Annotated in this window: 56 protein-coding genes and 1 tRNA gene (2 of these 57 running past the window's edge); 17 read left to right on the top strand and 40 right to left on the bottom strand. The window is 69.1% G+C overall.

The window, feature by feature from the left end:
• The 3 genes from treS to Q0Q23_RS00490 all read left to right on the top strand — a co-directional run.
• Positions 1–379: the 3' portion of a maltose alpha-D-glucosyltransferase gene (gene treS, locus Q0Q23_RS00480; RefSeq protein ID WP_295117653.1), read on the top strand. 1,331 nt of this gene lie to the left of the window's left edge; only the last 379 of its 1,710 coding nucleotides appear in the window; its start codon lies beyond the left edge, outside the window; it ends in the stop codon at positions 377–379.
• 132 nt (positions 380–511) lie between these two features.
• Positions 512–1,198, top strand: a complete 687-nt coding sequence (locus tag Q0Q23_RS00485; protein ID WP_295117656.1) for a 3'-5' exonuclease — start codon at positions 512–514, stop codon at positions 1,196–1,198.
• A gap of 65 nt (positions 1,199–1,263) precedes the next feature.
• Positions 1,264–1,590, top strand: coding sequence for a DUF4190 domain-containing protein (locus tag Q0Q23_RS00490; RefSeq protein WP_295117659.1), 327 nt, complete (start codon positions 1,264–1,266; stop codon positions 1,588–1,590).
• Between the two features lie 119 nt (positions 1,591–1,709).
• Here Q0Q23_RS00490 and Q0Q23_RS00495 read toward each other — a convergent pair whose 3' ends face one another.
• The 3 genes from Q0Q23_RS00495 to glgA all read right to left on the bottom strand — a co-directional run bounded on the left by Q0Q23_RS00495 (position 1,710) and on the right by glgA (position 4,105).
• Entirely contained in the window at positions 1,710–1,961 is a 252-nt protein-coding gene (locus tag Q0Q23_RS00495; RefSeq protein ID WP_055916022.1) for a type B 50S ribosomal protein L31, read from the bottom strand.
• A gap of 136 nt (positions 1,962–2,097) precedes the next feature.
• Positions 2,098–2,898: an ABC transporter ATP-binding protein gene (locus Q0Q23_RS00500; RefSeq protein ID WP_295117664.1), complete on the bottom strand. Its 801-nt coding sequence runs from the start codon at positions 2,896–2,898 to the stop codon at positions 2,098–2,100.
• Positions 2,899–2,917: 19 nt separating this feature from the next.
• A complete protein-coding gene (gene glgA, locus Q0Q23_RS00505) occupies positions 2,918–4,105 on the bottom strand; it encodes a glycogen synthase (RefSeq protein WP_295117667.1) in 1,188 nt (395 codons plus the stop codon).
• A 47-nt stretch (positions 4,106–4,152) separates the two neighbouring features.
• Here glgA and Q0Q23_RS00510 point away from each other — a divergent pair, with 47 nt between their 5' ends.
• Positions 4,153–5,397 carry a glucose-1-phosphate adenylyltransferase gene (locus Q0Q23_RS00510; RefSeq protein ID WP_295117671.1) on the top strand — a complete coding sequence of 415 codons (1,245 nt, stop codon included), beginning with the start codon at positions 4,153–4,155 and terminating at the stop codon, positions 5,395–5,397.
• On the top strand, positions 5,394–6,077 hold the full coding sequence (gene serB, locus Q0Q23_RS00515; protein WP_295117674.1) for a phosphoserine phosphatase SerB: 684 nt from the start codon (positions 5,394–5,396) through the stop codon (positions 6,075–6,077). Before Q0Q23_RS00510 ends, serB begins: the two co-directional genes overlap by 4 nt.
• Before the next feature lie 63 nt (positions 6,078–6,140).
• Here the strand turns inward: serB and fabG are convergent, their stop codons facing one another.
• On the bottom strand, positions 6,141–6,851 hold the full coding sequence (gene fabG / locus Q0Q23_RS00520) for a 3-oxoacyl-ACP reductase FabG (protein ID WP_295117677.1): 711 nt from the start codon (positions 6,849–6,851) through the stop codon (positions 6,141–6,143).
• A gap of 76 nt (positions 6,852–6,927) precedes the next feature.
• Between fabG and Q0Q23_RS00525 the strand changes: the two genes are divergently transcribed.
• The 3 genes from Q0Q23_RS00525 to Q0Q23_RS00535 are packed head-to-tail and all read left to right on the top strand — an operon-like array spanning position 6,928 to position 8,410.
• Complete coding sequence (locus Q0Q23_RS00525; protein ID WP_295117679.1) at positions 6,928–7,233, top strand: DUF3099 domain-containing protein; 306 nt, start codon at positions 6,928–6,930, stop codon at positions 7,231–7,233.
• On the top strand, positions 7,230–7,463 hold the full coding sequence (locus Q0Q23_RS00530) for a hypothetical protein (RefSeq protein WP_295117682.1): 234 nt from the start codon (positions 7,230–7,232) through the stop codon (positions 7,461–7,463). Before Q0Q23_RS00525 ends, Q0Q23_RS00530 begins: the two co-directional genes overlap by 4 nt.
• On the top strand, positions 7,460–8,410 hold the full coding sequence (locus Q0Q23_RS00535; protein ID WP_363316226.1) for an SURF1 family protein: 951 nt from the start codon (positions 7,460–7,462) through the stop codon (positions 8,408–8,410). The genes Q0Q23_RS00530 and Q0Q23_RS00535 overlap by 4 nt, the downstream gene beginning before the upstream one ends.
• A 44-nt stretch (positions 8,411–8,454) precedes the next feature.
• Here Q0Q23_RS00535 and Q0Q23_RS00540 read toward each other — a convergent pair whose 3' ends face one another.
• The 6 genes from Q0Q23_RS00540 to sufB form a co-directional block, all read right to left on the bottom strand.
• On the bottom strand, positions 8,455–10,053 hold the full coding sequence (locus Q0Q23_RS00540; protein ID WP_295117685.1) for an ABC-F family ATP-binding cassette domain-containing protein: 1,599 nt from the start codon (positions 10,051–10,053) through the stop codon (positions 8,455–8,457).
• Positions 10,054–10,159: 106 nt separating this feature from the next.
• Positions 10,160–10,489, bottom strand: a complete 330-nt coding sequence (locus Q0Q23_RS00545; RefSeq protein ID WP_055916008.1) for a metal-sulfur cluster assembly factor — start codon at positions 10,487–10,489, stop codon at positions 10,160–10,162.
• A 23-nt stretch (positions 10,490–10,512) separates the two neighbouring features.
• On the bottom strand, positions 10,513–11,307 hold the full coding sequence (sufC, locus tag Q0Q23_RS00550; protein WP_295117689.1) for a Fe-S cluster assembly ATPase SufC: 795 nt from the start codon (positions 11,305–11,307) through the stop codon (positions 10,513–10,515).
• 4 nt (positions 11,308–11,311) lie between these two features.
• Positions 11,312–11,641, bottom strand: a complete 330-nt coding sequence (locus Q0Q23_RS00555) for a non-heme iron oxygenase ferredoxin subunit (protein WP_295117694.1) — start codon at positions 11,639–11,641, stop codon at positions 11,312–11,314.
• Positions 11,641–12,771: a Fe-S cluster assembly protein SufD gene (gene sufD, locus Q0Q23_RS00560; protein WP_295118074.1), complete on the bottom strand. Its 1,131-nt coding sequence runs from the start codon at positions 12,769–12,771 to the stop codon at positions 11,641–11,643. Before sufD ends, Q0Q23_RS00555 begins: the two co-directional genes overlap by 1 nt.
• A gap of 85 nt (positions 12,772–12,856) precedes the next feature.
• Positions 12,857–14,275, bottom strand: coding sequence for a Fe-S cluster assembly protein SufB (sufB, locus tag Q0Q23_RS00565; protein ID WP_295117697.1), 1,419 nt, complete (start codon positions 14,273–14,275; stop codon positions 12,857–12,859).
• A 308-nt stretch (positions 14,276–14,583) separates the two neighbouring features.
• Between sufB and Q0Q23_RS00570 the strand changes: the two genes are divergently transcribed.
• Complete coding sequence (locus Q0Q23_RS00570; protein WP_295117701.1) at positions 14,584–15,525, top strand: heme A synthase; 942 nt, start codon at positions 14,584–14,586, stop codon at positions 15,523–15,525.
• Here Q0Q23_RS00570 and Q0Q23_RS00575 read toward each other — a convergent pair.
• From Q0Q23_RS00575 to Q0Q23_RS00595, 5 genes are all read right to left on the bottom strand, one after another.
• On the bottom strand, positions 15,499–16,041 hold the full coding sequence (locus tag Q0Q23_RS00575) for a GNAT family N-acetyltransferase (protein ID WP_295117704.1): 543 nt from the start codon (positions 16,039–16,041) through the stop codon (positions 15,499–15,501). The two genes, Q0Q23_RS00570 and Q0Q23_RS00575, sit on opposite strands and share 27 nt — an antisense overlap.
• Before the next feature lie 2 nt (positions 16,042–16,043).
• A complete protein-coding gene (locus tag Q0Q23_RS00580; protein WP_295117706.1) occupies positions 16,044–16,967 on the bottom strand; it encodes a heme o synthase in 924 nt (307 codons plus the stop codon).
• Between the two features lie 49 nt (positions 16,968–17,016).
• Complete coding sequence (locus Q0Q23_RS00585; protein WP_295117708.1) at positions 17,017–17,673, bottom strand: hypothetical protein; 657 nt, start codon at positions 17,671–17,673, stop codon at positions 17,017–17,019.
• Positions 17,674–17,765: 92 nt separating this feature from the next.
• Positions 17,766–19,730, bottom strand: coding sequence for an alpha/beta hydrolase (locus Q0Q23_RS00590; RefSeq protein ID WP_295117711.1), 1,965 nt, complete (start codon positions 19,728–19,730; stop codon positions 17,766–17,768).
• A 19-nt stretch (positions 19,731–19,749) separates the two neighbouring features.
• Positions 19,750–20,046, bottom strand: coding sequence for a hypothetical protein (locus Q0Q23_RS00595; RefSeq protein WP_295117715.1), 297 nt, complete (start codon positions 20,044–20,046; stop codon positions 19,750–19,752).
• A gap of 299 nt (positions 20,047–20,345) precedes the next feature.
• Between Q0Q23_RS00595 and tkt the strand changes: the two genes are divergently transcribed.
• The 6 genes from tkt to pgl are packed head-to-tail and all read left to right on the top strand — an operon-like array spanning position 20,346 to position 28,485.
• Positions 20,346–22,439 (top strand): transketolase, encoded by a 2,094-nt coding sequence (gene tkt / locus Q0Q23_RS00600; protein ID WP_295117718.1) that lies wholly within the window; start codon positions 20,346–20,348, stop codon positions 22,437–22,439.
• Between the two features lie 34 nt (positions 22,440–22,473).
• Positions 22,474–23,601 (top strand): transaldolase, encoded by a 1,128-nt coding sequence (tal, locus tag Q0Q23_RS00605; protein ID WP_295117721.1) that lies wholly within the window; start codon positions 22,474–22,476, stop codon positions 23,599–23,601.
• Positions 23,598–25,208, top strand: a complete 1,611-nt coding sequence (locus Q0Q23_RS00610) for a glucose-6-phosphate isomerase (protein WP_295117724.1) — start codon at positions 23,598–23,600, stop codon at positions 25,206–25,208. Before tal ends, Q0Q23_RS00610 begins: the two co-directional genes overlap by 4 nt.
• Before the next feature lie 9 nt (positions 25,209–25,217).
• A complete protein-coding gene (gene zwf, locus Q0Q23_RS00615; protein WP_295117728.1) occupies positions 25,218–26,759 on the top strand; it encodes a glucose-6-phosphate dehydrogenase in 1,542 nt (513 codons plus the stop codon).
• Positions 26,756–27,718 (top strand): glucose-6-phosphate dehydrogenase assembly protein OpcA, encoded by a 963-nt coding sequence (locus Q0Q23_RS00620; RefSeq protein ID WP_295117731.1) that lies wholly within the window; start codon positions 26,756–26,758, stop codon positions 27,716–27,718. Before zwf ends, Q0Q23_RS00620 begins: the two co-directional genes overlap by 4 nt.
• Entirely contained in the window at positions 27,715–28,485 is a 771-nt protein-coding gene (gene pgl / locus Q0Q23_RS00625) for a 6-phosphogluconolactonase (RefSeq protein ID WP_295117734.1), read from the top strand. Before Q0Q23_RS00620 ends, pgl begins: the two co-directional genes overlap by 4 nt.
• A 78-nt stretch (positions 28,486–28,563) precedes the next feature.
• Here the strand turns inward: pgl and Q0Q23_RS00630 are convergent, their stop codons facing one another.
• The 22 genes from Q0Q23_RS00630 to polA all read right to left on the bottom strand — a co-directional run bounded on the left by Q0Q23_RS00630 (position 28,564) and on the right by polA (position 55,232).
• A complete protein-coding gene (locus tag Q0Q23_RS00630; protein WP_055915984.1) occupies positions 28,564–28,929 on the bottom strand; it encodes an RNA polymerase-binding protein RbpA in 366 nt (121 codons plus the stop codon).
• 27 nt (positions 28,930–28,956) lie between these two features.
• Entirely contained in the window at positions 28,957–29,202 is a 246-nt protein-coding gene (gene secG / locus Q0Q23_RS00635) for a preprotein translocase subunit SecG (protein ID WP_055915982.1), read from the bottom strand.
• A gap of 90 nt (positions 29,203–29,292) precedes the next feature.
• Complete coding sequence (gene tpiA / locus Q0Q23_RS00640) at positions 29,293–30,096, bottom strand: triose-phosphate isomerase (RefSeq protein ID WP_295117739.1); 804 nt, start codon at positions 30,094–30,096, stop codon at positions 29,293–29,295.
• Positions 30,084–31,301, bottom strand: a complete 1,218-nt coding sequence (locus Q0Q23_RS00645; protein ID WP_295117742.1) for a phosphoglycerate kinase — start codon at positions 31,299–31,301, stop codon at positions 30,084–30,086. The genes tpiA and Q0Q23_RS00645 overlap by 13 nt, the downstream gene beginning before the upstream one ends.
• A 15-nt stretch (positions 31,302–31,316) precedes the next feature.
• Complete coding sequence (gene gap / locus Q0Q23_RS00650; protein WP_295117745.1) at positions 31,317–32,321, bottom strand: type I glyceraldehyde-3-phosphate dehydrogenase; 1,005 nt, start codon at positions 32,319–32,321, stop codon at positions 31,317–31,319.
• Positions 32,322–32,423: 102 nt separating this feature from the next.
• Positions 32,424–33,050 (bottom strand): superoxide dismutase, encoded by a 627-nt coding sequence (locus Q0Q23_RS00655; protein WP_295117748.1) that lies wholly within the window; start codon positions 33,048–33,050, stop codon positions 32,424–32,426.
• Between the two features lie 133 nt (positions 33,051–33,183).
• Positions 33,184–34,164, bottom strand: coding sequence for a DNA-binding protein WhiA (gene whiA / locus Q0Q23_RS00660; RefSeq protein ID WP_295117751.1), 981 nt, complete (start codon positions 34,162–34,164; stop codon positions 33,184–33,186).
• Positions 34,165–34,221: 57 nt separating this feature from the next.
• Positions 34,222–35,109, bottom strand: a complete 888-nt coding sequence (gene rapZ, locus Q0Q23_RS00665; protein ID WP_295117753.1) for an RNase adapter RapZ — start codon at positions 35,107–35,109, stop codon at positions 34,222–34,224.
• A 101-nt stretch (positions 35,110–35,210) separates the two neighbouring features.
• Positions 35,211–37,211: an excinuclease ABC subunit UvrC gene (gene uvrC, locus Q0Q23_RS00670; protein WP_295117756.1), complete on the bottom strand. Its 2,001-nt coding sequence runs from the start codon at positions 37,209–37,211 to the stop codon at positions 35,211–35,213.
• A 10-nt stretch (positions 37,212–37,221) separates the two neighbouring features.
• Positions 37,222–40,146 carry an excinuclease ABC subunit UvrA gene (gene uvrA / locus Q0Q23_RS00675; RefSeq protein WP_295118077.1) on the bottom strand — a complete coding sequence of 975 codons (2,925 nt, stop codon included), beginning with the start codon at positions 40,144–40,146 and terminating at the stop codon, positions 37,222–37,224.
• 310 nt (positions 40,147–40,456) lie between these two features.
• Positions 40,457–41,023: a hypothetical protein gene (locus Q0Q23_RS00680; RefSeq protein ID WP_295117758.1), complete on the bottom strand. Its 567-nt coding sequence runs from the start codon at positions 41,021–41,023 to the stop codon at positions 40,457–40,459.
• Positions 41,020–42,348, bottom strand: coding sequence for a DUF58 domain-containing protein (locus Q0Q23_RS00685; RefSeq protein WP_295117761.1), 1,329 nt, complete (start codon positions 42,346–42,348; stop codon positions 41,020–41,022). Before Q0Q23_RS00685 ends, Q0Q23_RS00680 begins: the two co-directional genes overlap by 4 nt.
• A complete protein-coding gene (locus Q0Q23_RS00690; protein ID WP_295117762.1) occupies positions 42,348–43,394 on the bottom strand; it encodes a MoxR family ATPase in 1,047 nt (348 codons plus the stop codon). The genes Q0Q23_RS00685 and Q0Q23_RS00690 overlap by 1 nt, the downstream gene beginning before the upstream one ends.
• On the bottom strand, positions 43,391–43,909 hold the full coding sequence (locus Q0Q23_RS00695; RefSeq protein ID WP_295117764.1) for a hypothetical protein: 519 nt from the start codon (positions 43,907–43,909) through the stop codon (positions 43,391–43,393). The genes Q0Q23_RS00690 and Q0Q23_RS00695 overlap by 4 nt, the downstream gene beginning before the upstream one ends.
• An 11-nt stretch (positions 43,910–43,920) precedes the next feature.
• Entirely contained in the window at positions 43,921–44,670 is a 750-nt protein-coding gene (locus Q0Q23_RS00700) for a DUF4129 domain-containing protein (protein ID WP_295117766.1), read from the bottom strand.
• 100 nt (positions 44,671–44,770) lie between these two features.
• A complete protein-coding gene (gene uvrB, locus Q0Q23_RS00705) occupies positions 44,771–46,837 on the bottom strand; it encodes an excinuclease ABC subunit UvrB (protein ID WP_295117768.1) in 2,067 nt (688 codons plus the stop codon).
• Between the two features lie 71 nt (positions 46,838–46,908).
• Entirely contained in the window at positions 46,909–47,505 is a 597-nt protein-coding gene (coaE, locus tag Q0Q23_RS00710) for a dephospho-CoA kinase (protein WP_295117770.1), read from the bottom strand.
• Positions 47,506–47,615: 110 nt separating this feature from the next.
• A complete protein-coding gene (gene rpsA / locus Q0Q23_RS00715; protein WP_295117772.1) occupies positions 47,616–49,058 on the bottom strand; it encodes a 30S ribosomal protein S1 in 1,443 nt (480 codons plus the stop codon).
• Between the two features lie 107 nt (positions 49,059–49,165).
• Positions 49,166–50,149, bottom strand: coding sequence for an epimerase (locus Q0Q23_RS00720; RefSeq protein WP_295117774.1), 984 nt, complete (start codon positions 50,147–50,149; stop codon positions 49,166–49,168).
• Complete coding sequence (locus Q0Q23_RS00725; RefSeq protein ID WP_295117776.1) at positions 50,146–50,766, bottom strand: DUF4166 domain-containing protein; 621 nt, start codon at positions 50,764–50,766, stop codon at positions 50,146–50,148. Before Q0Q23_RS00725 ends, Q0Q23_RS00720 begins: the two co-directional genes overlap by 4 nt.
• A 32-nt stretch (positions 50,767–50,798) precedes the next feature.
• Positions 50,799–52,472, bottom strand: a complete 1,674-nt coding sequence (locus Q0Q23_RS00730) for a DUF885 domain-containing protein (protein WP_295117778.1) — start codon at positions 52,470–52,472, stop codon at positions 50,799–50,801.
• An 87-nt stretch (positions 52,473–52,559) separates the two neighbouring features.
• Positions 52,560–55,232, bottom strand: a complete 2,673-nt coding sequence (polA, locus tag Q0Q23_RS00735; RefSeq protein ID WP_295117780.1) for a DNA polymerase I — start codon at positions 55,230–55,232, stop codon at positions 52,560–52,562.
• Between the two features lie 78 nt (positions 55,233–55,310).
• Here polA and Q0Q23_RS00740 point away from each other — a divergent pair, with 78 nt between their 5' ends.
• Entirely contained in the window at positions 55,311–55,715 is a 405-nt protein-coding gene (locus tag Q0Q23_RS00740; protein ID WP_295117783.1) for a hotdog fold thioesterase, read from the top strand.
• A gap of 66 nt (positions 55,716–55,781) precedes the next feature.
• Here the strand turns inward: Q0Q23_RS00740 and Q0Q23_RS00745 are convergent, their stop codons facing one another.
• The gene (locus tag Q0Q23_RS00745; protein WP_179605811.1) at positions 55,782–56,387 is read right to left on the bottom strand and encodes an ANTAR domain-containing response regulator; all 606 of its coding nucleotides are present in this window, start codon (positions 56,385–56,387) and stop codon (positions 55,782–55,784) included.
• A gap of 38 nt (positions 56,388–56,425) precedes the next feature.
• Between Q0Q23_RS00745 and Q0Q23_RS00750 the strand changes: the two genes are divergently transcribed.
• Positions 56,426–56,508, top strand: a tRNA-Leu gene (locus Q0Q23_RS00750).
• A gap of 8 nt (positions 56,509–56,516) precedes the next feature.
• Here Q0Q23_RS00750 and Q0Q23_RS00755 read toward each other — a convergent pair.
• Both Q0Q23_RS00755 and Q0Q23_RS00760 read right to left on the bottom strand, forming a co-directional pair.
• On the bottom strand, positions 56,517–56,750 hold the full coding sequence (locus Q0Q23_RS00755; protein WP_295117786.1) for a ferredoxin: 234 nt from the start codon (positions 56,748–56,750) through the stop codon (positions 56,517–56,519).
• Positions 56,747–56,876, bottom strand: the 3' portion of a protein-coding gene (locus Q0Q23_RS00760; protein ID WP_295117788.1) for an NADH-ubiquinone oxidoreductase-F iron-sulfur binding region domain-containing protein. It continues 1,082 nt past the right edge of the window; only the last 130 of its 1,212 coding nucleotides appear in the window; its start codon lies off the right edge, out of view; it ends in the stop codon at positions 56,747–56,749. Before Q0Q23_RS00760 ends, Q0Q23_RS00755 begins: the two co-directional genes overlap by 4 nt.

The raw sequence follows: 56,876 nt of genomic DNA on the forward strand, positions 1-56,876 counted from the left end.
GGAGGCGCAGCTCGCGCAGTCCCGTTCGCTGCTGCACTGGATCCGCAACGTCATCCACGTGCGCAAGGCGCACCCGGTGTTCGGGCTCGGCGACATGCGCGTCCTCCCGACCGATCACGAGTCGGTGCTGGCGTTCGTGCGCAGCTATGCGGGCAGCGGCACCCACTTCGGCGACCAGCCCGAGGACGTGCTGTGCGTGTTCTCGTTCGCGCACAACCCGGTCTCGGTGACCCTCGAGGCTCCCGAGTTCGCCGGCGCGGTGCTCTACGACCTCTTCGGCGGCGCCGAGTTCCCGACCGTCGCCGAGGACGGCCGGTTCACGCTGACCCTGGGCACGCAGAGCTTCTACTGGCTCCACATCGAGCCGCGCCGGGCGTAATCTGCTCGCCGAGGGGCACGTCAACGCCCGCAGAACGGCCTTTTCGGGACGTCTACGTGCCCCTCGGTGCGCGTTCGCGCCGCGCCGGGCGTAATCCGCCGCGGTGACGGAGGTCGTTCCTACGCTGGCTGCATGAGCGACTGGCATCACGAACTCGGCGTCTTCGACCTGGAGACCACGGGCGTGGATGTCGAATCGGCGCGGATCGTGACGGCCCATGTCGGCCTGCTCGGCGAGGACGGCGAGGTGAAGCACGGTCGTTACTGGCTCCTCGACCCGGTGGTGGAGATCCCCGCGGAGGCGACAGCCGTGCACGGCATCACCACCGAGCTCGCCCGCGAGAAGGGGATGGACGCCGGCGCCGGCGTCGAAGCGATCGTCGATCAGCTCCGACGGCTGTTCGACCGCGGGATCCCGGTCGTCGCCTACAACGCGCCGTACGACTTCACGCTGCTCGACCGCGAGGCGCGCCGCCACGGGATCGAGCCGCTCGACTCCCCCGGCCCCATCATCGACCCGCTCGTCATCGACCGGGCGGTCGACCGGTACCGGCCGGGCAAGCGCACCCTGACCGTGACCGCGACCCATTACGGGGTGGAGCTCATCGCCGCGCACGACGCCGGCGCCGACGCGATCGCCGCCGGCCGGCTGGCTCAGGCCATGGTCCGTGCGCACGGCGAGGTGCTCGCCATCGCGGCCGCGGAACTGCACACCAAGCAGATCGACTGGTGCCGGGAGCAGGCCGCCGACTTCCAGGAGTACATGCGCCGCGCCCGCGACCCGGAGTTCACGGCCTCGGGGCTGTGGCCGATCCGGTGAGGCTGCTGCACGCTCCCCGACCTGGGGCCTAGCTGCGCGTCAGCTGCGCCGCTAATCTCGGTGCCATGAGCGATCCCAATCTGAACCCGCAGCCTCTTCCGCCGCAGCAGCCGCAGCAGCCGCAGTACGGCGCGTATCAGCAGCCGCAGCCGGCCGGTTACAACACGATGTCCATCGTGGCATTCATCCTGGCGTTCTTCGTGAGCATCGTCGGCATCATCCTGGGCTTCGTCGCCCTCTCCCAGATCAAGCGGACCGGCGAGCAGGGCCGGGGTCTCGCCCTGGCGGCCGTCATCATCGGCTTCGTCGAGGTCGCCATCGGGGTCCTCATCTTCATCTTCGTGCTGATCGCGCTCGGCATCGCCGCGTCGCAGGGGAACACGACCTACTGAGCAGCGACTTTCGTCACGAATGTCGACTTTCGTGCCACGAAAGTCGACATTCGTGACGAATCACGCGCTCTAACGCGAAAGACCCCGCCCATGATGGGCGGGGTCTTTCGCGGTGCGGCTTACTTGCCGAAGTTCTTGTAGCGCGTGTTGAACTTCTCGACGCGACCGGCCGAGTCGAGGATGCGCTGCTTGCCCGTGTAGAACGGGTGCGACTCGGACGAGATCTCGACGTCGATCACGGGGTAGGTGTTGCCGTCCTCCCACTCGATCGTCTTCTCGCTGGTCACGGTGGAGCGGGTCAGGAACGTCGCACCCGATGCCAGGTCGCGGAAAACCACGGGGGCGTAGTCGGGGTGGATGCCAGTCTTCATGAGGACTTCCTTGTTGCGTAGTGTTCGGTCGGTCGTGTCGGCACGCGAAAGCGCGATGACGGGAAGCTTTTCGGTTCGCACCTGCCGCGGAACGGACTCGATGAGGGTGAACCAGCTATCGAGTTTAGCAGATGTGTCAGTCGGCCGTCGCCTGACGCGCCCGGGCAGTGAAGCGACCTTCGGCCTCGGTGAGCTCGACAGCGATGCCGAACGTCTCGCTGAGCGATTCGCTGGTCAGGACGTCCTCGATCGCGCCCTGCGCGGCGATCGTGCCGTCTTTCAGCAGCAGCGCACGGTTGAACCCGACCGGGATCTCTTCGACGTGATGGGTGACCATGACGATGGCCGGCGACTTCGGGTCGCTCGCATAGCCGCCGAGGAGCTGCACCAGTTCTTCACGGCCGCCGAGGTCGAGGCTCGCGGCCGGCTCGTCGAGGAGGAGGATCTCCGGGTCCGTCATCACCGAGCGGGCGATCTGGACGCGCTTCTGCTCCCCGTCGCTCAGGCTGCCGAAGCTGCGCTCCGCGAGGTGCTCGAGGTGCCACTCGGCGAGCACCCGGCGGGCGCGACGCTCGTCGATCTCCTCGTAGAGCTCGTTCCAGCGGCCGGTGACGGCGTAGGCAGCGGTCATCACGACGTCGAGCACGCGCTCGGTACGCGGGATGCGCCGGGCCAGCGCGGTGGAGGCGAAGCCCAGCAGAGGGCGAAGCTCGGACAGGTCGCTGTGGCCGACGGTCTCGCCCAGCACGACGGCCTCACCCGACGACGGGTGGAGGGCGGCGGCGGCGATCTGCAGCATCGTCGTCTTGCCCGCGCCGTTGGGACCGAGGATCACCCAGCGCTCGTCCGGCTCCACCGTCCAGTCGACGCCTTGGAGGACGGGGTTGCCGTCCCGGACAACGGACACGTCGTGAAGTCGGAGAACACTGCCAGCCATGCGGTCTAGCCTACCGGCGTCACGAGGACGTCACTGACCGGTAGATCGCGCGGGTCTGCTCGGCGATGGCCGTCCAGCTGAACTCCGTCTCGGCGCGCAGCCGGCCTGCCGCTCCCATCCGCGCTGCGCGCTCGGGATCGCTCACGACCTCGGTCAAGGCCGCCGCGAGGTCGCGGACGAACGCGTCTGGATCGGTGGGTGTTCCCGTACCGTCCTGCAGCTGCTCGATCGGGACCAGCCGTCCGGTGACCCCCTCGACGATGACCTCGGGGATGCCGCCCGTCGCGGTCCCGACCACGGGCAACGCGCAGGCCATGGCCTCCAGGTTCACGATCCCCAGCGGCTCGTAGATCGACGGGCACACGAAGACGGTGGAGGCCGTCAGTGCCGCCCGCAGCTCGTCGTTCGGAAGCAACCGGTCGATCCACACCACGCCGTCGCGCTCGGCCTTGAGGCCGTCCACGAGCCCGGTCACCTCAGCGAGGATCTCCGGCGTGTCGGGCGCTCCCGCGCACAGGATCAGCTGCACCTCCGGCGGCAGCAGCCGGGCGGCCCGCAGCAGATACGGGAGGCCCTTCTGGCGCGTGATCCGGCCCACGAAGATCACGGACGGCCGGTCAGGATCGATGCCGAGGGCGCGCGCCCTGTCACCGTCGTGCAGCGGGGTCCAGCGCTCCAGGTCGATGCCGTTGTAGACGACCGTGACCTTCTCGGGGTCGAGCGACGGATAGGAGGCGAGGATGTCGCGCCGCATCCCGCCGGAAACGGCGATCACCGTGTCGGCGGATTCGAAGGCGGTCTTCTCGATCCAGCTGGACACCCGGTATCCGCCGCCGAGCTGCTCGGCCTTCCAGGGGCGCAGCGGCTCGAGGCTGTGCGCGGTGACCACGTGCGGCACGCCGTGCAGGAGCTTCGCCAGATGGCCGCCCGCATTGGCGTACCAGGTGTGCGAGTGCACGACGTCGGCGCCGCCGCAGTCCTGCGCCATCTGCAGATCCACGCCGAGCGTGCTGATCGAGCCGTTGGCGCCCGCGAGCTCCGCCGGCACCCGGTAGGCGAACGTGCCGGCCTCGTCGCGCGGCTCGCCGAAGCAGCGTACGCGCACCTCCGTGTCCGTTCGGAGAGCACGGACCAACTCGGTCACGTGGACCCCGGCACCGCCGTAGATGTCCGGCGGGTACTCCTTGGTCAGAAGATCAACGCGCATGTCGAGAACGCTAGTACAGCCCCCCGGTTGCCTCTACTGTGGTGGCTATGGCAGCAGGCAAGAAGATCTTCGGCATCGTCCTCGCAGGTGGAGAGGGCAAGCGGCTGATGCCGTTGACCGCCGACCGCGCCAAGCCTGCCGTGCCGTTCGGCGGCCAGTACCGCCTGATCGACTTCGCCCTGTCGAACCTGATCAACTCCCAGCTGCGCCAGATCGTCGTCCTCACCCAGTACAAGTCGCACAGCCTCGACCGCCACGTCTCGCAGACCTGGCGCCTCGACGGGATGCTGAACTCCTACATCGCGTCCGTGCCCGCGCAACAGCGTCTGGGCAAGCGCTGGTTCAGCGGCTCGGCCGACGCCATCCTCCAGAGCCTCAACCTGTTGCGCGACGAGCGACCCGACATCGTGGTGGTCGTCGGCGCCGACCACGTCTACCGCATGGACTTCGGCCAGATGCTGCAGGCGCACATCGACTCGGGGGCGGCTGCGACCGTCGCGGCGATCCGCCAGCCGATCTCGCTCGCCGACCAGTTCGGCGTCATCGAAGTCGACGGCCAGGACACCTCCCGCATCGCGGCGTTCCGCGAGAAGCCGAAGGATCCCATCGGGCTGCCGGACTCCCCCGGCGAAGTGCTCGCCTCGATGGGCAACTACGTCTTCGACGCCGACGCCCTCATCGACGCCGTGATCCGCGACGGCGACCGCCCGGACTCCAACCACGACATGGGCGGCGACATCATCCCGGACTTCGTGTCCCGGGGCGAGGCCGGCGTCTACGACTTCAACAACAACGACGTGCCGGGATCCACCGACCGCGATCGCTACTACTGGCGCGACGTGGGGACGATCGACTCGTTCTTCGAGGCGCACCAGGACCTCATCTCGGCACTGCCCGTGTTCAACCTCTACAACCGCGAGTGGCCGATCTTCAGCCAGGTGCTCAATTCGCCGCCGGCCAAGATCGTGCGCGACGGCCGCGGAGCCCTGGGCACGACGATCGACTCGATCGTGTCGCTGGGTTCGGTGATCTCGGGCGCGCACCTGGAGCGCAGCGTGCTCGGCCCCTGGGCCACGGTGGACTCGGGTGCCAAGGTGGTGGACTCGGTGGTGTTCGAACGCGCCGTCATCGAACCGAACGCCTTCGTCGGGCGGGCGATCCTCGACAAGGACGTCGTCGTGGCCGAGGGCGCGCGCATCGGGGTCGACCCCGACCGCGACCGCGCCCGCGGATTCACCGTCACCGAGTCGGGCATCACGGTCGTCGGCAAGGGCGTGAACGTCGTCCCATGAGCACCGGCTATCCCCACGACGGCTCCCGTCCCTCCGAGCGGGCCGCCCGGTTCCTCGTCGTCCTCGACGCGGACTCCACTCTCATCCATGACGAGGTCATCGAGCTGCTCGCCGAGGAGGCCGGCACGCGCACCGAGGTCGCCGACATCACCGAGCGCGCGATGCGCGGCGAGCTCGACTTCGAAGAGAGCCTCCGCGAACGGGTGAGCACGCTGGCCGGTCTGCCGGTGGAGGTGTTCGAGCGCGTCGGTGAGCGCATCCGCGTCACCGACGGCGTCCCGGAGCTGATCGCCGGCGTACAGGCCGCGGGGGGCGAGGTCGGCGTGGTCTCCGGAGGCTTCCACGAACTGCTCGACCCGCTGGGCGACCGGCTCGGGCTCGACCACTGGCGTGCCAATCGCCTCGCGGTGAGCGACGGGGTGCTGACCGGCGAGGTGGACGGCCCCGTCGTCGACGCCGCGGCGAAGGCGCAGGCGCTGCTCTTCTGGGCCGCCGAATGCGGCGTGCAGCTGCGTCAGACCGTGGCCATCGGCGACGGTGCGAACGACCTGAGGATGATGGCCGAGGCGGGACTGGCGGTGGCCTTCAACGCGAAGCCGCGTGTGCGTGCCGAGGCCGACCTCGTGATCGACCGGCAAGACCTGGCGCAGGTACTGCCCCTGCTCGGCCTCCGTGGCTGAGCCCGACACGCGGTGACCGCACCGGCGCACCGCTCGAGAGTCACGCCCCTCGCACTCGCAGGGTCAGTGGCCCATGCCGAGGCCGCCGTCGACGGGGATGACCGCGCCGGAGACGTAGCCCGCGTCGTCGCCCGCCACCCAGGTCACGACACGCGCGACCTCGTTCGGCGACGCGAAGCGCCCCGCGGGGATGTTCTTCTTGTACTCGGCCTGCTGCGCCTCGGGCAGCGCGGCCGTCATGTCGGTCTCGATGAAGCCGGGCGCGACCACGTTGGCCGTGATGCCGCGGCCGCCGAGCTCCCGCGTGATCGAGCGCGCCATGCCGACCAGGCCGGACTTGCTGGCCGCGTAGTTCACCTGCCCGGCCGAGCCGTACAGGCCGACGACGCTCGAGATCAGCACGATGCGACCCCAGCGGGCCTTCAACATGCCCTTCGAAGCGCGCTTCACGACCCGGAACGCCCCGCCCAGGTTCGTCTCGACCACCGAGTCGAACTCCTCGTCGCTCATGCGCATGAGCAGGGTGTCCTTGGTGATGCCGGCGTTGGCCACGACCACTTCGACCGGGCCGAGCTCGGCCTCCACCCGGGTGAACGCGGCGTCGACGGATGCCCCGTCGGTGACGTCGGCGCGCACGGTGAGGGACCCCTCAGGACCTTCACCGGACCGGGCGGTCACGGCCACGCGGTGCCCCTGCGCCAGGAACTCCTCGGCGATCGCGTAGCCGATGCCGCGGTTGCCTCCGGTGACGAGAACGGTGCGTGGCGTGGTCATGGAGGCGGTCCTTTCGACGATTCGGCCCCGTGCGGGCCGGGTACCAGTTTATGGACGTACTCTTGAGACAACGCACATGAAGCAGACACGCCCGTCCATCACGAATCTCCCGCTCTCCCCGGACGAGGAGCGCAAGCGCCGGATGATCAAATACTCCGTCGCCATGGGAGTACGCATCCTGTGTCTGATCGTCGCGCTCATCGTCGGCTGGCCCTGGGGGGCGATCCCCTTGGTCGGGGCGGTCTTCCTGCCGTACTTCGCCGTGGTCATCGCCAACGTCGGAGCCGAGCCGCATGAAGCAGAAGCACAGCGTCCGGGCAATATCCTTCCGATGACGCCGCCCTCGCCTGGAGGGCACGGCGACCGACAGGAGGACGAGTGATCGGACTGGGCGAACCCGACCCGCTCACCTGCTCGCGTGCCGGCTGCCGCCACACCGCGTCGTGGCGGATCGAGTGGCGCAATCCGCGCATCCACACGGCCGACCGGGTGAAGGTGTGGCTCGCCTGCGACGAGCACGTCGACTTCCTGCGCGAGTTCCTGGCCGCGCGCGAGTTCCCGGTCGACGTCGTCCCGGTCGCACAGGATGCCGGCGAGAGGACGAGCGCGTGACCGCCACCGAGCGCCCCGAGCGGCAGGACGCCGATCGGCGCGAGCCCGCGGACTCCACCGAGGACGCCGCGCGGCCCGCGGCCGGCTGGGGCTTCGCGTTCTCACGGCGCTGGCTGGGCTACCTCGCCTTCGCGATCGTCTTCGCGATCGCGTGCGGATTCCTCTCCAACTGGCAGCTCGCCCGCAGCAAAGAGGCCGCGGCCGCCAACGCGCTCATCTCGCAGAACTTCTACTCGCACCCCGTGCCGCTCGCCGAGGAGCTGCCGTCCCTGACGGCCTACTCCCCCGACCAGGAATGGACGCGTGTCACCGTCACCGGCACGTATGAGAAGGACGAAGAGCTCCTGGCACGCAACCGGCCCTTCAATGGCAGCCCAGGCTTCGAGGTGCTCACCCCCCTGCGCACCGCGGACGGCGCGCTGTTCATCGTCGACCGCGGCTGGGTGCCGACCGGCAGCAACACCGATGCGCCCGACCAGGTGCCCCCTGCCCCCTCGGGCACGGTCACCGTCGTCGCGCGCCTGAAGGCCAGCGAGCCGGCCATCCAGGGCCGCACCGGTGTCGGCAGGCAGGTGGGCACGATCCAGCTCTCGGTCGTCAAGCAGAAGGTGGGCGGCGCGGATGTCTACACCGGCGCCTACGGACTCCTCGAGTCGCAGAAGCCGAGCCCGGCCAGCGCACCGACGCCGACGGTGACCGATCCGCCGACACAGGACGAGGGGTTGCACTGGTCGTACATGATCCAGTGGATCATCTTCGCCCTCATCGGCTTCTTCGGTCTCGGATACGCCCTGCGCACCGAGTACCGCAAGCGCAACGAGCACGACCCGGCCGAGCAGGCCCGCGCCGCTGAACGCGCCCGGCGCCGTGCAGCGAAGCGCAGCGATGCCGATGTGGAGGACGAGCTCCTCGACGCGGGGTCCGCGCGAGATGTGCGGCAGCTGTAGCGTCTGAGCGCCGCTAACGCATCATGTGGCGCACATCCCGCGGGTCAGGCCAGCGAGATGAGCTCCAGGTAGTCCCTGTTCCAGTGGTCCTCGACGCCGTCGGGGAGGATCAGGACGCGCTCGGGGTTCAGGGCCTCGACCGCGCCCTCGTCGTGGCTCACCAGGACGACCGCACCCTCGTAGTGCGCGAGCGCGTCCAGGATCTCGTCGCGGCTTGCCGGGTCGAGGTTGTTGGTCGGTTCGTCGAGCAGCAGCACGTTCGCCCCGGAGACCACGATCATCGCCAGCGCCAGGCGCGTCTTCTCGCCGCCGGAGAGCACCCCGGCCGGCTTGTGCGCGTCATCGCCCGTGAACAGGAACGATCCCAGCACCTTGCGGGCCTCGGTCTCGGTGAGCGACGGCGACGACGACACCATGTTCTGCAGCACGGAGCGCTCGACATCGATCGTCTCGTGCTCCTGCGCGTAGTAGCCGATCCGGAGGCCGTGGCCCGGTTCGACCTCGCCGGTGTCGGGCTGGTCCACGCCCGCGAGCATCCGCAGCAGGGTGGTCTTGCCCGCACCGTTGAGGCCGAGCACGACGACCTTGGAGCCGCGGTCGATCGCGAGATCGACGGCCGTGAAGATCTCGAGCGAGCCATAGCTCTTCGACAGGTCGGAAGCCTGCAGGGGCGTCTTGCCGCACGGGGCGGGCGTCGGGAAGCGCAGCTTGGCGACCCGATCGACCTGGCGCACCTCGTCCAGGCCGGCGAGCAGCTTCTCGGCGCGCGCCACCATCTGGTGCGCGGCCGCAGCCTTGGTCGCCTTGGCACCGAACTTGGCCGCCTGCAGCTGGAGGGCGCTCGCCTTCTTCTCGGCGTTGGCGCGTTCCTTCTTGCGACGTTCCTCGTCGGCCGCGCGCTGGCGCTGGTAGTTCTTCCAGCCCATGTTGTAGATGTCGATCACCTGGCGGTTGGCGTCGAGATAGAAGACCCGGTTGACCGTCTCGCCCACCAGTTCCACATCGTGCGAGATGACGATGAAGCCACCGGAGTAGCTCTTGAGGAAGTCGCGCAGCCAGACGATCGAATCGGCGTCGAGGTGGTTCGTCGGCTCGTCGAGGATCATGGTGCGGGCATCCGAGAACAGGATGCGGGCCAGCTCGATCCGGCGACGCTGGCCGCCGGAGAGGGTCTTGAGCGGCTGGTCGAGGATGCGGTCGGGCAGGTTCAGGTTGGACGCGATGGAGGCGGCCTCCGCCTCGGCGGCGTACCCGCCGAGGAGGTGGAAGCGCTCCTCCAGACGCCCGTAGGTCTTCATCGCCGCGGCGGACACGTCGGCGTCGTCGCTCGCCATGTCGTGCGTCGCCTTGTGCATGCCGAGGACGATCGTGCCGAGTCCGCGCGCATCCAGGATGCGCGTACGGGCCAAGTCGTCGAGGTTGCCCGAACGCGGGTCCTGCGGCAGGTAGCCCAGCTCGCCCGAGCGGTCGACCTTGCCGGCCGTCGGCAGCAGGTCGCCGGCGAGCACTTTCGTGAGGGTGGTCTTGCCGGCTCCGTTCCGGCCGACGAGCCCGATCTTGTCGCCGTCGGCGACGCGGAAGCTGACATCCTCCATCAGCAGTCGCGCTCCCACGCGGAGTTCGAGATCGTGCACGGCGAGCACAGCGGTGTTCCTTTACATTCGGTAGACAGCGATCCGCTCCGGAGTTCTGCACGCGACGCGCCGAGGCGCGACGTACACAACTCCGGAACGGATGGAGGCGGCCGGGCTAGATGGCGAAGCCGAGAGCGCGCATCATGTCGCGGCCATCGTCGGTGATCCGCTCAGGACCCCACGGCGGCATCCACACCCAGTTGATGCGGAAGGCTTCGACGATGCCGTCGAGGCTCTCGGCGGTCTGCTCTTCGAGCACGTCCGTGAGGGGGCAGCCGGCGCTTGTGAGGGTCATCGAGATGATGAGGGCGTTGTTCTCCTCATCCCAGGCCAGGTCGTAGATGAGGCCCAGGTCGACGACATTGATCCCGAGCTCCGGGTCCATGACGTTCTTCAGCGCCTCTTCGACCTCGTCGAAAAGCGCCGGGCTCAGCGTGGCGGGCATGTGGGAATTCTACCTCCGGAGCCTTACGCCTCGGCCAGCTCGGCCGCCGCGGCCGACGCGGACTCGGGAGCGTCGACGAAGCGGTCGTAGCCCTCCTCCTCCAGACGGTCTGCGAGCTCCGGGCCGCCCTCCTCCGCGACCCTGCCCGCGACGAACACGTGCACGAAGTCGGGCTTGATGTAGCGGAGGATGCGCGTGTAGTGAGTGATCAGGAGGATGCCCAGGCCGGTGTCGGCCTTGGCGCGGTTCACGCCCTCCGACACGACCTTGAGCGCGTCGACGTCGAGGCCGGAGTCGGTCTCGTCGAGCACCGCGAACTTGGGCTTCAGCAGCTCGAGCTGCAGGATCTCGTTGCGCTTCTTCTCGCCGCCCGAGAAGCCCTCGTTGACGTTGCGCTCGGCGAACGAGGAGTCCATGCGCAGCCGGCCCATGGTCTCGCGGACGTCCTTGACCCACGTGCGGATCGCGGGAGCCTGGCCGTCGATGGCGGTCTTCGCGGTGCGGAGGAAGTTGGTGTTGGTGACGCCGGGGATCTCGACCGGGTACTGCATGGCGAGGAAGAGGCCGGCCCGGGCGCGCTCGTCGACGGTCATCGCCAGGACGTCCTCGCCGTCGAGTGTGATCGTGCCGCCGGTGACCGTGTACTTCGGGTGGCCGGCGATCGTGTAGGCGAGGGTGGACTTGCCCGAGCCGTTGGGGCCCATGATGGCGTGGATCTCACCCTCGCGGATGGTCAGGTCGACGCCGTTCAGGATGGGCTTGGTGCCCTGGTCCGTCTCGACGGTGACGTGCAGGTCGCGGATCTCGAGGACTGACATGTGCTTACTGAATCTCTTTCGTGACGGTGGGGTCGATGTAGACGTCTCCGTCGATGACCTCGACCTGGAAGACGGGGACCGGCTCGTAGGCCGGGAGGTTGAGCGGCTTGCCGGTGATGAGGGAGAACTGGGAGCCGTGCGCCCAGCATTCGAGCGTCTCCCCCTCGACGAAGCCTTCGGACAGCGAGATCTCGCCGTGCGTGCAGGTGTCGCCGATGGCGTGGATGTCGCCGGCCGAGTCCTTCACGACGGCGATCGGGATGCCGTCGACGACCACGCGGATCGCCTGGTTCTCGACCAGTTCGACCGCCGTGGCGACGCGGGTGCCGGCCATCAGCTCGCCGCCGTGACCGACACGGCGAGCTCCGACTCGATCGCCGCCTGCAGACGCTCCTGCAGAGCGGGCGAGCCGATCTGCTGCACGATCTCGAACAGGAAGCCGCGCACGACGAGGCGGCGCGCCTCCTCCTCGGGGATGCCGCGCGACTGCAGGTAGAAGAGCTGCTCGTCGTCGAAGCGCCCGGTCGCGCTCGCGTGGCCGGCGCCGACGATGTCGCCGGTCTCGATCTCGAGGTTCGGCACCGAGTCGGCTCGGGCGCCGTCGGTCAGCACGAGGTTGCGGTTCTGCTCGTAGGTGTCGGTGCCGACGGCCTTCGGGCCGATGAGCACGTCGCCGATCCACACCGTGCGCGCGCCCTCGCCCTGCAGCGCGCCCTTGTACGTGACGCGGCTGCGGGTCTCGGGGCCGTCGTGGTGCACGTACACCTGCTGCTCGAGGTGCTGCGTGGCATCGGCGAAGTAGGCGCCGAGCAGCTCGGCGTCGGCGCGGGCGCCGGTCAGGTGCGCCGACGGGTTCAGCCGGACGACGCCGCCACCCAGCGTGACGGCGACGTGCTTGAGGCGGGCGCCTTCGGCCAGCTCGGCGAAGTGGGCGGAGACGTGGAGGGCGTCGTCGTCCCACTCCTGCACCGACACGACCGTGAGGTCGGCGCCGGCGCCGAGCAGGAACTCGACGTTCTCGGTGAGGTGAGCCGCACCGCTGTTCTGGAGGATGAGCGTCGCGTGGGCGCCAGCGGCGACCTCCACGACCGTGTGCGCCGCGCGCGCGCCATTGCCGAGCGCCGCGCGGGTCAGCGTGGCCTCCTTGACGTCGTCGCCCGTGATGGAAACGAGCAGCGCCTGCTCGAAGTTCGTCCAGGCGTTGGCGGACGCGCGGTCCTCCGGGATGCCGGCGGCGCCGATGCGGGCGTCGTCACGGCCGATCCAGGAGGCGGTCACGCCCGGGGCGGCGGTCAGGTCGAAGACGTACGGGGCGCCGTCGAGCTCGCCCGAGATCAGCTCGGCGAGCCGGGCGACCGGCGTGTGCTTCCACATCACCTCGCGGCCGGTGACGTCGGGGAAGTCGGCGACGTCGGTGGAGGTGAACCGCTCGGAGCGGGTCTGGACGGGCACGGGCGCGCGCATGTGCGTGGGAGCCGGCGCGGCCTCGGCGTTCTGCGGGTTCTGCTGCAGGGTGGCAGAGGGCGTCGGGGTACTGGGGGTCGTCATATCAGCCGACAGAGCCTTCCATGCCCATCTCGATGAGCTTGTTGAGTTCGAGTGCGTATTCCATCGGGAGCTCGCGGGCGATCGGTTCGATGAAGCCGCGGACGATCATCGCCATGGCCTCGTCCTCCGGGAGTCCCCGGGACATCAGGTAGAACAGCTGCTCCTCGCTCACGCGCGACACCGTCGCCTCGTGCCCGAGCTGCACGTCGTCGACGCGGATGTCGATCGCCGGGTAGGTGTCGGAGCGCGAGATGGTGTCGACCAGCAGCGCGTCGCAGCGCACGGTGTTGGCGGCGTGGTGCGCATTCGCGTCCACCCGCACCTCGCCGCGGTAGCCTGCCCGGCCCCCGCCGCGTGCGATCGACTTCGAGACGATCGACGACTGCGTGTACGGCGCCATGTGGATCATCTTGGCGCCGGCGTCCTGGTGCTGGCCCGGGCCCGCGAAGGCCACGGAGAGCGTCTCGCCCTTGGCGTGCTCGCCCATGAGGTAGATCGACGGGTACTTCATCGTCACCTTGGAGCCGATGTTGCCGTCGATCCACTCCATCGTCGCGCCCTCGGCGGCCGTGGCGCGCTTGGTCACGAGGTTGTAGACGTTGTTCGACCAGTTCTGGATGGTCGTGTAGCGCACGCGGGCGTTCTTCTTGACGATGATCTCGACCACCGCGGAGTGCAGCGAGTCGGACTTGTAGATCGGAGCGGTGCAGCCCTCGATGTAGTGCACGTAGCTGCCCTCGTCGGCGATGATGAGCGTGCGCTCGAACTGGCCCATGTTCTCGGTGTTGATCCGGAAGTAGGCCTGCAGCGGGATCTCGACGTGGACGCCCTTGGGCACGTACACGAACGAGCCGCCGGACCACACGGCGGTGTTCAGCGCCGCGAACTTGTTGTCGCCGGCGGGGATGACCGTGCCGAAGTACTCCTCGAAGAACTCGGGGTGCTCGCGCAGCGCCGTGTCGGTGTCGAGGAAGATCACGCCCTGCTGCTCGAGGTCTTCACGGATCTGGTGGTAAACGACCTCGGACTCGTACTGGGCGGCGACGCCGGCGACCAGGCGCTGGCGCTCGGCCTCCGGGATGCCGAGCTTCTCGTAGGTGTTGCGGATGTCCTCCGGCAGGTCCTCCCAGCTCTGGGCCTGCTTCTCGGTGGAACGGACGAAGTACTTGATGTTGTCGAAGTCGATCTCGGAGAGGTCGGCGCCCCAGGTCGGCATCGGCTTGCGCTCGAAGAGCTGGAGGGCTTTGAGCCGACGCTGCAGCATCCACTCTGGCTCGTTCTTGAGTGCGGAGATGTCTTTCACCACCTCGGGAGAGAGCCCGCGACGCGCGGAGGAACCCGCTGCGTCGGAGTCCGCCCAGCCGAACTCGTACTGCCCGAGGCTCGCGAGTTCCGGCCGGTCGATCAGGATGTCTGACATATCTACCTCGTTTCCTACCACCCTCAACCGGATATCATTCCGGCTCATTCCGCTCTCGGCGTGCGTCTGCCTACGCTTCGAGCGTCCTGATTGTGCGGGTGGCTTTGCTGCGAATGGTCACAGTGCGTACCTAGACTGGTCGAGGACGCGGGCGGCAGTGCCCCGGCCGCCGGCGAGGAAACGCCTGCGGACACGCGCACGGTGGCGCGTTTCTCGAACCCACCAATTCTACAGGTGCGGCGCGGTATTAGTAGAGGCGCGCCTGCACGTTGGCCGAGTATCGAACGAATCCGAGGAATCCAGGAACTATGAAGCGCATCATCGCGTGGCTGCCCGACCGTGTGGATGGGCGGCTGAAAGTCATCGCCTGGGTGTATCTGGTGGGCCAGATCGTGCTGGTCGGCACGGGGGGCCTCGTCCGGCTGACCTCCTCGGGGCTCGGCTGCCCGACCTGGCCGAAGTGCACGGCCGACTCGCTGGTGAACACGCCCGAGATGGGCATCCACGGCTTCATCGAGTTCGGCAACCGCGTGCTCAGCGCCGGTCTGGGCGTCGTGGCGATCATCGCGTTCGTCGCGATCCTGCGACTGCGCAAGGAGCGCACGGACCTGTTCTGGCTGACACTGCTGGCAGGGCTGATGATCCCGGCCCAGGCCGTTGTCGGCGGCATCTCCGTATGGAGCCACCTGAACCCGTACGTGGTGGGCCTGCACTTCATCGTCTCGATCGCGCTGGTCGCGCTCTGCACCGCCTTCGTCGTCCGCGTGTACGCGGTGCCCGGGCCGCGCGTCCGCGCTGTGCCGGGCTGGTACGCGGGTGTCGCCCACCTGACGAGCTTCTTCGTGGCGCTGACCATCGTCTTCGGCATCCTCACAACGGGCTCCGGCCCGCACGCGGGCGACGCCAACGCGCCGCGCAACGGCCTGAACCCGGAGATCCTGGAGCACGTCCACGCGATCCCGGCCTACGTGACCTTCGCCCTCACCCTCGTGCTCGTGGTCGGCGCCTGGCGCATCCGGACGACGCCGCTGCACCGGTTCACGCTGCTCCTGCTCGCGGTCGAGCTCGTTCAGATAGCCGTCGGCCTGATCCAGTCGAACACCGGGCTGCCCGGGGTCCTCGTCGGCATCCACATGACCCTGGCCGCGACTCTGGCCGCCACGATGACCGCCGTCGTGCTGTCGCTGAAGGCTTCTGCGCCGCACGACGAGGTCGCCGCCGGCTCAGCCGCCGAGTCGGTCGCGGCTTAGCACACCCGTCAGCGCTTCGCGCTGCTCGTCGCGGAAGTCGACCGTGTGCGGCTCGACTCCCGCGAAGTCGAACCCCACCGATTCGGCGAGATGTCGGCTCACCTCGTTGCCCGGGAGGTACTCCCAGTGCAACCGCTCGAAGCCGAGCCCCTCCGGGTCGAGCGCGTGCGCGCAGACCGCGGTGAGCGCCTCGGTCATCACTCCCCTGCGCCGAGCGGCGGGCGTGAGCCAGCAGCCGACCGAAGCGGACCCGGGTGCCTCGTCGCGCCGGACCTCGACCACGCCGACGAGCGGGCGCGTCTCGCCTTCCCGGACCGCCCACACGGTGAAGCGGCCGCTGGCCAGCCCGTGCGGGCTGTAGGAGCGCACGAAGAACTCCGCGTTCTGTCGCGTGTACGGCTCGGGGAGCGGTATCCAGCGCAGAACGTCGGGGTCGCTGCAGGCTTGGAAGACGGCCGGGATGTCGCTTTCGCGCGGCGAGTCGAGGACCAGCCGCGCCGTCCTCAGCGCCTGCACGCTCAGAACGGTAGCAGCGGATCGATCGCGACGGCCAGGAAGATCAGGGTGAGGTAGGCGATCGAGCCGTGGAAAACGCGCATCGGCGAGACGCGCTCATGGCGGATCGCCAGGTTGTAGAGCCGGTGCGATTCGTAGAGGAACCAGCCGCCCGCGCCCAGCGCGACCACCGAGTAGACCATCCCCATGTGCCCCACGGGGATGAGCAGCAGCGAACAGGCCACCATGGCCCACGCGTAGAGGACGACCTGCAGGCCGACGACTGTGCGACCACGCACCACGGCGAGCATCGGCACGCCGGCCTCCTTGTAGTCTTCGCGGTACTTCATCGACAACGGCCAGTAGTGCGGCGGAGTCCAGAGGAAGATGATCCCGAAGAGGATGACGGGCGGCCAGGCGAGCGAGCCGGTGACGGCCGCCCAGCCGATCAGCACGGGCATGCAGCCGGCGACGCCGCCCCAGACGATGTTCTGGGCGGTGCGACGCTTGAGGATCAGCGTGTAGAAGACGACGTACAGCAGGATGGCGCCCACGGACAAGGCCGCCGCCAGCCAATTGGTGAAGAAGCCGAGCACGAGAACGGACGCGGCGCCGAGGGCCCACGCGAACACCAGTGCCTCGCGGTCGCTCAGCTCGCCGGTCACCAGCGGGCGGTTCTTGGTGCGCCGCATGACCCGGTCGATGTCACGATCGATGTAGCAGTTGAACGCACCGGCGGAGCCGGCGGACATGTAGCCGCCCACGACCGTCGCCAACACCAGCCAGAGGTTGGGGATGCCGCCCGCGGCCAGGATCATCGTCGGGACGGTGGTCACCAGGAGCAGTTCGACGACCCGGGGCTTGGTGAGGGCGATGTACGCCTTGACCTTGCGCGCGACCCCGATACGGCTCGCCGGCTCGACACGGGTCTCTACAGCGACGTCCATTGCTCCTCGGGTGATGTCGACGGATGGGCCAGAACGGTCCCGTGCAAGTCTACGACACGTCTACAGGTCGTAGAGGTTCAGTGGGAGGGGGTGCGGCGGGGCCGGGCCAGAATCCCCAGAAGCGGTCGTCGGTGACGGCGTCGGCAGCCGGGGACGGCGACGGCTCGCTCGGCGTGGGCTGCAGAGACTTCCATCTGTCTTCGACGCGCTTTTCAGCCCAGGTGTCGATGGAGGGGTGGGTGGAGCACTCGGACGCGACAGTAATGGCCACGACACGGCTGGTTACGCCGAGTCCGTAGTACACCCCGTCGGACCGCGTGGCGCGGATCGAGATGTCCATCTCACCTGTGGGCGACTTCCAATCGACCGTCCGTAGAACCGTGAACCCTTCGCTCTCCCAGTACGCGGTCAGCTTGTCCGCGATCGGATGTGGGTCGTACTCGAACGCGACATGCGAAACAACGTTGTCGACCTGGTGAGCGGTCTTCGACCCAACGGTCCCACACGGCGGCAGGCTCACTTCCTCCGCGGCCGGGTCCCAGGGTTTGTTGTCTTGAAGCCCGCCGAGGAACCATCCGTCGGTAACGCCGGTGGCGGCGATGGCGGCGTTGGTGAGGTCCGCCCACTGGTTCAGCAGTTCATCGATCGTCTTCTGCGGGGTGCCCGGGCTTTGCGGGGCAGGGTCACTCAGAGCGGGAAAAGACATACACCCTCCTAAAGCCGATATCGTCACGGCTGCGACGGCCGCCACAGCGCACATTCTCACTCTTCGACCCGCCACGACGCCCGACCTCGCGTTCATCGGGTGGCCTTCAACCCGCCGACGACGCTCCGGGACAGGCCCATCGTTGTGAAGCCCGTGTTCCGCAACGCCTCCGTACCCTCGTCGAGGTAGCCGAAGCCTTCCGGCGCGATCCCGTTGAGGGGGTTCAGGCCGTCGATGTGCTCGCCGACCGTGCTGTGGCCTTTGGTCTGCTTCAGCACTTCACCATTGGGCAGTACGGCGCCTTCGGCGGAGAACGACTGCGCGCCACCCATCGATTGCGGCTGGTTCAGTACTCCTTTGAGGGGCATTGCTACTGCGGTGCCCAGGTTGGTGAGCGCTTCGGGGTTCGGCTCCGCGCGTCCGCCCATCGCCGAGCCGAACGGTGCGAGGAAGTCCAACTCGGCCGCGGTCGTGTAGATCGAGGGCCGCCCGCCCGCCTGTTTCACGTGAAGGTCCGACAGCGAGGACACTACCTGGGTGTCGATCCCGGCCGAACCGAGCATCGTGAAGGAGTCCACCGTGTGCTTGACGTGCGTCAACGCATCCGCCGCCGTCGTCGTGCCATACGAGTGCGCCACCACCGCCACATACGGGAACGGAACTGACGGGTGCGCGGCCCGGGTGGCGTGCGTCCCGTCCAGCTCGTTCGCGAACCGCCACGACCCGTCCTGCGCCAACGCCGGCGTGTTCACGCTCACCAGATCCGGAGTGTCATACCCCAACCAGCCCACCACAGCGTGGGAACGATCTGCGTCGAGTCTCTTTTGCTCTCGATACAGGTTTTGCGCGGCACGCGACCAGCTTTCGGTCGCGTCCGCCGCGTCGGAGTTCATCCCCGGCGCCGCCCACGTCACCGTGTCCGCCGTATCCAGATCCCCGTACCCGACCGCGACCATCGGCACCTGCGCATCCAGGTTGAAACACACCAACGACGCCAAAGGATCGGAGAGAACCTTATTAAGCGCGTCGAGCACCTTCTGCTGTTCCGGAGTATGACCTGCACTGTCCTTGAGCCTCAGATAGACGTCCAGATTGCACCGATGCCTCACCCCATACGGCAGCCCCGCCAGGTTCCCCAGTACCCCCGGCGCCGCCGTCTGCAACGCCTCCCTCGTCTCCTCGCCCAGCCCCGCCCACCACTTCGCGACCGTGTCCGGCGACGGCGGATGCTTCCAGAACTCCTGCGCCAGGTCCGGGTCCTCCGCGAGGAGCACCGCCAACTCCTCCGGAGTCAACCGCTTCAGCGTGTCCATCAGCGACGCGTTCACGCTCGCCGTGACCGAGATTCCGGACAGCTTGCCGACGATCAACGCGAAGGCCGTCAGCTCCGGCTGCGGCGTCGGGGCCAGAGCGCCGTGCAACGCGTCGTCGAGCTTCCTGGCGAACGCCCCTTCAGCGGCGTCATAGTCCTGCTTCGCCCGCTCGGCCCGCCGCTTCGCGTCGTCCAGCCGCTCCTGCGCGTCTCGGATCGTCAACCGCGCCGTCGCCAGCTTCTCGCTCCCGTCTTGCTCCTGGCGGCGAGCACGCGTCACATCCACGTGCGCGGGCGCCGACGAGCCCGGCGGCGGCTTCTCGCGCGAGTTGTACGCCTTCTCCAGCGCACGCAGCGCGGCCGACAGCGCAGCCTGCTCGGCACCCAGCGTCGCCACCAACGCCTCTGCGGTCTCCAGATCCGCCACCGCATCCTCGGCGTCCAGCAACGCCCGATCCGCCTCGCGCTGTGCGTACTCCAGCGCCATCGACCACGCTTTCGCCGCCACCGCACCCGCATTGTGCTGCTCGGCCGCCTTCAGGGCCGCCGCCGACAGCGCACGCAACCGGTCTGAGAACACCTGCGCGGCGAGGCCGGACCACGACGCCGGCCCGAGGTTCGTGTCCAGGACCTTGCGGGCCGCTTTCGACTGCACCTCAAGCCGACCAGACCACGTATCCAAGTGGGAGACCAGCGCCTCCACCAGCTGCAGATCGCCCGGCGTCGGGTCCGTCTCGAACCCCACCGGCGACCAGTCTGCCCACCTAGAACCCATAGAAGCCCGCCCGATCCTTCCCCAACGCCTCGGCGTCCTCGGCGTCCCGACGCTCATACGCATCCGCCGCCTGGGCGAGGGCGCCGGCCAACCCGGCGACCAGCTCGTCGATCGTCGACTGCCCCCGGACCCAGTACCGCTCGAACCGGCTCACCGCGCCTCGGGCCACCGACGAGCCGAACCCGTCGGACTCATCCGCCGAAGGCCGACGACCGGTGGCCGCCCCCTCCAGCGTCTTCGTACCGGCTCGCAACCGACCAGCGTCAACGCTGACCGTTCTCGCCATCTTCGCCTCCAACATTTTTCATGTTTGTACCAGTGACAACAGTATCAAATGGGAAGACGCAGCGTGGGTCGCACCAAGCGAAGCCGTGTTACACGAACCTGCGGGAACACCCCGTGTTTCGTGCGTGTTACCTATACTTGGAGGTGCTCGCCAGCCGGAGCCCCTTCCGCACGGCCTCCATTTGTAGGACTGTGACGGAGAACGCGACCGGCGCCGATGACGTCCACGGCGCGCACTACCTCAACCGGTGCGGGTTCCACAGACGGCCCTCACCACTTCTACGAAGGGTCAGTTTTCACGTGGCAGCTCTGCAGTGGGATCCCATTGACAACAAGGCAGTCGACACGGTCCGCATCCTCGCGGCCGACGCGGTGGAGAAAGTGGGCAACGGGCATCCCGGCACCGCGATGAGCCTCGCTCCCGCGGCGTACCTGCTCTTCCAGAAGGTGATGCGCCGCGACCCGCGCGACCAGCACTGGCTCGGCCGGGACCGCTTCATCCTGTCGGCCGGCCACAGCTCGCTGACCCAGTACATCCAGCTCTACCTCGGCGGCTACGGTCTCGAGCTCGACGACCTCAAGGCGCTGCGCACCTGGGGCTCGCTGACCCCGGGCCACCCGGAGTACGGCCACACGGACGGCGTCGAGATCACCACCGGCCCGCTCGGCCAGGGCATCTCCTCCTCCGTCGGCTTCGCCTACGCCCAGCGTTTCGAGCGCGGCCTGTTCGACCCGGACGCCGCACCCGGCACCAGCCCGTTCGACCACTTCGTCTACGTCATCGCGAGCGACGGCGACCTGGAGGAGGGCATCAGCTCCGAGGCCTCCAGCCTCGCCGGCCACCAGCAGCTCGGCAACCTGATCGCGATCTACGACGCCAACCAGATCTCGATCGAGGACGACACGAACATCGCCTTCACCGAGGACGTCAAGGCCCGCTACGAGGCCTACCACTGGCACGTGCAGGTCGTCGACTGGAAGAAGACGGGCGTTTACGAAGAGGACGTGCAGGAGCTGCACCAGGCCATCGTCAACGCCCAGGAGGTCAGCGACAAGCCGTCGCTCATCATCCTCAAGACGATCATCGGCTGGCCGGCACCGAAGAAGCAGAACACCGGCAAGATCCACGGCTCGGCGCTGGGCGCCGACGAGCTCCGCGCCGTCAAGGAGGTGCTCGGCTTCGACCCCGAGAAGACCTTCGAGGTCGCCGAGGACGTCATCGAGCACACCCGCAAGGCCGTCGAGCGCGGCGCGCAGGAGCACTCCGAGTGGCAGAAGGGCTTCGACGCGTGGGCGGAGGCCAACCCCGAGCGCAAGCAGCTCCTCGACCGCCTGCTGTCCGGTGAGGTCCCCGAGGGCCTCGCCGACGCACTGCCGGTGTTCGAGGCCGGCAAAGACGTCTCGACCCGCGCCGCGAGCGGCAAGGTTATCAACGCGATCGCCGGGGTCATGCCCGAGCTGTGGGGCGGCTCCGCCGACCTCGCCGAGTCGAACAACACCACGATCGAGGGCGCCGCGTCGTTCGTGCCCACCGAGCACTCCACCCACGAGTGGACGGGCAACCCGTATGGTCGCGTGCTGCACTTCGGCATCCGCGAGCACGCCATGGCCGCGATCCTCAACGGCATCGTGCTGCACGGCCCGACCCGGCCGTTCGGCGGCACGTTCCTGATCTTCAGCGACTACCAGCGCCCGGCGATCCGCCTGGCGGCGCTCATGCAGGTGCCCTCGATCTTCGTCTGGACACACGACTCCGTCGCCCTCGGCGAAGACGGCCCGACGCACCAGCCGATCGAGCAGCTGTCGACCCTGCGCGCCATCCCCCACCTCGACGTGGTCCGTCCGGGCGACGCCAACGAGGTCGCGTACGCGTGGAAGACCATCCTCGAGCGCCGCGGCGGCCCCGCGGGCATCGCGCTGACCCGCCAGAACATCCCGGTGTTCGAGCGCGGCGACGGCGAGGCCACCGGTGACACCCTGGCGTCGGCCGCCAACGTCGCCAAGGGTGCGTACATCCTCGCCGAGGCTCCCGGCGGCACGCCCGACGTGCTGTTCATCGCCACCGGCTCCGAGGTGCAGATCGCCCTGGACGCCCGCGAGGTGCTGCGCGGCGAGGGCATCAACGCCCGCGTCGTCTCGGCTCCCTGCCTCGAGTGGTTCCACGAGCAGGACGCCGCCTACCAGGAGAAGGTGCTGCCGAAGCACCTCAAGGCCCGCGTCTCCATCGAGGCCGGTCTGGCGCTCGCCTGGGACAAGATCGTCGGCGACCACGGCCGCAGCGTCTCGATCGAGCACTTCGGTGCGTCGGCCGACTACAAGACGCTGTTCCGCGAGTTCGGCATGACCACCGAGCACGCCGTCGCCGCAGCCAAGGAATCGCTCGCGTCGCTCTGAGCGCGGGCACGGAAGAAGAGAAGAAGAAACCACGATGACCGACACCACTTCCACCACCGCCTCCCCCACGGCCGCTCTGTCGGCCGCCGGCGTGAGCATCTGGCTGGACGACCTCTCGCGCGAGCGCATCGCGTCGGGCGGCCTCCAGAAGCTGATCGCCGACCGCAACGTCGTCGGCGTGACGACCAACCCGACGATCTTCGCCGCCGCCCTCTCCAAGGGCGAGGCGTACGACGCGCAGGTCACGCAGCTCGCCGCCGCCGGCACGAGCGTCGAGGACGCGATCTTCGAGATCACGACCGACGACGTCGCCGACGCCAGCGACATCTTCCACGAGGTCTACGAGGCCACCAACGGCGTGGACGGCCGCGTCTCGATCGAGGTCGAGCCGGGCCTGGCGCACGACGCCGCGGGCACCATCGAGCAGGCCAAGAAGCTCGCGGCCAAGGTCGACAAGCCCAATGTCCTCATCAAGATCCCCGCCACCGTCGAGGGCCTGGAGGCCATCACCGAGACGATCGCGGCCGGCATCAGCGTCAATGTGACCCTGATCTTCAGCCTCGAGCGCTACCGCCAGGTCATCGACGCATACCTGACCGGCCTCGAGAAGGCCAAGGCCGCCGGCATCGACCTCGCGGGCATCCAGTCGGTCGCATCGTTCTTCGTGTCCCGCGTGGACACCGAGGTCGACAAGCGCCTGACGGCGATCGGCACCGACGAGGCGCTCGCGCTCAAGAGCAAGGCCGGTGTCGCGAACGCCCGCCTCGCCTACGAGCTCTACGAGCAGGAGTTCGCCACCGACCGCGCCAAGGCCCTCGTCGCCGCCGGCGCGAACGAGCAGCGTCCGCTCTGGGCCTCCACCGGCGTGAAGGACCCGAGCCTGCCCGACACGCTCTACGTGACCGAGCTCGTCGCCCCGAACACCGTCAACACGATGCCGGAGAAGACCCTCGAGGCCACCTTCGACCACGGCGAGATCACCGGCGACACCGTCACCGGCAACTACGCCGACGCGAAGGGCGTGCTCGATGCGCTGGCCGGCCTCGGCGTCGACTACGACGATGTGACCGCCACCCTCGAGCGCGAGGGCGTCGACAAGTTCAACGTGTCGTGGGGCGAGCTCGTCGAGACCGTCAGCAACGCGCTGGAGGCCGCCAAGTGACCTTCCGCATCCACGTCACCGGGGCGGCGGCCACGGCCGTCGCAACGGTCGTGCCGCAGCTCGTGGCCGACCGCATCGCCTCCGGGATCACGGCGCAGGACCCCGCCCTCTGGGGCCCGGACGCCGAGCCGGAGGCCTCCAAGCGTCTCGGCTGGACGGAGGCCGTCGCGATCTCCCGCCCGCTGGTCGCGGAGATCGTCGAACTGCGTGAGCAGCTGCACGCCAAGGGCGTCAACCACATCGTCCTCGGTGGGATGGGCGGCTCTTCGCTCGCACCCGAGGTCATCACGCGCACGGCGGAGGCCGAACTCACCGTTCTCGACTCGACCGACCCCGGCCAGGTGCTGGCGGCGCTCCGCGACCGCCTCGAGGCCACGGCGGTCGTCATCTCCTCCAAGTCCGGCTCCACCCTCGAGACCGACAGCCAACGCCGCGTGTACGAGAAGTGGTTCCGCGACGCCGGCATCGACCCGGCGGAGCGCATCGTCGTCGTCACCGACCCGGGCTCCCCGCTCGACCAGTCGGCGCGCGAGGCGGGCTACCGCGTGTTCAACGCCGACCCCAACGTCGGCGGGCGCTACTCGGCGCTGACCGCGTTCGGTCTGGTCCCCTCCGGACTGGCGGGCGTGGACATCTCCGAGCTGCTCGACGAGGCCGAGGCGACGCTCATCGAGCTCGCCGTCGACAACGACGCGAACCCGGGCCTCGTGCTCGGCGCCGCGATCGCCGGCACCAACCCGCTCAAGGACAAGGTGGGCATCGTCGCCGACGGCACCCACATCGTCGGGTTCGCCGACTGGGCCGAGCAGCTCATCGCCGAATCGACCGGCAAGGAGGGCACCGGACTCCTCCCCGTCGTCCTCGACACGCTCGCGCCCGAGCTGACCTCGAAGCCGGCCGACCTGCAGGTGGTCCGGCTCGTCGCGAATGCGGAGGCGCACCATCTGTTCCCGGCCGACCGGCACGAGGGCGAGATCCTCGTCTCCGGCAGTCTGGGGGCGCAGCTGATCGTCTGGGAGTACGCGACGGCGGTCGCCGGCCGGCTTCTCGGCATCAACCCGTTCGACCAGCCCGACGTGGAGGCGGCGAAGGTCGCCGCCCGCGCACTGCTCGACAACCGACCGGAGCCCGTCGCGCCCGCCTTCACCGCGGGCGGCGTCGAGGTGCGCACCACCGGGTCGTTCCTCGGCAGCGCCTCGACGCTCGACGGCGCCGTTGACGCCCTCCTGGCCCAGCTCGGCCCGGACGGCTACGTCGCGGTCCAGGCCTACGTCGACCGGCTCGCACTCCCGCAGCTCGCGGGCATCCGCGATCTGCTCGCCGCCAAGGCCGGCCGCCCCGTCACCTTCGGCTGGGGCCCGCGCTTCCTGCACTCGACCGGTCAGTTCCACAAGGGCGGCCCCGCCGTCGGCGTGTTCCTGCAGATCACTGCTGTGGCCCCGGAAGACCTGGAGATACCGGACCGCCCGTTCACATTCGGCCAGCTCATCCAGGCCCAGGCCGCCGGCGACGCGAGCGTCCTCGGCGAGCACGGCCGTCCGGTACTGACCCTGACCCTCACGAACCCCGAGGCGGACATCGTCTCGCTGTTTGAGGCCGTCAACTAAGGAGTCCGATTGTCACCGGTGGAGATCACTCCCGAGTTCAACCCGCTGCGGTTGCCCTCCGACCGCCGACTCAACCGCATCGCGGGGCCGAGCAGCCTCATCATCTTCGGAGTGACGGGTGACCTGTCGCGCAAGAAGCTGATGCCGGCCGTCTACGACCTCGCGAACCGCGGCCTGCTGCCGCCCGGCTTCTCGCTCGTCGGGTTCGCCCGGCGCGACTGGGAGGACCAGGACTTCGAGAAGGTCGTCTACGACGCGGTCAAGCAGTACGCCCGCACGCCGTTCGATGACGACGTGTGGAAGCAGCTCGCGCAGGGCATCCGCTTCGTCTCGGGCGAGTTCGACGACGCCGAGGCGTTCCAGCGCCTCAAGGAGACGGTCGAGAACCTCGACGTCGAGCGCGGCACGATGGGCAACCACGCGTTCTACCTGTCCATCCCGCCGAAGGCGTTCCCCCTCGTCACCGAGCAGCTGAAGAAGTCCGGCCTCGCCGACCAGTCGGGAACGGGCTGGCGTCGGGTCGTCATCGAGAAGCCGTTCGGCAGCGACCTGAGGACGGCGCGCGAGCTCAACCACGTGGTCGAGTCGGTCTTCCCGCCGGACTCGGTGTTCCGGATCGACCACTACCTCGGCAAAGAGACCGTCCAGAACATCCTGGCCCTGCGCTTCGCCAACGAGCTGTACGAGCCGATCTGGAACGCCAACTACGTGGACCACGTGCAGATCACGATGGCCGAGGACATCGGCGTCGGGGGGCGCGCCGGCTACTACGACGGCATCGGCGCGGCGCGCGACGTCATCCAGAACCACCTGTTGCAGCTCCTCGCCCTCACGGCGATGGAGGAGCCGATCTCGTTCGACGCCGCCGATCTGCGTGCAGAGAAGGAGAAGGTGCTCGCCGCTGTCCGCCTTCCGGCAGACCTCGCGAAGTCGACCGCCCGCGGTCAGTACTCGAGCGGCTGGCAGGGCGGCGAGAAGGTCGTCGGGTTCTTGGAGGAGGACGGGATGAATCCCCAGTCCACCACCGAGACCTACGCCGCGATCAAGCTGGAGATCGGGACCCGCCGCTGGGCCGGCGTCCCGTTCTACCTGCGGGCGGGCAAGCGCCTGGGCCGACGCGTCACCGAGATCGCCGTGGTCTTCAAGCGCGCGCCGCAGCAGCTCTTCGCCGAGTCGCAGACCAGCGCCCTCGGCCAGAACGCGCTGGTGATCCGTGTGCAGCCCGACGAGGGCGTGACCATCCGCTTCGGCTCGAAGGTGCCGGGAGCGGGTATGCAAGTGCGCGACGTCAGCATGGACTTCGGTTACGGCCACGCGTTCACCGAAGCCAGTCCGGAGGCTTACGAGCGGCTCATCCTCGACGTGCTGCTCGGCGACCCGCCGCTGTTCCCGCGTCACGAGGAGGTCGAGCTGTCCTGGAAGATCCTCGACCCGATCGAGGAGTTCTGGACCACGCAGGGCCAGCCCGAACAGTACCGCCCCGGAACCTGGGGCCCGAAGTCCGCCGACGAGCTCCTCGCCCGCGACGGCCGCGTCTGGAGGCGCCCATGATCGTCGATCTGCCCGACACCACGACGAGCAACATCTCGAAGGCGCTCGTCAAGATCCGCGAGGAGGGCGGCGCCGTCGCCCTCGGCCGTGTGCTGACGCTGATCATCGCCACCCACCTCGGCCAGGAGGAGGAGGCCATCGAGGCGGCCAACGACGCCTCCCGCGAGCACCCGATGCGCGTCATCGTGGTCTCGACCGAGGAGGAGCGCAGCCACACGGATTCGGGGCGCCTGGATGCCCAGATCCGCGTCGGCGGCGACGCGGGCGCCAGCGAGGTCATCGTGCTGCGCGCCTACGGCGAGACGGCCAGCGACGAGGAGGGGCTCGTGACCGGGCTCCTGCTTCCGGACGCACCCGTGGTCGTCTGGTGGCCGGGCATCGCACCCGCCCGCGCCTCGCACTCCCCCCTCGGCCGCATCGCGACGATCCGGATCACCGATGCGTCGGCACAGCCGAACCCGCAGGAGGCGCTGTTCCACCTGGCGGAGACCTATGCGCCCGGCGACACCGACTTCGCGTGGACGCGGCTGACCCTGTGGCGCGCGCAGCTGGCCGCGGTGCTCGACCAGCCGCCGTACGAGCCGATCACGTCGGTGGAAGTGGCCGGCGCCGCCGACTCCCCCTCCACCTTGCTCCTCGCCGCGTGGCTGCGGCTGCAGCTCCAGGTGCCGGTGCACTACGACCTCGCTTCGCGCGCGATCGGCTCCGGCGGCATCCACGGCGTGAAGATGGAGCGTGCGTCCGGCACGATCGAGCTCGAGCGCGAGGTCCCGAACGTGGCGCGGCTGTCGCAGCCGGGGCAGCCGACGCACGACCTGTCCCTGCCGCGCCGCAGCCTGCGCGATTGCCTCGCGGAGGAACTGCGTAGGCTGGACCCGGACGACCTGTACGGTGAGGTCATCACGAAGGGTCTCGCACTGCTCGAGACCGCCGACGAAGGAGCGGGCACGACAGCATGACGAACGAACGGCGGGTGCTCGTCCACCCCGACAAGGAAGCACTCGCCGCGTCGGTGGCCGCGCGCTTCCTCACCAAGACGATCGACATCCTCGACGACCTGGGCGTGGCGAACATCGCGCTCACCGGTGGAACAATGGGCATCGCGGTGCTGGAGGCGGTCAACTCCTCCCCCGCTCGCGACACCATCGACTGGTCGAAGGTGCAGTTCTGGTGGGGTGACGAGCGGTTCGTCGAGAAGGCCAGCGATGAGCGCAACGAGCGCCAGGCGCGCGAGGCGCTCCTCGATCACCTTCCCGTCCCGCCCCAGAACATCCACCCGTTCCCCGCATCGGACGAGATCCCCGACCTCGACGAGGCGGCGAGCGTCTATGCGGCTGAACTCGCGGCGTTCGCTCCGGAGGGGCAGGACTTCCCTCGCTTCGACATCACGTTCCTCGGGGTCGGGCCGGACGGGCACATCGCCTCGCTGTTCCCCGACCGCGCAGGTATCCGCGAGACCGAGGCCACGGTCATCGCCGTGCGCGAGTCGCCCAAGCCCCCGCCCGAGCGGCTGAGCCTGACACGGCCGGTGCTCAACGCCTCCGACCGGATCTGGCTGGTGCTGTCCGGAAGCGACAAGGCCAGTGCGCTCGGCTTGGCCCTCGCGGGTGCGAGCTACACCGAGGTGCCGGTCGCCGGCGCCAAGGGCCGCAAGCGCACCGTGTTCTTCGTCGACAAGGAGGCCGCGGTCGACGTGCCGGAGAACCTGATCGCCCCGTCGTACTGAGTCAGACGACCATCAGCAGAGAAGCCCCGCCGGTCATGGACCGGCGGGGCTTCGTCGTGCGCAGGGTGTGCGACGACGTCAGTTGCTCGTGGGCTTTCCGCGGCGGGCGCGCAGCTGGTTGAGGGCGTCCTCGAGCAGCTGCTCGGCCTCCTCCTCCGACCGGCGCTCCTTCACGTAGGCCAGGTGCGTCTTGTACGGCTCGGTCTTGGCGACCGACGGCGGGTTCTCTTTGTCGCGACCGGCCGGAAGACCGGTCGACGGGGAGTCGATCACATCCGGGATCTCCTCCTCCGGCAGATTCGCCGCGAAGTACCGAACGGTCTCGTTGCCCAGGGCGTCCCAGTACGAGATCGCCACGCGCTCCGCGTGGAAACCGCGGTCCTGTTCGCCCATCGGGCCCGCGCCGACGCGCGAGCCGCGGATGGCGCTTCCTCCGGATGCCATGCTTCTCCTCTGGTGAAGGCGCGCCGGCTAGGCGCTGAACTTGGTGATGAGCCCGAGGACCACGATGCACGTGATCCAGATGAGCCCGAGGATGACCGTGATGCGGTTGAGGTTGCGCTCCGCGACACCGGACGCACCCAGGTTGGAGGTGACACCGCCGCCGAACATGTCGGAGAGGCCGCCTCCGCGCCCCTTGTGCAACAGGATGAGCAGCGTCAGCAGGAGGCTGGTGATGCCCAGCAGGACCTGCAGGACGACCGTGAGAATCTGCACGCTAGACCTTTCAATGCGACCGGGCGGCGCCCGGCAAAACCAACGTCCAGTATAACCGGCCGACGCCGCGGCGGCTTGCGCCGCGAATCGTCACAGTCCGACGTGCTTCTGGTAGCGGATGATCGCCGAGAACTCGGCCACGTCGAGGCTCGCGCCGCCGACCAGCGCGCCGTCGACGTTCGGCTCGCGCATGAAGCCGGCGATGTTGCCCGACTTCACCGAACCCCCGTAGAGGATCCGGGTCTTGGCCGCGACGTCGTCACCGAGCTGCTCCGCGATGACGGCGCGCAGTGCTGCCGCCACCTGCTCGGCCTGCTCCGGCGTGGCCGCCTGTCCCGAGCCGATCGCCCAGACGGGCTCGTAGGCGACCACGAAGTCCGCCGCCGAGTCGACCGAGGCGAGGGCGGCGCGGAGCTGAGCGACAGGCACCGCGCTCGCGCCGTGCGTCTCCAGGTCCTCCGCGGTCTCGCCGACACAGATGATCGGCGCGATGTTGTGTTTGATCGCCTGCGCGACCTTCGCCGCGACCTGCTCGTCGGACTCGTTGTGCAGCGTGCGCCGCTCCGAGTGGCCGATGATCACGTAGCGCGACTCGAGCGCGGCAAGGAACGACGCGGCGACCTCGCCTGTGTACGCGCCGGACTCGTGCTCGGACACGTCCTGACCGCCGAAGGCGATGGGCAGCTTGTCCGCCGCCACCAGCGTCTGCACGCTGCGGAGGTCGGTGAAGGGCGGGAACACCGCGACCTCGACGGCCGAGTAGTCGTGCCCGGCGTCCTTGAGCGTCCACGCCAGCTTCTGGACGACGGCGATCGCCTGCAGGTGATCGAGGTTCATCTTCCAGTTGCCCGCGATCAGCGGAACACGCCGCACGGACTCGTTCACTGCTGCCATCCGAGGACCTCCAGACCCGGCAGGCGCTTGCCCTCGAGGAACTCGAGGCTGGCGCCGCCGCCGGTAGAAATATGACCGAACTGATCGTCCGAGAAGCCGAGCGCCCTCACCGCGGCCGCGGAGTCGCCGCCGCCGACGACGCCGAGGCCGTCGACCTCGGTGAGCGCCTGGGCGATCGCCTTGGTTCCCGCGGCGAACGGCGCCAGCTCGAACACGCCCATCGGCCCGTTCCAGAACACGGTTCGCGCGCCGCGGATGTACTCGGAGAACAGCTCGCCGGTCTCCGGGCCGATGTCGAGCCCGAGGCCCGACGAACCCCACTCGGTGTCTTCGATCGCGTCGATCGGCCGCACGATGTGCTCCGCGTCGGCGCCGAACTTCGACGCCACGACGACATCGCGCGGCAGCACGATCGAAACGCCCAGCTCCTCCGCCTTCGCGAGGTAGCCCTTGACGGTATCGATCTGGTCGGCCTCCAGCAGACTGGAACCGACCTTGTGGCCGAGCGCGGCGAGGAATGTGAAGAGCATCCCACCGCCGATGAGCAAGGAGTCCACGCGCGGCAACAGGTGCCCGATCACGCCCAGCTTGTCGGACACCTTCGACCCCCCGAGCACGACCGCGTAGGGCCGCTCGGGGTTCTCGGTGAGCCGGTCGAGCACGTCGAGCTCGGTCGCGATGAGCGTGCCGGCGGCGCTCGGGAGCGCCTTCGCGAGCTCGTACACGCTGGCCTGCTTGCGGTGGACGACCCCGAATCCGTCGGACACGAAGGCGTCGCCGAACGCGGCCAGCTTTGCCGCGAACGCCTCGCGCTCCGCGTCGTCCTTGGCGGTCTCGCCCGGGTTGAAGCGCAGGTTCTCGAGCAGGGCGACGTCGCCGTCCCGCAGCCCGGCGACAGCGGCCTCCGCTCCGGCTCCGACGGTGTCCTGTGCGAAGGTCACCGGCTTGCCGAGCAGTTCGGAGAGCCGCTGGGCCACCGGCGCCAGGCTGTACTTGGAGTCGGGCGCGCCCTCCGGGCGGCCGAGGTGAGAGATCACGACCACCTTCGCGCCCTGATTGATCAGGGCGTCGAGGGTGGGAATCGACGCTCGCACGCGACCGTCGTCCGTGATCGCGCCGTCCTTCAGGGGGACGTTGAGATCACAGCGGACGACGACGCGCTTTCCCGCGAGCGAACCGAGTGAGTCGAGGGTGCGAAGCGTCACGCCGGTTCCCCGTGCTCAGAGACGCTCGGCGACGTACTCGGTCAGGTCGACGAGACGGTTGGAGTAGCCCCACTCGTTGTCGTACCAGCTCGAGAGCTTCACCTGGTCGCCGATGACCCGGAGCAGGCCGGAGTCGAAGATCGACGAGTGCGGGTCGGAGACGATGTCGGACGAGACGATCTCGTCCTCCGTGTACTTGAGGATGCCCTTGAGCGGGCCCTCGGCGGCCTTCTTGTACGCCGCCTTGACCTCGTCGACGGTGACCGGGCGCGAGGCGGCGACGGTCAGGTCGGTGATCGAGCCGGTGGGGACGGGCACGCGGAGCGCGAAACCGTCGAGCTTGCCCTTGAGCTCGGGCAGGACGAGGCCGATGGCCTTGGCGGCGCCGGTCGAGGTCGGGACGATGTTGATCGCGGCGGCACGGGCGCGGCGGAGGTCGCTGTGCGGGCCGTCCTGCAGGTTCTGGTCGGCCGTGTAGGCGTGGACCGTGGTCATGAGACCGCGCTCGATGCCGAACTCGTCGTTGAAGACCTTGGCGAGCGGGGCGAGGCAGTTGGTCGTGCACGACGCGTTGGAGATGATGTTGTGCTTCTCCGGGTCGTACAGGTGCTCGTTCACACCGATCACGAACGTGGCGTCCTCGTCGGTGGCCGGAGCCGAGATGATGACCTTCTTGGCGCCCGCCTCGATGTGCTTCTTGGCGTCGGCGGCCTTGGTGAAACGGCCGGTCGACTCGATGACGATGTCGACGCCCAGGTCGCCCCACGGGAGGTTGGCCGGGTCGCGCTCCTCGAGGACCTTGATCGGCTTGCCGTTGACGACGATGCTGTCGCCCTCGAGCTCGACCGTCGCGTCCAGGCGGCCCGTGATCGAGTCGTACTTGAGCAGGTGCGCGAGCGTCTTGTTGTCGGTGAGGTCGTTCACCGCGACGATCTCGAGGTCGCTGCCCTTGGCGAGGGCCGCGCGCAGGTAGTTGCGACCAATGCGACCGAACCCGTTGATTCCGATCTTTACGGACACAGATGTCTCCCGTTGCTTGATGGGTGCGCCGAAGGGCGCGATGTGGGTGATTTCAGACGGACGGCGGCGTCCCGGGAGGCTCCCTCCCGGGACGCCTACCCGCTACGACAGTAGCAGCAGACCCGAGGTCTTCTCGCGCGCCTTCTCGAAGCGGTCGGCCACGTCGCCCCAGTTGGTGATGTTCCAGAACGCCTTGACGTAATCCGCCTTCACATTGACGTAGTCGAGGTAGAACGCGTGCTCCCACATGTCGAGGAGCAGCAGCGGGATGGTGGCAGCGGCGAGGTTGCCCTGGTGGTCGTAGAGCTGCTCGATGATGAGCTTCTGGCCCAGCGAGTCCCAGGCGAGGATCGACCAGCCGGAACCCTGGATGCCGAGCGCCGACGCCGTGAAGTGCGCGCGGAACTTGTCGAACGAGCCGAAGAACTCGTCGATCGCCGCGGCCAGCTCGCCGGTCGGCTTGTCGCCGCCCTCCGGCGAGAGGTTGTTCCAGAACACGGTGTGGTTGACGTGCCCGGCGAGGTTGAACGCGAGGTCTTTCTGGAGCTTGTTCACGTATGTGAGGTCGTCGGCGTCGCGTGCCTCCGCCAGCTTCGCCAGGGCCGTGTTGGCACCGTCGACGTAGGCCTTGTGGTGCTTGTCGTGGTGCAGCTCCATGATCCGGCCGCTGATGTTCGGCTCGAGCGCCGAGTAGTCGTACGGAAGGTCGGCGAGCGTGTAGTCAGCCATTACTCATCTCCACAGTTGTTCTTCTTCGAGACCCGATTCGGGCGACTTGATCAGTCTAGTGAGGGCAACCGGACGGGTCGCGGGTTCCTTCCCGCCGCCAGATTTCCTTCCCGACTGAAGGCCCGTCAGGAAACTACACCTCATCGAGGTCGGCGGGGAGGTTGGCGTCGGTCCCGGGGATGTCGAGCTCGGTCGCCTTCTTGTCGGCCATCGCCAGCAGACGGCGGATGCGCCCCGCCACGGCGTCCTTCGTCATCGGCGGATCGGCGTGATGACCCAGTTCGTCCAGGCTCGCGTCACGGTGGGCGAGCCGCAGCTCCCCCGCGTACCGCAAGTGCTCCGGCACATCCGGACCGAGGATCTCCAGGGCGCGCTCGACGCGCGAGCACGCGGCGACGGCGGCCTGAGCCGACCGGCGCAGGTTGGCGTCGTCGAAATTGACCAGGCGGTTCGCGGTCGCACGCACCTCGCGGCGCTGCCGCAGCTCCTCCCAGTTCGCGACCGTCTCGGTCGCGCCCATCTGCACGAGCATCGCGCTGATCGCCTCGCCGTCGCGGATGACGACCCGGTGCACGCCGCGCACCTCGCGCGCCTTGGCGGGGACGCCGAGCCGGCCGGCCGCGCCGACGAGTGCCATCGCGGCCTCGTTGCCCGGGCAGGTGACCTCCAGCGCGGCGGAACGCCCCGGATCGGTCAACGATCCGTGCGCGAGGAAGGCGCCGCGCCAGACCGCAGCGAGCTCATCGCGTGAACCGGTCGTCAGGCGGTTCGGGAGGCCGCGGATGGGCCGGCGCCTGGCATCGAGGAGGCCGGTCTGGCGGGCGAGGGTCTCGCCGCCCTCCAGCACCCGGACGAGATACTGGCTGGAGCGCCGCACACCGGACGCCGAGATCACCGAGACCTCGCTGCGGACGCCGTAGAGCTCCGCGAGGTCTTTGCGCACCCGGCGTGCGAGCTCGGGCGTGTCCAGCTCGCTCTCGACCGCGATGCGTCCGCCGATCAGGTGGAGGCCGCCCGAGAACCGCAGGATCGTCGCCAGCTCGGCGGCGCGGACGGTCGTCTTGCTGACTTCGACCTTCGTGAGTTCGTCTTTGACGTCGGCGGTGAGAGCCAATCGGATTCCTAACTGTGACGGACGGCGCGGGTCACGCCGTGAAGTGGGCGGCCGGCATCATTCACGGCCCAGGTCGCGGTGCTTGGTGTTGACCGCGACGCCGGGGAAGCCCCTCAACCGGACGGCGAGCTCTTCGGCAATCGCGACGGACCGGTGCTTCCCTCCCGTGCAGCCTATCGCGATCATCGCGTGCCGCTTGTTCTCGCGCTGGTAGCCGGCGAGGATCGGGCGCATCGCCGCGACGTAGGCCGCGATGAAGTCTTCTGCGCCGTCCTGCTGCAGCACGTAGTCGCGCACGACCTCGTCCAGGCCGGTGTGCGGCCGCAGTTCGGGGTTCCAGAACGGATTGGGCAGGAAGCGCGCGTCCGCCACGAGGTCGGCGTCGGGCGGCAGGCCGTACTTGAATCCGAAGCTCATGACGGTCACCTGGACTCCGGCCGTGTCTTCGGCGGCGAAGGTCTCGGTGATGTTGGTCGCGAGCTGGTGGATGTTGAGATCGGTGGTGTCGACGATGATGTCGCTCGCCTCGCGGATCTCGCGCAGACGCGCGCGCTCCGCGTCGATGCCGTCGAGGATGGTCCCGTTGCCCTGGAGCGGGTGCGGGCGCCGCACCTGCTCGAAGCGCCGGACCAGGACCGAGTCGGACGCCTCCAGGAAGAGCACGCGCACCTTCGTGCCCTCGCGCAGGCTCTGGATCATCTCCCGGAGGTCTTCGAAGAAGTTGCGTCCGCGCACGTCGACGACGGCGGCGATCCGCGGCAGGCCGGACTCCGCCCGGTTGGCGAGTTCGATCAACGGCCGCAGCATCTGGGGAGGCAGGTTGTCGACGACGTACCAGTCGAGGTCTTCGAGCGCGTTCGCGACCGTCGAACGGCCCGCACCCGACATCCCGGTCACGATCAGCACTTCCTGCTGCTCGGCGTTCGTGTCGGTGTCGGTCGCCACGGCCTCTCCTTCTGTGAACTGCGTGGGTAAAGCCTACCGACTGAGTGCGGGTCGGCGGCGGTCTTGGCGGCACCATGAAGGTGTTCGCGGATGAACGTGCGTCAGTCGCCGTTGAGGCGGTCGAAGACCGCAGCGGCCGTCGTCGGACCGACCCCCCTGACCTCGGCGATCTGCTCGGGTGTGGCCTTGCGCAGCTGCGCGACCGAGCCGAAGTGCTTCAGGAGCTCCTTCACGCGCGCCGGACCGAGCCCGGGGATCTCACCGAGGACCGTGGTGATGTCGCGCCTGCGGCGCGCGCGCTGATAGGTGATGGCGAACCGGTGCGCCTCATCGCGGATGCGCTGCACCAGGAACAGCGCGTCGCTGTTGCGGGGCAGGATGACCGGGAAGTCGGAGTCGGGCAGCCAGATCTCTTCGAGCCGCTTGGCGATCCCGGCGAGCTGGATGCCGGTCACCCCGGACTCGTCCAGCGCGCGCTGAGCGGCGGCCACCTGCGGCTGTCCGCCGTCGACGATGAGCAGATTGGGCGGGTACGAGAACTTGCGGCGCCGGCGCTCGGCCGCCTCCGCGAGCTCCGCGTCGACGTCGATCGCGGGGTCGTCGCCCGCGTCCGCGTCGGTGATCGGCTGCTCCGCGTCGCCCGCCACAGCCCCAGCGTCGGCGTCGTCTCGCAGGTACGCGAGGCGGCGCGAGATCACCTGGTAGATCGACTCGGTGTCGTCGGTCGACTCGGGGATGCTGAAGCGACGGTACTGGTCTTTCCGAGGCAGCCCGTCTTCGAACACGACCATGGAGGCCACGATGTTGGTGCCGCTGAGGTGGGACACGTCGAAGCACTCCATGCGCAACGGTGCGTCCGCCATGCCGAGGGCGTCCTGGATGTCGTTGAGCGCCTTCGACCGCGTGACGAAGTCGGAGCTGCGTCGTGTCTTGTAGAGGATGAGCGCGTTCTTCGCGTTCATCTCCGCGGTCTGCGCGAGGGCCGCCTTGTCGCCGCGCTGGGCGACGCGGAGCTCCACCTTTCCCGTCGACTTCGGGCCGCGCCGCACCGGTCCGGCCTCGTCGGCCTCCACCCGGCGCGCCATCAGCCACTGCTCGAGTTCGCCGGCGTCGTCCGGGAGCTCCGGCACGATGATCTCGCGAGGAGGGGCGTCCGCGCCTTCGTAGGCGTTCTGCAGCACAGTCTCGACGAGCTCGCCGAGCTCGATGTCGAGCTCCTTGTCGACGACCCACGACCGGACACCGCGGATGCGGCCGCCCCGGACGATGAACTGCTGCACCGCCGCGGCGAGCTCGTCGTGCGCGATGCCGAAGGCGTCGAGATCGACGTTCTCCTGCAGCACGACCGCGCTCTTGCCCATCGCCGCCTCGAGAGCCTGGATGGCGTCACGGTGCCGCGCCGCGGCCTCATAGTCGAGGGCGCTCGCGGCCTGCTTCATCTGCTCGGTCAGCGCGCGGATGTATTTGCTGTCGTTGCCGGCCATGAACGACACGAAGTCCTCGGCCAGACCCCGGTGATCCTCCGGGCTGATGCGGCCGACGCACGGCGCCGCGCACTTGCCGATGTCACCGAGCAGACAGGGGCGGCCGGTCAGCTCGGCCCGGCGGTACACCCCGTCGGAGCAGCTGCGCACCGGGAACGCCTTGAGCATGAGATCGACCGTGTCGCGGATCGCCCAGACCTTGGTGTACGGGCCGAAGTAACGGGCGTCCTTGAGGGTGCGGTTGCGGGTGACCATCACGCGCGGAATGCGGTCGCCCAGAGTGACCGCGAGGTACGGGTAGGACTTGTCGTCGCGGAACTGGACGTTGAACGGCGGGTTGAACTCCTTGATCCAGGTGTATTCGAGCTGAAGCGCCTCGAACTCGCTGGCCACCACCGTCCACTCGACGCTGTTCGCCGTCGTCACCATCCGCCGCGTGCGCTCGTGCAGGCTGCGCAGCGGCTGGAAGTAGTTGCTGAGGCGCGCGCGGAGGTTCTTGGCCTTGCCGACGTAGAGCACCCGGCGGTTCGCGTCACGAAACCGGTACACGCCCGGCTGCGTGGGGATCTCTCCCGCCTTGGGCCGATAGCTGACCGTGTCGCTGCGGGACGGGCTCACAGACGGCATCTTACGCGGCGCCGCGGACGCGCTCGGAGCCGAGAGCGCCCTCCCCCTGCAGGATCTCCTTGAGGAAGTAGCCGGTGTGGCTTCCGGGCGTCTCGGCGACCTGCTCCGGCGTTCCGGTCGCGATGACCGTTCCGCCGCCGGCGCCGCCCTCGGGACCCATGTCGATGATCCAGTCGGCCGACTTGATGACGTCGAGGTTGTGCTCGATCACGATGACCGTGTTGCCCTTGTCGAGCAACCCGTTCAGCACCAGGAGCAGCTTGCGGACGTCTTCGAAATGCAGGCCCGTCGTCGGCTCGTCGAGCACGTACACACTGCGGCCGTTCGACCGCCGCTGCAGCTCGGTCGCGAGCTTGACGCGCTGGGCCTCTCCACCGGAGAGCGTCGTGGCGCTCTGCCCCAGCCGGACGTACCCGAGCCCGACATCGACCAGCGTCTGCAGGTACCGGTGGATCGCCGAGATCGGGCGGAAGAACTCCGCCGCCTCGCTGATCGGCATGTCGAGCACCTCGGCGATGTTCTTGCCCTTGTAGTGCACGGTGAGGGTGTCGCGGTTGTAGCGCGCACCTCCGCACACCTCGCAGGCGACGTACACGTCGGGAAGGAAGTTCATCTCGATCTTGATGGTGCCGTCACCTGCGCACGCCTCGCAGCGGCCGCCCTTGACGTTGAAGCTGAACCGCCCGGGCAGATACCCGCGGGCCTTGGCCTCCGGCGTCTCGGCGAAGAGCGTGCGGATGCGGTCGAAGACTCCCGTGTACGTGGCCGGGTTGGAACGCGGCGTGCGCCCGATCGGGGCCTGGTCGACGTGCACGACCTTGTCGAGGTTCTCGAGTCCGGTCACCGTGCGGTGCTTGCCCGGCAGCTTGCGTGCGCCGTTGAGCTTGTTGGCCAGCACCCGGTAGAGGATGTCGTTGACGAGCGACGACTTGCCGGACCCGGATACGCCGGTGACTGCCACGAACGCCCCGAGCGGGAAGTCGACCGACACCTTCTTGAGGTTGTTCGCCTCCGCGTCCACGACCCGGATGACGCGCTTCTTGTCGATCTTCCTGCGCTTCTCGGGGATGGCGATCTCGCGCCGACCCGCCAGGTAGTCGCCCGTGAGGGAGTCGGTGTTGGCGAGCAGCTCGTCGTACGAACCCGAGTGCACGACATGACCGCCGTTAACACCCGCTCCCGGGCCGATGTCGACGATCCAGTCCGCCGTGCGGATCGTGTCTTCGTCATGCTCCACCACGATGAGGGTGTTGCCCAGGTCGCGCAGAGCGACGAGCGTGTCGATCAGCCGGCGGTTGTCGCGCTGGTGGAGGCCGATGCTCGGCTCGTCGAGCACGTACAGGACTCCCGTGAGCCCGGAGCCGATCTGCGTGGCCAGGCGGATGCGCTGCGCCTCCCCACCCGACAGAGTCGCCGCGGCACGCGCCAGGTCGAGGTAGTTGAGGCCGACCTGGATCAGGAAGTCGAGACGGATCTTGATCTCGCGCAGGACCTGCGCGCCGATCTTCTGCTCGCGCTCGGTGAGGTGCAGCTTCTCCATGAACGCGCGCGCGTCGGAGAGGCTGAGCAGCGAAGCGTCGGCGATCGATGCGCCGTGGACGAGGACCGCGAGCACCTCCGGCTTCAGCCGCTTGCCCTTGCAGACCGGGCACGGCACCTCGCGCAGGTACTCCGCCCACCGGGCGCGCTGCGTGTCGGTCTCGGCCTGGGCGTACTGACGCTCGATGTACGGCACCACGCCCTCGAAACCCGACGTGTAGGACATCTCGCGGCCGTAGCGGTTCTTCCACCGCACCTTGACCTCGAAGTTGTCGCCGTTCAGCACGGCTTCCTTGACGTTCTCCGGAAGCTTCTTCCACGGCGTCTTCAGCGAGAAGCCGAGATCGCGCGCGAGACCGTCGAGCAGCTTCTCGTAGTAGTTGAACAGGCCCTTGCCCTGGGTCGTCCACGGGACGATGACGCCCTCGGCGATGCTGAGCTCGTCGTCGCCGAGCAGCAGATCTTCATCGACCGACATGCGGGTGCCGAGGCCCGAGCACTCGGGGCAGGCCCCGAACGGCGCGTTGAACGAGAAGGTGCGGGGCTCGATCTCGGTGAGCTGGATAGGGTGACCGTTCGGGCACGACAGCTTCTCGCTGAAGGACTGCCAGGCGTCCGGCCCCTCCTGGTCGACGAAGTTGACCTGGACCAGGCCGTCGGTGAGGCGCAGCGCCGTCTCGAGGGAATCCGTGAGCCGGCCGAGGATGTCCGGACCGGCGACCAGGCGGTCGACGACGACCGCGATGTCGTGCTTGTACTGCTTCTTGAGGGTCGGCGGATCGCTGAGCTGCACCTGCTGACCGTCGACGAGCGCCCGTGAGTACCCGCTCGCGGCGAGCTCCTTGAAGAGGTCGACGAACTCGCCCTTCTTCTGGGACACGACCGGGCTGACCACCATGTAGCGGGTGCCGGCCTCGAGCTCCATGAGCTGATCGGCGATCTGCTGGACGGTCTGGCGCTGGATCTTCTCGCCGCACACCGGGCAGTGCGGCACGCCGATGCGCGCCCACAGCAGTCGCATGTAGTCGTAGATCTCGGTGATCGTGCCGACCGTGGAACGCGGGTTGCGGTTGGTGGACTTCTGGTCGATCGAGACGGCCGGGCTCAAGCCCTCGATGAAGTCGACGTCGGGACGGTCGACCTGGCCGAGGAACTGGCGGGCGTACGCGGACAGCGACTCCACATAGCGCCGCTGGCCTTCGGCGAAGATCGTGTCGAACGCGAGCGACGACTTGCCGGACCCGGAGAGGCCGGTGAACACGACAAGCGAGTCGCGCGGGATCTCGAGGTCGACGTTGTGCAGATTGTGCACGCGCGCGCCGCGCACGCTCAGGTGCGACCCCACGACTTTGCTCGGCTTGGCGAACGCCGACGCTCCGGCCCCCACGTCGTCACCGAAGTCGATGCCGTCGAAACCCGCACCCGCGCCCGTCTCCAGATCACTCTTTCCCAGACTGCTCACTCGTTCCATTCTCCGCTATTCCGCCGTCGTCCCGGTCGTCTGTTCGCCCACCGCGCACGCGCGCGGCGCCCCTTCGGGATGGTTCGAAGCTTTGTTCGACTCTAGCGTCTCGACACGGGATACGCGACCACGCGCGAGCGTACGCCGGACCTCCGACATTCGTACCTCCCCTGCACGGCTGCGCAGCGGTCTCCGTGCCCCCAGCCGCGGATCAGGCCGCGCATCGGGCCCCGGATCAGGCCCGGGGCCGCGCGAGGAGAAGCGAGGCCAGCAGGATGACCAGGCCGACGATCGCGCCGCCCGAGACCAGCGCGAGCCAGGGCGCCGCCGGGCGCGCGGTCAGCAGGAGCACGACCGCCGCCGCCTGGACCGGGAGCTGGATCAGAGCGAACCGCCGCAGCGACGGCAGCAGGACCGCCGGCTGGAGCCGCGCGGTGGACGGGACGACGAGCATCCACGCCGCGAGGACATGCAGAACGTGGACCGCGACGATCAGAGCGAGCAGTCTCGCGGTGAGCGTGCCGGGCTCGAGCAGGGTCGAGAAGGCGAGCAGGCCGATCAGCACCCAGGCCACTCGCCAGCGCGGGACCGCCACAGCCGCGCCCGTCAGCAGGACGGCCACCGCCGGCCACGGCCCGCTCGGCGCCGCGGTGACCGCGAGCGGAACGGCCACCGCGGCGAACGCCGCACGCAGCGACCAGGCCGGGACGGTGAATCCCAGGTCCGGCGGCGTCCGGCCTGGCGCGGTTCGGCCCGGCGCGGCAGAGGCACCGCCGTCGGCGCGCCCGGGCCGGCGGTTCACGGCCGCCTCCGCGGTGTCGCCAGCCGGCGGAGCACGACGTCGCGGTCCGGCGACGCCCAGACGAGCAGCTCCGCCCCCGCCGCCCGCAGCCGATCGAGCCGGAGCCCGCGTTCGAGGTCGACGACCCGCAGCGCGAGCCGCTCGCGTGCCGCGAGCTCGTCGACGCTCCGTGACGGGAGGACATCGACCGCGACCACCCGGTGCCCGGCGGCGCGCCAGGTGAGGGCCAGGCGGGTGGCCTGGTCGTCGAGGAAGGTCGACAGCACGAAGACGACGGCGCCCTGCGCCAATCGCGGCGCGCGGGCGCGTTCGGTAGCCGCGCCGTGCGCCGTGGTCAGTTCGATCGCGCGCAGCACCCGGTTCAGATGGCGCGCTCCCGCGCGCGGTGGAAGCGCGCGCCGTGCGTCGGACAGGTCGTCGAAGCCGACGCGGTCCGCAGCGGCGGCGTACGCGCCGGCCAGCGAGACCGCCGCCTCCCTCGCCAGGTCGAGCGATGTCACGCCCGGTCGAGGGTAGGCAGCGGCCCAGCCGGAGACGGCCCCCGGCACATCGTCGCGCGCGTCGACCACCAACTGCACGGCCGCATCCGACGTGGCCGTCGTCCTCCGGACGTACAGCTCGCCCGGCCGCTGGGCCAGACGCGCCGTCGCCTTCCAGTCGATTCGGCGCAGCCGGTCCCCCGGGCGGAACCGGTCGATGTCGCGGAACTCCCCGCCATCGCCGGGCCGCGCAGAGACGTGTCCGCCGGTCAGCCCCAGGAGGCGTGTCGGAAGCGGAAGGCTCCGCACCCGCCGGGCCGACGGGCGCACCACCCGCTCGGCCGCGATCGGCACCCCGGGGTCGCCGACCCAGGCGGCATCCTGCCCGATCCCGCGCGCGGCGATCGACAGAATGCGCTGCGGCCCCGAATGCGAGGCGGCCACCCGGAAACGGAGCCGCCGCGCGGACCCCGGGGTCACCACGGCGTCCTCCGGCTCGCGGTCGGCGCGCCGGATCCGCAGGTGGACGCCGTCGATGCGCCCGTCGGCCTCGACTTCTGCGTCGACCCGCACGCGGCCGACCTCGTCGTCCCCGCCGACGACCAGTCGGCCGCGAGCCGCGGCCGACTCGGGCCGGGAGGACCAGCCGGCCAGTGCCGACAGCAGCAGCGGCGCGGCGACGAGAAGGAGTTCGAGCCGGGACATCACGAACGCCGCGACCAGGCAGACCGTCGCGACGATCGCCGCAGCGGCGACCGCCGGGCTGAGCGACCAGCCGGAACCGCCCTCCGCCGCATCGGGACGTTCACGCGGTCCGGGCATGCGCGCCCGGGACCACAGCGACATCAGGGCGCCGTCTCCCGTTCCCGCACGCCGACGACCGGCGGACCGGGGACGCTGGAGACGACCTCACGGACGACCTGGGACGCGCTCGCCCCGCTCGTCCAGGCCTGCACGGTGAGCGTCAGGCGGTGCGCGAGCACCGGGACCGCGACACGTTTGACGTCGTCGGGGATGACGAAGTCGCGGCCGGCGAGCACGGCCAGCGCCCGCGCGACCAGCAGGAGCCCCTGCGATCCACGGGGCGACGCGCCCACCTCGACGGAGCGGTGCCGGCGGGTGGCGGCGGCCAGGGCGACGCAGTACGACGCGATGTCGGGATCGACGTCCACACTCTCGACCCCGGCCTGCATGGCCAGAAGCGTCCGGGCATCCGTGACCGGCTCGACGGTCGCGACCTCGTGCCGCCGCGCGATGCGGGCCAGCAGCACCCGTGTCTCGCCGTCGGGGTCGGGATAGCCGACACCGAGCCGGACCATGAAGCGGTCGAGCTGCGCCTCCGGGAGCGCGTACGTGCCCTCGGACTCGATCGGGTTCGCGGTCGCGACGACGTGGAACGGGCGAGGCAACGGGAAGCTCCGCCCCTCCACCGACACCTGCCCCTCGGCCATGGCCTCCAGCAGCGCCGACTGCGTCTTGGGCGACGTGCGGTTGATCTCGTCGGCGAGGAACAGGCCGGTGAACACGGGCCCGGGGCGGAACTCGAACTCGGCCGTCGACGGCACATAGACGAACGAGCCGGTGATATCGGACGGGAGCAGATCGGGCGTGCACTGGAGCCGGCGGAAGTCGAGCCCGACCGCGCTCGCGATGCTGCGCGCCGCCAGGGTCTTGCCCAGGCCGGGGACGTCCTCGAAGAGCACATGGCCGCCGGCCAGCACCGTGGCGAGCGCGATCAGCAGCGGCTCGTGCATCCCGACCACCACGCTCTCGACGCGTGAGAGGACCTCGGCTCCGAGCCGGGACACCTCGGTGACCGGAAGCGGGACGAGATCGTCGGCAGAGCCGACGGTGTCGGTCGTGGGGGCCGCCGCGGCGGGATCGGAGGTCATCTGGCTCCAGACGTGTCGTGGATTGGCTCGGGTGCATCCGGGCCGGTGCCATCGCCGGCCGTCGCGAGCTCCTCCAGCCGGGAGAGAGCCGCCGCGAAGTCGCGCGGGCGGGGGGCTGCTGCGCTGCCCTTGCGGAGCATGGCCGCGGTGTCGTCGCCCAGGAGGCGGGCGACATCCCCGGCGGAAGCCGGATCGTCCAGTGCGACGCCGCGGCGGTCGAGCACCTCGGCTGCGAGCCCGCGGAGCCGGCGGACCGCCTCCGGCGAGACCCGGCCTCCGCGCGCACCGAGCGACCACCCCAGCTGCACGACGTCTCTGCGCGCTCCGGGCCGCGGCTGCGGCGACGGCACCGGCCAGCTCACGTCCGCCTGCTCTCCGAGCACGGAGAGCACGGCACCGAGGGCGAACACCACCGCTCCGAGTCCGGCGGCGTGCGGCAGATCCATCCCGAAGAACCACGCCGAGACGCCCACGATCGCCGCGGCGAGCAGGCAGCCCACCGCGCGTCCGATCATCCGCGCCCGCGTCATCCGACCGTGCCGCCTGTCGCACCGGCACGGGGCACGGTCTCCTCGCCCCACGAAGCCCGGAGCTTCTCGATCGCGGCCCGCGCCGAATCGAGGTCGGCGGCCGTCACGGGCGCGTCGCTGAAACGCGCGCGCACGTAGAGGTCGAGGAGGTCACGCGCCGCATGGCGATCCGACCGCACCCGGGCCACGACCCGTCCGACGAACTCCCCGGGGGTCTCGGCCGGCAGACGGTGCACTCCGCTGTCGGACGCCCCCTCCTCCAGGCCGAGCCAGGCGCGCTCGATCGCATCGCGCGGCTCCCGCGCGTCGCCCAGCAGGTCGAGCGCGCGGTCGAGCCCCCGCCTCACGCGATCGGGTCGCGGCTGTTCGGGCGGATCGGGCGCTATCGCGCCCTCGACGGACTCCGCCAGATCGGGCTCGAGTCCGGCAGGAGCCGGGCTGAGCCGGCGTCGCAGGTAGCGCCAGAGCAGGGCGAGGACCACGATGACCGCGAGGATCACCAGCGCGTACGTCACCCAGGTCAGGTCGATCCGCGTCTCGCGCACGATGTCCCGCGGCGCGGGCGTCCCGCTCACCGGAGGCTCCTGGCGCTCCGGTCGGAGATCGGCGGCCGGTGGGGTGAACCGCAGGCCGGTGAAGGCCGGCTGCCCTTGGAATGCGAGTGCGACGCCGGCCAGCGCGAGCAGCAGACCGGCGGCGGCGACGATCCCCCGCCGCTGCCGTGTCCGTACCGCTTTCGAGTCCACTCTGCCACCGTAACGCCACCGCGACCCGAGCGCGCCGAGGACGCTCGATCCGCGGACGCGCGAGACTCGGGCGTTCGCGGGTGTGCAGGGCGTTCGGCCGTCAGCCCAGGTGGCCGGCCTTCTCCATCTGCCGCAGGTCGCGCTTGAGGTCGGAGAGCTCGTCGCGCAGTCGCGCCGCCAGCTCGAACTTCAGCTCGCCGGCAGCCGCGAGCATCTGATCGTTGAGGTCGGCGATCAACGACTCGAGCTCCGCCGCGCCCTGCGCGGCGATGCCGCCGTTGCGCAGGTTGGGGGTCGGGCTCTTGCGCCGCTGCTCGCGGCCCGCGAGCATGCGCGCCGTGTCGGCCTCCTCGCGAGCGAGCACATCGGTGATGTCGGCGATGCGCTTGCGGAGCGGCTGCGGGTCGATGCCGTTCGCGCGGTTGTACTCGATCTGGAGTTCCCGGCGTCGCTCGGTCTCCTCGATGGCGTTCTTCATCGAGTCGGTCAGCACGTCGGCATACATGTGCACCTCGCCCGAGACGTTGCGGGCCGCACGGCCGATCGTCTGGATGAGCGAGGTCGACGATCGCAGGAACCCCTCCTTGTCGGCGTCGAGGATCGCCACGAGCGAGACCTCCGGCAGGTCGAGACCCTCGCGCAGCAGGTTGATGCCCACGAGCACGTCGTAGACCCCGGCGCGCAGCTCGGTGAGGAGCTCGACACGACGAAGCGTATCGACATCGGAGTGCAGATAGCGGACCTTGACGCCGGCCTCCGCCAGGAAGTCCGTGAGCTCCTCGGCCATCTTCTTGGTGAGTGTGGTGACCAGGATGCGCTCGTCGCGCTCGACGCGGACCCGGATCTCCTCGAGCAGATCGTCGATCTGCCCCTTGGTCGGCTTGACCACGATCTGCGGGTCGACGAGACCGGTCGGGCGGATGATCTGCTCGACCACGCCGTCGGCCACGCTCATCTCGTACTGGCCCGGCGTCGCCGAGAGGTAGACGGTCTGGCCGACCCGGTCCTTGAACTCGTTCCACCGCAGCGGCCGGTTGTCGAGGGCGCTCGGCAGCCGGAAGCCGTGCTCGACGAGCGTGCGCTTGCGCGACGCGTCACCCTCGTACATCGCACCGATCTGCGGAACCGTCACGTGCGACTCGTCGATCACGACCAGGAAATCGTCGGGGAAATAGTCGAGCAGGCAGTTGGGCGCCTCGCCGGGCAGGCGGCCGTCGATGTGGCGCGAATAGTTCTCGATGCCCGAGCAGAAGCCGATCTGCTCCATCATCTCGAGGTCGAACTGGGTGCGCATGCGCAGTCGCTGCGCCTCCAGCAGCTTCCCCTCGCGCTCGAGCTCCTGGAGCCGCTCACGCAGCTCCTCCTGGATGGTGCCGATCGCGCGCTGCATCGTCGCGGGGCTGGCGGCGTAGTGCGTCGCGGGGAACACCGAGACGGCATCCATCTTCTGCAGCACCTCGCCGGTCAGCGGATGCAGCGAGTAGAGCGCCTCGATCTCGTCGCCGAACAGCTCCACGCGCACCGCGTGCTCCTCGTACATCGGGATGATCTCGATCGTGTCGCCGCGCACCCGGAACTTGCCGCGCGAGAAGTCCACATCGTTGCGCTCGTACTGCATCGCGACGAAACGGCGGATCAGAGCGTCGCGGCCCACGTTCTGACCGACCTGGAGGGCGACCATCGCCTCGAGGTACTCCTCGGCCGCACCGAGACCGTAGATGCACGACACCGTGGACACCACGACGACATCGCGGCGGCTGAGCAGGGAGTTGGTCGTCGAGTGCCGAAGGCGCTCGACCTCGGCGTTGACCGAGGAGTCCTTCTCGATGAAGGTGTCGGTCTGCGGGACGTAGGCCTCCGGCTGGTAATAGTCGTAGTACGACACGAAGTATTCGACCGCGTTGTTCGGGAGCAGCTCCCGGAACTCGTTGGCGAGCTGGGCGGCGAGCGTCTTGTTGTGCGCGAGCACGAGCGTCGGGCGCTGCACCTGTTCCACGAGCCAGGCGGTCGTCGCCGACTTGCCCGTTCCGGTCGCGCCGAGCAGCACGACATCGGTCTCGCCCGCGTTGATCCGGGCAGCGAGTTCTGCGATCGCCTTGGGCTGGTCTCCGCTGGGCGAGTACTCGCTGACGACCTCGAACGGACGAACGAGTCGGGTGGGTTGCATGACTCCAGTCTAGGAAGGACCACCGACAACGCGGCCGGCTCTCGCTGAGAGCGGAACCGGCCGGCGCGTTGTCAGGAGCGCAGGCTCTCCCACAGCTCGTCGACCTGTTCCCTGGTCCGCTCCAGGCTGCCGTCGGTGTCGATCACGACGTCGGCGACGGCCAGTCGCTGGTCGTCCGACGCCTGCGACCGGATGCGGCGCTCGGCTTCCTCCTGTGCCATCCCGCGCAGCCGCACGAGTCGCTCGATGCGCGTTTCCGCGGACGCGTGCGCGACCACCACCAGATCGAACGGGTACTCGTTGGCCGACTCCACGAGCAGCGGCACGTCGTAGACGACGATCGCGGCCGGGTCCGCCGCCGCTGCCGCCTCGAAGCGCGCGGTCGACGCGCTGAGGACGGCGGGATGGGTGATGCTGTTGAGCTTGTGGAGCGCCTCCACGTCGCCGAAGACGATCGCCCCGAGGGCCGGCCGGTCGAGGCGACCGTCCGGGGTGATGACGCCGGGGCCGAACGTGCGCTCGATCTCGGCCAGCGCGGGCGTGCCGGGTTCGACGACCTCGCGTGCGATGCGGTCGGCGTCCACCACGACGGCGCCGAGCTCGGCGAGACGGGAGGCGATGGTCGATTTTCCGGAGGCGATCCCGCCCGTGAGTCCGATCAGCTGCACCACCCCAGCCTAGCCATCGTCTGCACGGCGCCGAGGGGCACGTACGTTCGAGCGCTTAACGCCGGAACGGCCGGCCCCGAAGGGCCGGCCGTTCACGGCTGAGACGGGTCTCAGTTGTTGGAGCTGAGCTTCTCGCGCAGCGCCGCAAGGGACTCGTCGTCGGCGAGGGTGCCGCCCGAGCCCGAGTCGCTGGAGTACGACGAGGAACCGCTGTCGGCGGCCGCCTCCTCGATGCCCTTCGCGACCTGGCGCTTGTGAGCCTCCCAGCGAGCCTGGGCCGCAGCGTACTGCTGCTCCCACTCGTCGCGCTGGGTCTCGAAGCCTTCCTTCCACTCGTTCGTCTCCGGGTCGAAGCCCTCGGGGTACTTGTAGTTCCCCTGCTCGTCGTACTCGGTGACCATGCCGTAGAGGGCCGGGTCGAACTCGGTGCCTTCGGGGTCGACGCCCTCGTTCGCCTGCTTGAGCGACAGCGAGATGCGGCGGCGCTCCAGGTCGATGTCGATGACCTTGACGAAGACCTCTTCGCCGACCGACACGACCTGCTCCGCGAGCTCCACGTGCTTGCCGGAGAGCTCGGAGATGTGCACCAGGCCCTCGATGCCGTCCGCGACGCGGACGAACGCACCGAACGGAACCAGCTTCGTGACCTTGCCCGGGGCGACCTGACCGATCGCGTGGGTGCGGGCGAAGACCTGCCACGGGTCCTCCTGGGTCGCCTTGAGCGACAGCGAGACGCGCTCGCGGTCCAGGTCGACCTCGAGGATCTCGACGGTGACCTCCTGGCCGACCTCGACGACCTCCGAGGCGTGCTCGATGTGCTTCCAGGACAGCTCGGAGACGTGCACGAGGCCATCCACGCCGCCCAGGTCGACGAACGCGCCGAAGTTGACGATCGAGGAGACGACGCCCTTGCGGACCTGCCCCTTGTGCAGGTTGTTGAGGAACGTGGTGCGGGACTCCGACTGGGTCTGCTCCAGCAGCGCGCGGCGCGACAGGACCACGTTGTTGCGGTTCTTGTCGAGCTCGAGGATCTTCGCCTCGATCTCCTGGCCCAGGTAGGGGGTCAGGTCGCGAACGCGGCGCAGCTCGATGAGCGACGCCGGAAGGAAGCCGCGCAGGCCGATGTCGACGATCAGGCCGCCCTTGACGACCTCGATCACCGTACCGGTGACGACGCCGTCGGCCTCCTTGATCTTCTCGACATCGCCCCAGGCGCGCTCGTACTGCGCACGCTTCTTGGACAGGATGAGGCGACCCTCTTTGTCCTCCTTCTGGAGAACGAGCGCCTCGACGGTGTCGCCGACCTCGACGACCTCACTGGGGTCGACGTCGTGCTTGATGGAAAGCTCGCGCGAGGGGATGACACCCTCGGTCTTGTAGCCGACGTCGAGGAGGACCTCGTCGCGGTCGATCTTGACGACGGTGCCCTCGATGAGGTCTCCGTCGTTGAAGAACTTCAGCGTCTTTTCGACCGCGGCAAGAAAGTCCTCAGCAGACCCGATGTCGTTGACGGCGACCTGCTTCGGTGCCTTGTCGGTCGTTGCGGTTGTCATGTAGTGGATGCTCCGTAATGGACATAAATCAGGCCGAGCGCGAACCTTTGTGGGTGTCTTCCGCGAACGGCAGGCGGATGTGGATGTCACACAAGTGACGGTCTAGTCTACCGACTGCCCCGGGGATGCAGCAACTCGCGCTCGGCGACGATGTCGCGGAGCGCGGGCTCGAGCGTCGGATAGGCGAACGTGTACCCCGCTGCGAGCAGCCGCTCGGGAACCACCCACCTGCTCTTCAGCACCAACTCGGTCTCGGTGCGGATCGCCGCAGACCCGACCTCGAGCATCCACCGCGGCGCCGGGAGGCCGACCGGGACGCCCAGGACGCCACGCAGAGTGGACATCATCGTCCGGTTGTCGACCGGGCCCGGGGCGGCGATGTTCACCGGGCCGTCGAGTTCCGGTCGCGCCCGCAGGAACTCGATCGCCCCCAGGACGTCGCGGATGTGCACCCAGCTGAACCGCTGGCGGCCACCGCGGGCACGGAACTCGTGGAAGGTCCCCGCATTGCGCCGCGCGGTCGTCGCGAACCAGCGTCCGTCGAGCTGCGGGCCGCCCAGTCCGAAGCGCGCGAGGCGGATGAGCGGCACGAGCGCGGAGCCGTCGCCGAGCACGATCGCCATCCGGAGGGCGACCCGGCGCGTGCCGGGCAGTTCGCCGTCGAAGAACTCGGCCTCCCAGGCCCGCGCGACGTTCACCGAGAAGCCGCTGCCGAGCTCGCCGGCCGACTCGGTCATGGGGCGGTCTTCGGCGTGGCGGTAGATCGTCGCAGTGGAGGCGTTGAACCAGACCGGAGGCGGTGCGTCGGAGACCGCGACGGCCTCCCGGAGCGCTCGGGCGGTCGCGAGCCGCGAGCGGAAGATCTCGGCTCGGTTCGCGTCGCCGTAGCGGCAGTCGACGCTCTTGCCCGCGAGGTTGATGAGCACGTCGGCGCCGGTGACGGCGCGAAGCAGCGCAGGGCGGTCGTCCCAACGCGCGTCCGCGCCATCGCGTCCCACCAGCAGCACCGTCGACCCGGACGCACGGTAGTGCTCCGCCAGATAGTGCCCGATGAACCCGGACGCACCGGCGATGACGACCCGTTCGCTCACTCGCTCCCCCGTGTGATCTCGTAGCGGAACGTCCCCGCGTACTGGTACACCCTACCGATGAGCGGCAGGCGCACGATGACGGAGACCACCTGCGCATCGCGCTCGTCGTCGTAGCGCTCGGTCAGCGCGACGACGGGCGCCACGACGCGCGGGAGGACGACCCGCAGCCTCCCGGCACGGACGGCGACGCGGCGCGACACCAGGCGCAGCGCCCCGCCCACCACCTGCGCGGTGAACCATGCCTCCACCACGGCGGGCGAGCCCAGCCGGTCGACGATGAGGCCGCCGTCGACCCCGATCTCGTCGCGCATCGCGCGCGGTCGGCCGTTCAGCTCGAAGCTGCGGATCGCCCGCACGGCCGGGCCGCCGTCCGCGGACACGACCGGCACGTTCTGCACGGTGAAGGGAACAGCGCGCTCCCACACCGGGAACATCACGTGCGCCCGGCCGAGCAGGCCGAGGACCGGCCACAGCCAACGCCGGGGCGAGCCGACGATGTCGAACACGCCCCGGCCCCGGCCGGTCGCGCCGGTGGGGATGGCGTCGAAGTAGGCGTGCAGCCGCGGATGGAGCTCGTCGAACGCCGGGCCCAGCACGGCTCGGTACGGAGAGGTCATCGCGGCTGCGCGCGCGGCTTCGGCGTCGGCGCTCAGTCGAGCAGCGCCGACTTCAGCGTGTCGAGACCGACTCCGCCGATGTCGAGCGCCTTCTTGTGGAAGGCCTTGATGTCGAACGAGGCGCCCTCGCGGCGCGCGTACTCGTCGCGCAGCTGCTCCCAGATGCGCTGACCGATCTTGTACGACGGCGCCTGCCCGGGCCAGCCGAGGTAACGGTTCACCTCGAAGCGGACGAAGCCCTCGTTCATGTTCACGTTGTCGGCGAGGAACCCGAACGCGTAGTCGCCGGTCCACGGGCCGGAGCCGTCGGGCAGCTGCTTCTCCAGGTGCACACCGATGTCGAGCACGACGCGGGCCGCGCGCATGCGCTGGCCGTCGAGCATGCCGAGCCGGTCGGCCGGGTCGTCGAGGTAACCCAGCTGTTCCATCAGGCGCTCCGCATACAGCGCCCAGCCTTCGGCGTGACCCGACGTGCCGGCGATGCGTCGCCACGAGTTCAGCTGCGCCTTGTTGTACGTGGCCTGCGCGATCTGGAGGTGGTGGCCGGGGACGCCCTCGTGATACACCGTGGTCAACTCGCGCCAGGTGTCGAACTCGGTGACCCCCTCCGGCACGCTCCACCACATACGCCCCGCTCGCGCGAAGTCGTCGCTCGGTCCGGTGTAGTAGATGCCGCCTTCCTGCGTGGGGGCGATCATGCACTCCAGGCGACGGATCTCGACCGGGATGTCGAAGTGCGAGCGGCCGAGCTCCTCGATGGCCCGGTCGCTCGTCTCCTGCATCCACTTCTGCAGGGCGTCGGTGCCGTGCAGCTTGCGCGAGGCGTCACCGTCGAGGAACACGATCGCCTCGTGCACGGAGGCGCCCGGCTTGATCTCGTTCGCGATCGACTCCTGCTCGGCGACCATGCGCGCGAGCTCCTCGATGCCCCACTCGTAGGTCTCGTCGAGGTCGACGGTGGCTCCGAGGAAGTCGCGCGAGGCGAGTGCGTAGAGTTCACGGCCCACGGCGTCCTTCTCGGGCGCGTGGGAGGCCAGCTCGTCCTTCAGGAACGACGCGAGCTTCGCGTACGCGGCGGCGGACTCGGTGGCGCCCGCTGCGAGGTCGGCCTTCAGCGACGCCGGGAGTTCGGCGTCCCCCGCCTTGGCCGAGCCGGTGAACTCGAAGAAGAAGCCGGTGTCCGCGACCTGCTTGTTGGCCTGCGCGAGCACCTCCCGCACCTGGCGGATCGCCGGCACGTTGCCCGCGGCGATTCCGCTGCGGAGGGTTTCGATGTATCCGTCCATCGCTGCGGGCAGATTGTGCAGGCGCTTCGCGACGTTCGCCCAGTCGTCCTCGGTTTCGGTGGGGACGAGGTCGAAGATGTCGCGCAGCTCTTGAGCCGGCGAGGCGATCACATTGAGATCGCGCTGGCCGAAGCCGGCCTCGTGCTTCTCGATCGTGAGCTCCAGCTCGCGCGAGAGATCCATCTTGGTGACGCGGTCGATGTCGTCCACGGGCTCCGCCTGGCGGATCTTCGCGAGGGTCTCCCGCACAGCCGCAACGGACTGCTCGGCGCCGGACGGCGAATAGTCGGAGTACTCGCCCTCACGGCCGGGACGGCCGAGCCAGACGTGGTACTCGGGGTGGAGCTCCAACTGGGTGTCGACCCACTCGTCAGCGATCGTGTCGATCGGAGTGGGTTCGCGCTTCTCTGCGTTCGTCATGATCCGACCCTATCGAGGGCTGGAGCCGCCCGGCAGTCCACCCCGAGGTCGTCACCGAATGTCGCGGCGGCGCTACCCGCCCGCGCGTCAGTGGGCGGCGGCGTCCCAGTTCTGGCCGCGGCCGATCTGCACATCGAGCGGGACGCGGAGGTCGGCGGCGCCGGCCATCCGCGAGCGCACGATCGCCTCGAGAGCGTCCCATTCCCCCGGAGCGACCTCGAAGATGAGCTCGTCGTGCACCTGGAGCAGCATCCGGGACTGCAGGCCGCCGTCGATCAGGTCGCCGGCGATCCCGAGCATCGCGATCTTCATGATGTCGGCCGCCGAGCCCTGGATGGGCGCATTGAGCGCCTGGCGTTCGGCGTTCTCGCGCAGCACCCGGTTGGTGCTCGTGAGATCGGCGAACGGCCGGCGGCGCCCGAAGATCGTCTCGGTGTAGCCGTCGACCCGGGCGATCTCGACGACGCTGCGCAGGTAGTCGCGCACCGCGCCGAACCGCTCGAAGTAGCCGGCCATGAGGTCCCGCGCCTCCTTGGTCTCGATGCGCAGCTGCTTCGACAGACCGAAGGGGCTCAGACCGTAGGCGAGGCCGTACGACATCGCCTTGACCTTGGTGCGCATGAGGGGCGTGACGTCCTCCGGCGCGACACCGAACACGCGCGCGCCGACGAACCGGTGGAGGTCCTCCCCGGCGTTGAACGCCTCGATCAGGCCCGGGTCTTCGGACAGATGCGCCATGATCCGCATCTCGATCTGCGAGTAGTCCGCTGTCAGCAGCGTCTCGTAGTCGTCCGCGCTGCGGAAGGCCGAGCGGATCTCACGCCCCTCCTCGGTGCGGATCGGGATGTTCTGGAGATTCGGGTCGTTCGACGAGATTCGTCCGGTGCTGGTGCCGGTCTGGTCGTAGGTCGTGTGGATGCGATCGTCGGCGGTGATGGAACGCTCGAGCGTCTCGACGATCTGCTTGAGCTTGGTCGCGTCGCGGTGCTGCAGCAGCAGGTCGAGGAACGGGTGCGGGTTGCTCTCCTGGAGATCGGCGAGCGACTGCGCATCGGTCGAGTAGCCGGTCTTGGTCGAGCGCGTCTTCGGCATCCCGAGCTCGTCGAACAGCACCTGCTGGAGCTGTTTGGGCGAACCGAGGTTGAGCTCGTGGCCGACCTCCGCGTATGCGCGGGCCGCGTAGTCGTTGGCCTTGTCGGTGAGCTCGCCGCGCAGGCGGCCGAGCACGGCGCGGTCGACCGAGACGCCGGTCAGCTCCATCTCGGCGAGGACGGCGACCAGCGGCAGTTCGATGTCGTCGAGCACCCGGCGGGTGCCCTCGTCGAGGGCGATCATCTGGCCTTCTGCGACACGGCGGATGTACCAGGCCTCGGTCGCAGGGCTCACCGCGTCGTTGATCGGCACGAGCTGGTTGGGGTCGGAGACCGGCAGGGTCTCGCCGAGCACCTCGTAGACCTGCTCGGCCAGCGACTGCGGTGCGGCGCCGGGCTTGACCAGCCAGGAGGCGATGCGGGTGTCGAACGCGAGGCCGTCGACCACGAAGCCCGCGCGGCTCAGCGCTTTGAACTGCGGTTTGGCGTGGAAGAAGTACTTGGGAGCACTGCTCGCCATCCACTCCTCCAACGCGACGTAATCGCGGCGGCCGGCCGCCCACGGCACGTACACGGTGTCGTCGGCCGCCGCCAGGCCGAAGCCGGTGATGCCCGCCGGGCCGGTCTCCAGCTGGACAGCGACGGCCTGCCCGTCGGCGGAAGCCTTGACCAGCCAGTTGGCGAGCTCTTCGTCGACGAGGGTGCGCACGACGGGCGCGCTCACGGCGCCGGCGTCACCGTGCTCCAGGTTCGCCGCAGCGCCGTCGAGCATGCCCTCCTCTGCCGCGCTCTTCATGAGCCGGTCGAGCAGCGTCTTGAACTGAAGCCGGGCGAAGATGTCGCGAACGGCGTTCTCGTTGAGCGGCTTGCGCGCGAGGTCGGCCGGACCGACGTCGAGCTCGACGTCGTCGAGCAGCTTGTTGAGCCGGCGGTTGCGGAGGGCGTTCTCCTTCTGGTCGCGGAGGTTCTGGCCGACGACGCCCTTGATCTCATCCGCGTGCGCGACGATGTTCTCGACGGTGCCGTATTGCTGCACCCACTTGACCGCCGTCTTCTCGCCCACCTTGTCGATGCCGATCAGGTTGTCGCTGGTCTCGCCGACCAGCGCCGCGATCTCGGGGTACTGGTGCGGCTCGACGCCGTAGCGCTCGCGCACGGCTGCGGGGTCGTACACCTTGAGCTCGGAGACACCGCGGACGTTCGGGTAGAGCAGCGTCACGTCGTCGTTGACGAGCTGCAGGGTGTCGCGGTCGCCCGAGACGAGCAGCACTCGGTAGCCCTGCTCCCTGCCCTGGCGGGCGAGGGTGGCCAGGACGTCGTCCGCTTCGTAGTCCTCCTTGGCGATGGTGGTGATGTTCATCGCGTGGAGGGCCTCCTGCAGCAGCGGGATCTGCCCGACGAACTCCGACGGGGTCTCGCTGCGCGTGCCCTTGTACTCCGGGTATTCGCGCGTGCGGAAAGAGTAGCGGGAGATGTCGAAGGCGACGGCGAGGTGCGTCGGGCGCTGCTGCTGAAGCAGATTGATCAGCATCGCGATGAAGCCGTGGATGCCGTTGGTGTGCTGGCCCTCGCGGTTGACGAAACTGTCGACGGGCAACGCGTAGAAGGCCCGGAATGCCAGCGAATGGCCGTCGATGACGAGAAGGGTAGGCTTTTCGGAGTCTGACACCAGGCAAGCCTACAAGGGGCCGACGACACTCCCAGACGACGATCGACGACCCCATCCACCGCTCGAGAGAGGCCCCAGATGACCGAGGACGCGCTGGCGTACGTGAAGCAGCGGGGCCTCGGCGCGCTCGCCGACAAGATGGGCATCGAGATCGTCGAGTTCAGCGTCGAGCGCGCGGTCGCACGCATGCCCGTGCTCGGCAACACGCAGCCCGCGGACCTCCTGCACGGGGGTGCCTACGTCGTTCTCGGCGAGTCGCTCGGATCGATGTCGGCGAACCTCTACGCCGGCCAGGGCCGCCTGGCGGTCGGGATCGAGATCAACGCCTCCCACACCCGATCGGCGACGAGCGGCTACGTGACCGGTGTCTGCACGCCCATCCACCTCGGCCGCACGCTCACGACCCACGAGATCAGCGTCACCGACGACCAGGGGCGGCGGTGCTCGACGATCCGCATCACGAACCTGATCAAGGAGCTGTAGCGGGCAGCAGGTGCGGCGAATGCGGCGATAGAGGAGCTCTATCGCCACATTCGGCGCGAATCTCGATTACTTCTTGGGGGCGAGCTGCTCGATGATCGCCTGTGCGACATCGTGCATGGTGAGCCGGCGGTCCATCGACGCCTTCTGGATCCAGCGGAACGCGTCCGGCTCGCTCAGGCCCATCTTCTCGTTCAGCAGCCCCTTCGCGCGGTCGACCAGCTTGCGGGTCTCGAACCGCTGCACCATGTCGGAGACCTCGGCCTCCAGCGCGATGATCTGCTGGTAGCGGGCCAGGGCGATCTCGATCGCCGGCAGGAGGTCGTTGGGGGTGAACGGCTTGACGACGTACGCGAGCGCGCCGGCCTCGGTCGCGCGCTCCACGAGCTCCTTCTGGCTGAACGCGGTGAGCAGCACGACGGGCGCGATGTGGTTCTTCGAGAGGCGCTCGGCCGCCGAGATGCCGTCGAGCTGCGGCATCTTGACGTCCATGACGACCAGGTCGGGGCGCAGCTCGGTCGCGAGCGCGACCGCCGTCTCACCGTCTCCGGCCTCGCCGACGACCTCGAAACCGTTGTCGCGCAGGGTCTCGACGATGTCGAGCCGGATGAGCGACTCGTCCTCCGCGACGACGACGCGGCGGGGTGCGGTGGGGGTGGTCTCCTGGTCAGTCACGGGTAAAAGCCTACGGTATTGTTCAGGTGATGTTGTGCGCCGCTGTGGCGGAATGGCAGACGCGGAGCACTCAAAATGCTTTGTCCGGAAGGGCGTGTGGGTTCGAGTCCCACCAGCGGCACAACCGATTCAGGCGTTCCGGCGCAGGCGCAGGGCCAGCACCGGGCAGAGCGCGACAGCGTCTTCCGCCGCCTCGAGCTGGTCGTTGCGCACCGGGATGTCGGAGCGCGACGACGCGGGCACGCCGACAGCGAACGGATAGCCCCACTCGTCGCGGGCGATCGTGCCCTCCAGCAGTTCGGCGCAGAGCCCGCGGCCGTCGCAGCGCGTCCAGTCGACGTGGAGGCTGTGGTGCGCGCTCATCGGACACTCCGCGCGCAGTGCCCCTCGGCATGGGCGTGCACATCGCGGGCGAACACCCGCAGCGCACTGCGGACCAGGCGCGCCGCACCGTCGGGATGATGGCACGAACCCCGGCCGTCGACCGCC

Source organism: uncultured Leifsonia sp., from assembly GCF_945957465.1.
Lineage (GTDB): Bacteria > Actinomycetota > Actinomycetes > Actinomycetales > Microbacteriaceae > Leifsonia.

Coding starts and splice junctions, on each gene's coding strand:
- Q0Q23_RS00570 (WP_295117701.1), top strand. CDS start 14,584: ATGAAGCGCATCATCGCGTGGCTGCCCGACCGTGTGGATGGGCGGCTG.
- Q0Q23_RS00485 (WP_295117656.1), top strand. CDS start 512: ATGAGCGACTGGCATCACGAACTCGGCGTCTTCGACCTGGAGACCACG.
- fabG (WP_295117677.1), bottom strand. CDS start 6,851: ATGACCACGCCACGCACCGTTCTCGTCACCGGAGGCAACCGCGGCATC.
- Q0Q23_RS00725 (WP_295117776.1), bottom strand. CDS start 50,766: ATGACCTCTCCGTACCGAGCCGTGCTGGGCCCGGCGTTCGACGAGCTC.
- Q0Q23_RS00695 (WP_295117764.1), bottom strand. CDS start 43,909: ATGATCGGACGCGCGGTGGGCTGCCTGCTCGCCGCGGCGATCGTGGGC.
- Q0Q23_RS00685 (WP_295117761.1), bottom strand. CDS start 42,348: ATGTCGCTGTGGTCCCGGGCGCGCATGCCCGGACCGCGTGAACGTCCC.
- Q0Q23_RS00620 (WP_295117731.1), top strand. CDS start 26,756: ATGATCGTCGATCTGCCCGACACCACGACGAGCAACATCTCGAAGGCG.
- Q0Q23_RS00580 (WP_295117706.1), bottom strand. CDS start 16,967: ATGGACGTCGCTGTAGAGACCCGTGTCGAGCCGGCGAGCCGTATCGGG.
- Q0Q23_RS00500 (WP_295117664.1), bottom strand. CDS start 2,898: ATGGCTGGCAGTGTTCTCCGACTTCACGACGTGTCCGTTGTCCGGGAC.
- Q0Q23_RS00490 (WP_295117659.1), top strand. CDS start 1,264: ATGAGCGATCCCAATCTGAACCCGCAGCCTCTTCCGCCGCAGCAGCCG.
- Q0Q23_RS00585 (WP_295117708.1), bottom strand. CDS start 17,673: ATGTCTTTTCCCGCTCTGAGTGACCCTGCCCCGCAAAGCCCGGGCACC.
- tpiA (WP_295117739.1), bottom strand. CDS start 30,096: ATGGCAGCAGTGAACGAGTCCGTGCGGCGTGTTCCGCTGATCGCGGGC.
- Q0Q23_RS00510 (WP_295117671.1), top strand. CDS start 4,153: ATGGCAGCAGGCAAGAAGATCTTCGGCATCGTCCTCGCAGGTGGAGAG.
- glgA (WP_295117667.1), bottom strand. CDS start 4,105: ATGCGCGTTGATCTTCTGACCAAGGAGTACCCGCCGGACATCTACGGC.
- tal (WP_295117721.1), top strand. CDS start 22,474: ATGACCGACACCACTTCCACCACCGCCTCCCCCACGGCCGCTCTGTCG.
- uvrB (WP_295117768.1), bottom strand. CDS start 46,837: ATGCAACCCACCCGACTCGTTCGTCCGTTCGAGGTCGTCAGCGAGTAC.
- Q0Q23_RS00730 (WP_295117778.1), bottom strand. CDS start 52,472: ATGACGAACGCAGAGAAGCGCGAACCCACTCCGATCGACACGATCGCT.
- Q0Q23_RS00740 (WP_295117783.1), top strand. CDS start 55,311: ATGACCGAGGACGCGCTGGCGTACGTGAAGCAGCGGGGCCTCGGCGCG.
- rpsA (WP_295117772.1), bottom strand. CDS start 49,058: ATGACAACCGCAACGACCGACAAGGCACCGAAGCAGGTCGCCGTCAAC.
- Q0Q23_RS00545 (WP_055916008.1), bottom strand. CDS start 10,489: ATGCCCGCCACGCTGAGCCCGGCGCTTTTCGACGAGGTCGAAGAGGCG.
- Q0Q23_RS00495 (WP_055916022.1), bottom strand. CDS start 1,961: ATGAAGACTGGCATCCACCCCGACTACGCCCCCGTGGTTTTCCGCGAC.
- sufD (WP_295118074.1), bottom strand. CDS start 12,771: ATGCGCGCGCCCGTGCCCGTCCAGACCCGCTCCGAGCGGTTCACCTCC.
- Q0Q23_RS00595 (WP_295117715.1), bottom strand. CDS start 20,046: ATGGCGAGAACGGTCAGCGTTGACGCTGGTCGGTTGCGAGCCGGTACG.
- sufB (WP_295117697.1), bottom strand. CDS start 14,275: ATGTCAGACATCCTGATCGACCGGCCGGAACTCGCGAGCCTCGGGCAG.
- Q0Q23_RS00690 (WP_295117762.1), bottom strand. CDS start 43,394: ATGACCTCCGATCCCGCCGCGGCGGCCCCCACGACCGACACCGTCGGC.
- Q0Q23_RS00630 (WP_055915984.1), bottom strand. CDS start 28,929: ATGGCATCCGGAGGAAGCGCCATCCGCGGCTCGCGCGTCGGCGCGGGC.
- sufC (WP_295117689.1), bottom strand. CDS start 11,307: ATGTCAGTCCTCGAGATCCGCGACCTGCACGTCACCGTCGAGACGGAC.
- serB (WP_295117674.1), top strand. CDS start 5,394: ATGAGCACCGGCTATCCCCACGACGGCTCCCGTCCCTCCGAGCGGGCC.
- Q0Q23_RS00755 (WP_295117786.1), bottom strand. CDS start 56,750: ATGAGCGCGCACCACAGCCTCCACGTCGACTGGACGCGCTGCGACGGC.
- Q0Q23_RS00655 (WP_295117748.1), bottom strand. CDS start 33,050: ATGGCTGACTACACGCTCGCCGACCTTCCGTACGACTACTCGGCGCTC.
- Q0Q23_RS00525 (WP_295117679.1), top strand. CDS start 6,928: ATGAAGCAGACACGCCCGTCCATCACGAATCTCCCGCTCTCCCCGGAC.
- pgl (WP_295117734.1), top strand. CDS start 27,715: ATGACGAACGAACGGCGGGTGCTCGTCCACCCCGACAAGGAAGCACTC.
- Q0Q23_RS00555 (WP_295117694.1), bottom strand. CDS start 11,641: ATGGCCGGCACCCGCGTCGCCACGGCGGTCGAACTGGTCGAGAACCAG.